This is a genomic window from Cyanothece sp. BG0011, from assembly GCF_003013815.1.
Classification (GTDB): domain Bacteria; phylum Cyanobacteriota; class Cyanobacteriia; order Cyanobacteriales; family Microcystaceae; genus Crocosphaera.
Genome location: NZ_PRLH01000010.1, coordinates 1 through 40,394 on the forward strand (window position 1 = coordinate 1; position 40,394 = coordinate 40,394).

General features: G+C 37.1%; 40 protein-coding genes and 3 pseudogenes. 23 read left to right on the top strand and 20 right to left on the bottom strand.

Annotation, left to right across the window (positions count from 1 at the left end; translation table 11 throughout):
• Positions 1–373, bottom strand: a pseudogene (locus tag C4E06_RS02835) (site-specific DNA-methyltransferase); the annotation flags it as partial.
• Positions 374–546: 173 nt separating this feature from the next.
• Here C4E06_RS02835 and C4E06_RS02840 point away from each other — a divergent pair.
• Positions 547–786 (top strand): hypothetical protein, encoded by a 240-nt coding sequence (locus C4E06_RS02840; protein ID WP_107666715.1) that lies wholly within the window; start codon positions 547–549, stop codon positions 784–786.
• A 61-nt stretch (positions 787–847) separates the two neighbouring features.
• Here the strand turns inward: C4E06_RS02840 and C4E06_RS02845 are convergent, their stop codons facing one another.
• Together C4E06_RS02845 and ppc are read right to left on the bottom strand one after the other, a co-directional pair.
• A complete protein-coding gene (locus tag C4E06_RS02845; protein WP_107666716.1) occupies positions 848–1,939 on the bottom strand; it encodes an AI-2E family transporter in 1,092 nt (363 codons plus the stop codon).
• Between the two features lie 72 nt (positions 1,940–2,011).
• A complete protein-coding gene (gene ppc / locus C4E06_RS02850; RefSeq protein WP_107666717.1) occupies positions 2,012–5,062 on the bottom strand; it encodes a phosphoenolpyruvate carboxylase in 3,051 nt (1,016 codons plus the stop codon).
• Between the two features lie 506 nt (positions 5,063–5,568).
• Here ppc and C4E06_RS02855 point away from each other — a divergent pair.
• Complete coding sequence (locus C4E06_RS02855; RefSeq protein WP_107666718.1) at positions 5,569–6,393, top strand: carbon dioxide-concentrating mechanism protein; 825 nt, start codon at positions 5,569–5,571, stop codon at positions 6,391–6,393.
• On the opposite strand, the gene C4E06_RS02860 is transcribed toward C4E06_RS02855, so the two are convergent.
• Genes C4E06_RS02860 through C4E06_RS02870 form a run of 3 tightly spaced genes read right to left on the bottom strand, consistent with a single transcriptional unit; the run spans position 6,394 to position 8,752 of the window.
• On the bottom strand, positions 6,394–7,053 hold the full coding sequence (locus C4E06_RS02860; protein ID WP_107666719.1) for a TVP38/TMEM64 family protein: 660 nt from the start codon (positions 7,051–7,053) through the stop codon (positions 6,394–6,396).
• Position 7,054: 1 nt separating this feature from the next.
• Positions 7,055–8,191, bottom strand: coding sequence for a class I SAM-dependent methyltransferase (locus tag C4E06_RS02865; RefSeq protein ID WP_107666720.1), 1,137 nt, complete (start codon positions 8,189–8,191; stop codon positions 7,055–7,057).
• A 48-nt stretch (positions 8,192–8,239) separates the two neighbouring features.
• Entirely contained in the window at positions 8,240–8,752 is a 513-nt protein-coding gene (locus C4E06_RS02870) for a DUF1499 domain-containing protein (RefSeq protein ID WP_107666721.1), read from the bottom strand.
• 106 nt (positions 8,753–8,858) lie between these two features.
• On the opposite strand from C4E06_RS02870, the gene C4E06_RS02875 reads away from it, so the two are divergent.
• The 10 genes and pseudogenes from C4E06_RS02875 to leuS all read left to right on the top strand — a co-directional run bounded on the left by C4E06_RS02875 (position 8,859) and on the right by leuS (position 20,528).
• Positions 8,859–9,068, top strand: a complete 210-nt coding sequence (locus C4E06_RS02875) for a hypothetical protein (RefSeq protein ID WP_107666722.1) — start codon at positions 8,859–8,861, stop codon at positions 9,066–9,068.
• Between the two features lie 284 nt (positions 9,069–9,352).
• The gene (locus C4E06_RS02880; protein WP_107666723.1) at positions 9,353–11,017 is read left to right on the top strand and encodes a serine/threonine-protein kinase; all 1,665 of its coding nucleotides are present in this window, start codon (positions 9,353–9,355) and stop codon (positions 11,015–11,017) included.
• Positions 11,018–11,401: 384 nt separating this feature from the next.
• Positions 11,402–13,123 (top strand): lysine--tRNA ligase, encoded by a 1,722-nt coding sequence (lysS, locus tag C4E06_RS02885; protein ID WP_107666724.1) that lies wholly within the window; start codon positions 11,402–11,404, stop codon positions 13,121–13,123.
• An 84-nt stretch (positions 13,124–13,207) separates the two neighbouring features.
• Positions 13,208–13,990, top strand: a complete 783-nt coding sequence (locus C4E06_RS02890; RefSeq protein ID WP_107666725.1) for an Rpn family recombination-promoting nuclease/putative transposase — start codon at positions 13,208–13,210, stop codon at positions 13,988–13,990.
• Between the two features lie 142 nt (positions 13,991–14,132).
• Positions 14,133–14,933 carry an Rpn family recombination-promoting nuclease/putative transposase gene (locus C4E06_RS02895; protein ID WP_107666726.1) on the top strand — a complete coding sequence of 267 codons (801 nt, stop codon included), beginning with the start codon at positions 14,133–14,135 and terminating at the stop codon, positions 14,931–14,933.
• 222 nt (positions 14,934–15,155) lie between these two features.
• Positions 15,156–15,389, top strand: a pseudogene (locus tag C4E06_RS02900) (hypothetical protein); the annotation flags it as partial.
• A 129-nt stretch (positions 15,390–15,518) separates the two neighbouring features.
• Positions 15,519–15,727, top strand: a pseudogene (locus C4E06_RS29430) (type II toxin-antitoxin system HicB family antitoxin).
• A complete protein-coding gene (locus C4E06_RS02910) occupies positions 15,724–16,917 on the top strand; it encodes a DNA methyltransferase (RefSeq protein WP_107666728.1) in 1,194 nt (397 codons plus the stop codon). The pseudogene C4E06_RS29430 and the gene C4E06_RS02910 overlap by 4 nt, the downstream one beginning before the upstream one ends.
• Before the next feature lie 28 nt (positions 16,918–16,945).
• A complete protein-coding gene (locus C4E06_RS02915; protein ID WP_107666729.1) occupies positions 16,946–17,857 on the top strand; it encodes a Bpu10I family restriction endonuclease in 912 nt (303 codons plus the stop codon).
• Between the two features lie 109 nt (positions 17,858–17,966).
• Positions 17,967–20,528, top strand: a complete 2,562-nt coding sequence (leuS, locus tag C4E06_RS02920) for a leucine--tRNA ligase (protein ID WP_107666730.1) — start codon at positions 17,967–17,969, stop codon at positions 20,526–20,528.
• A gap of 35 nt (positions 20,529–20,563) precedes the next feature.
• Here the strand turns inward: leuS and C4E06_RS02925 are convergent, their stop codons facing one another.
• The 5 genes from C4E06_RS02925 to C4E06_RS02945 form a co-directional block, all read right to left on the bottom strand.
• Positions 20,564–22,198, bottom strand: a complete 1,635-nt coding sequence (locus C4E06_RS02925) for a DUF262 domain-containing protein (RefSeq protein WP_107666731.1) — start codon at positions 22,196–22,198, stop codon at positions 20,564–20,566.
• Between the two features lie 128 nt (positions 22,199–22,326).
• Positions 22,327–22,590, bottom strand: coding sequence for a hypothetical protein (locus tag C4E06_RS02930; RefSeq protein WP_107666732.1), 264 nt, complete (start codon positions 22,588–22,590; stop codon positions 22,327–22,329).
• A gap of 29 nt (positions 22,591–22,619) precedes the next feature.
• The gene (locus tag C4E06_RS02935) at positions 22,620–22,793 is read right to left on the bottom strand and encodes a type II toxin-antitoxin system HicB family antitoxin (protein ID WP_107666733.1); all 174 of its coding nucleotides are present in this window, start codon (positions 22,791–22,793) and stop codon (positions 22,620–22,622) included.
• A 32-nt stretch (positions 22,794–22,825) separates the two neighbouring features.
• Positions 22,826–23,038 (bottom strand): hypothetical protein, encoded by a 213-nt coding sequence (locus tag C4E06_RS02940; protein ID WP_107666734.1) that lies wholly within the window; start codon positions 23,036–23,038, stop codon positions 22,826–22,828.
• 14 nt (positions 23,039–23,052) lie between these two features.
• Entirely contained in the window at positions 23,053–23,268 is a 216-nt protein-coding gene (locus C4E06_RS02945) for a DUF2283 domain-containing protein (protein ID WP_107666735.1), read from the bottom strand.
• Between the two features lie 78 nt (positions 23,269–23,346).
• On the opposite strand from C4E06_RS02945, the gene C4E06_RS02950 reads away from it, so the two are divergent.
• The 4 genes from C4E06_RS02950 (at position 23,347) to C4E06_RS02965 (ending at position 25,054) form a co-directional block, all read left to right on the top strand.
• Entirely contained in the window at positions 23,347–23,550 is a 204-nt protein-coding gene (locus C4E06_RS02950) for a type II toxin-antitoxin system HicB family antitoxin (RefSeq protein WP_107666736.1), read from the top strand.
• Positions 23,547–23,756: a type II toxin-antitoxin system HicA family toxin gene (locus C4E06_RS02955; RefSeq protein WP_107666737.1), complete on the top strand. Its 210-nt coding sequence runs from the start codon at positions 23,547–23,549 to the stop codon at positions 23,754–23,756. The genes C4E06_RS02950 and C4E06_RS02955 overlap by 4 nt, the downstream gene beginning before the upstream one ends.
• A gap of 35 nt (positions 23,757–23,791) precedes the next feature.
• The gene (locus C4E06_RS02960; RefSeq protein ID WP_107666738.1) at positions 23,792–24,364 is read left to right on the top strand and encodes a Uma2 family endonuclease; all 573 of its coding nucleotides are present in this window, start codon (positions 23,792–23,794) and stop codon (positions 24,362–24,364) included.
• A 102-nt stretch (positions 24,365–24,466) separates the two neighbouring features.
• Positions 24,467–25,054, top strand: a complete 588-nt coding sequence (locus C4E06_RS02965) for a Uma2 family endonuclease (protein ID WP_107666739.1) — start codon at positions 24,467–24,469, stop codon at positions 25,052–25,054.
• An 87-nt stretch (positions 25,055–25,141) separates the two neighbouring features.
• Here C4E06_RS02965 and pgk read toward each other — a convergent pair whose 3' ends face one another.
• Entirely contained in the window at positions 25,142–26,344 is a 1,203-nt protein-coding gene (gene pgk / locus C4E06_RS02970) for a phosphoglycerate kinase (RefSeq protein WP_107666740.1), read from the bottom strand.
• 169 nt (positions 26,345–26,513) lie between these two features.
• On the opposite strand from pgk, the gene C4E06_RS02975 reads away from it, so the two are divergent.
• The 3 genes from C4E06_RS02975 (at position 26,514) to rplY (ending at position 28,754) form a co-directional block, all read left to right on the top strand.
• The gene (locus C4E06_RS02975) at positions 26,514–26,927 is read left to right on the top strand and encodes a universal stress protein (RefSeq protein WP_107666741.1); all 414 of its coding nucleotides are present in this window, start codon (positions 26,514–26,516) and stop codon (positions 26,925–26,927) included.
• 154 nt (positions 26,928–27,081) lie between these two features.
• Positions 27,082–28,422 (top strand): adenylosuccinate synthase, encoded by a 1,341-nt coding sequence (locus C4E06_RS02980; RefSeq protein WP_107666742.1) that lies wholly within the window; start codon positions 27,082–27,084, stop codon positions 28,420–28,422.
• A gap of 29 nt (positions 28,423–28,451) precedes the next feature.
• Positions 28,452–28,754, top strand: coding sequence for a 50S ribosomal protein L25 (rplY, locus tag C4E06_RS02985; RefSeq protein ID WP_107666743.1), 303 nt, complete (start codon positions 28,452–28,454; stop codon positions 28,752–28,754).
• Between the two features lie 53 nt (positions 28,755–28,807).
• Here rplY and C4E06_RS02990 read toward each other — a convergent pair whose 3' ends face one another.
• The gene (locus C4E06_RS02990) at positions 28,808–29,824 is read right to left on the bottom strand and encodes a flagellar biosynthesis protein FlgM (RefSeq protein ID WP_107666744.1); all 1,017 of its coding nucleotides are present in this window, start codon (positions 29,822–29,824) and stop codon (positions 28,808–28,810) included.
• 201 nt (positions 29,825–30,025) lie between these two features.
• Between C4E06_RS02990 and C4E06_RS02995 the strand changes: the two genes are divergently transcribed.
• Positions 30,026–30,274 carry a hypothetical protein gene (locus C4E06_RS02995; protein ID WP_107666745.1) on the top strand — a complete coding sequence of 83 codons (249 nt, stop codon included), beginning with the start codon at positions 30,026–30,028 and terminating at the stop codon, positions 30,272–30,274.
• A 78-nt stretch (positions 30,275–30,352) separates the two neighbouring features.
• On the top strand, positions 30,353–32,536 hold the full coding sequence (locus C4E06_RS03000; RefSeq protein WP_107666746.1) for a hypothetical protein: 2,184 nt from the start codon (positions 30,353–30,355) through the stop codon (positions 32,534–32,536).
• A 71-nt stretch (positions 32,537–32,607) separates the two neighbouring features.
• On the opposite strand, the gene C4E06_RS03005 is transcribed toward C4E06_RS03000, so the two are convergent.
• The 6 genes from C4E06_RS03005 to C4E06_RS03030 all read right to left on the bottom strand — a co-directional run bounded on the left by C4E06_RS03005 (position 32,608) and on the right by C4E06_RS03030 (position 38,081).
• The gene (locus C4E06_RS03005) at positions 32,608–34,260 is read right to left on the bottom strand and encodes an acetolactate synthase large subunit (RefSeq protein ID WP_107666747.1); all 1,653 of its coding nucleotides are present in this window, start codon (positions 34,258–34,260) and stop codon (positions 32,608–32,610) included.
• A gap of 152 nt (positions 34,261–34,412) precedes the next feature.
• Positions 34,413–35,780 (bottom strand): NAD-dependent succinate-semialdehyde dehydrogenase, encoded by a 1,368-nt coding sequence (locus C4E06_RS03010; RefSeq protein WP_107666748.1) that lies wholly within the window; start codon positions 35,778–35,780, stop codon positions 34,413–34,415.
• A gap of 235 nt (positions 35,781–36,015) precedes the next feature.
• Positions 36,016–36,279 (bottom strand): type II toxin-antitoxin system RelE/ParE family toxin, encoded by a 264-nt coding sequence (locus C4E06_RS03015; protein WP_107666749.1) that lies wholly within the window; start codon positions 36,277–36,279, stop codon positions 36,016–36,018.
• An 8-nt stretch (positions 36,280–36,287) separates the two neighbouring features.
• Positions 36,288–36,524: a hypothetical protein gene (locus C4E06_RS03020; protein ID WP_107666750.1), complete on the bottom strand. Its 237-nt coding sequence runs from the start codon at positions 36,522–36,524 to the stop codon at positions 36,288–36,290.
• A 207-nt stretch (positions 36,525–36,731) separates the two neighbouring features.
• Positions 36,732–37,352, bottom strand: a complete 621-nt coding sequence (locus C4E06_RS03025) for a Uma2 family endonuclease (RefSeq protein ID WP_107666751.1) — start codon at positions 37,350–37,352, stop codon at positions 36,732–36,734.
• A gap of 45 nt (positions 37,353–37,397) precedes the next feature.
• Positions 37,398–38,081, bottom strand: coding sequence for an SDR family oxidoreductase (locus C4E06_RS03030; RefSeq protein WP_107666752.1), 684 nt, complete (start codon positions 38,079–38,081; stop codon positions 37,398–37,400).
• Between the two features lie 131 nt (positions 38,082–38,212).
• Here C4E06_RS03030 and C4E06_RS03035 point away from each other — a divergent pair, with 131 nt between their 5' ends.
• Positions 38,213–38,614 (top strand): DUF6335 family protein, encoded by a 402-nt coding sequence (locus C4E06_RS03035; RefSeq protein WP_107666753.1) that lies wholly within the window; start codon positions 38,213–38,215, stop codon positions 38,612–38,614.
• A gap of 3 nt (positions 38,615–38,617) precedes the next feature.
• On the top strand, positions 38,618–39,505 hold the full coding sequence (locus C4E06_RS03040) for a UbiA family prenyltransferase (protein ID WP_107666754.1): 888 nt from the start codon (positions 38,618–38,620) through the stop codon (positions 39,503–39,505).
• Positions 39,506–40,123: 618 nt separating this feature from the next.
• Here C4E06_RS03040 and C4E06_RS03045 read toward each other — a convergent pair.
• Positions 40,124–40,394: hypothetical protein (locus C4E06_RS03045; RefSeq protein ID WP_157951102.1), on the bottom strand; the 271-nt coding region annotated here is incomplete at its 5' end.

Below are 40,394 nucleotides of genomic sequence, written 5' to 3' on the forward strand. Positions count from 1 at the left end.
TACTATTAAAGATTAAAACAGTAGCACCAGGTTTACAAATCCGAAAAAGTTGTTCTCCCCATTGAAAACACCAATGCTCATAATCTAGAATATTCTCACGGTTTCTTTGATACCATTTCTTATTACGAACTCCGCCAGCTAAACCACTACCATAGGGTATATTTTTAACCAATGTTTTGCTGTTTTTATTATTAACTTTTTTCATACGTCTTTGAATTTCTGAGTTATCCCATTTATGACCAATAAATTCGTAATTGTAGGGAGGATCAGTAATACAAGCAGATACATAGTTGTTAGAAACTTTTTTCATTACCTCTCTACAGTCACCCATTAATATGCTATTGACTAATTCTTCTGACATAACTTTACTCATTGTTTGATACTAATAGTATAATAGTATTTATTTTAGCAAAAACTAGAGTTAATACAATTTCTTATTTATTTGTTAATCTTTTTGAAACAGTTAGAACCTATATAAGTTGTAAGGGCATAATATTATTATGCCCCTACAATGATTAAGCGTTAGTTAACCATTAGGAGTAAAAAATGTCTTGTGATCATCTCAAAGCATTAGATTTAGCTAAAGCAGGAAAATGGGACGAATCTCATGAAATTGTTCAATCTTATTCGGATAATCTATCTTGTCTCATTCACGGTTATTTACATCGAGTAGAAGGAGATTTAAGTAATGCTAAATATTGGTATAATCGGGCAACAGAGCAAATGCCGAAGAATACCCTAGATGATGAGTTAAAACGTTTATATCAACTTGTAGAGTCTCATTAATTTTATCGGGCTTTTTCTCACAATAAAGATAACTAAAAAATGGCTACTCATGATTTAGTTATCACTCATTAGAGTTGTTAGACTTCCCATTATTTAAAATCGGTTTAATATCTTGTTTAACCCAAGCTAATAGTAACTCATAACCCAAACTAAGGACTACCGGACCAATAAATAAGCCTAAAATTCCATGAAGAAGACTTCCTCCTAAAACACCGATAAAAATGATAAGAATAGGAACCGAGACACCTTGAGACATAAAAATCGGTTTAAGTATATTATCTATTAATGTGCAGAAAATTAGCCAAATCGTTAATAATAATGCTTTGAGAGTTCCCATGGTGTACCAGGCAAAGATAATGGAGGGAAAAACGACTGGACCTAGGCCAATTTGAAGAATACATAAAACTAAAGATAGTACGGTTAATAAACCCGATAATGGCATTCCTGCAAGCATTAAACCAATACCAACGAGAAGACTTTGTATCAAAGAAACCCCAATAATACCCCGTGTTACCCCTCGAATAGTAGCAGTAGCAAGTTGTAAAAATGCTTCCCCTTGTTGGGGTGTAATACGGATAAAAACTCGTTTAATTCTTCTGTTTAATTGTTTTGAATTAATGGTTAAAATGCCGGCAACAATAATAGAGAGAATAAACTTCAATAAGACCAAACCCATATTACCAGCAAAAAATAATAAGTTTTTTGCTAATCCTTCTAATTGGGGTTGAAATTTACTTAATGCTGATACTAAATTATTTGATGCTGAGGTCCAAAGTTGATCAATATAGTTTCCGAGAATCGGCCATTTTTCCACCCCTTCCGGGGGAGGAGGAACCTTTAAGCTACCAGAAGCAATATTATCAGCAAAGGTTTGAGCATTGCCAACAAAAATAGTGGCCACAAAACTCACTGGTCCGACAATGACGGCAATACCCAATAAAATAAGCAGAACTCCGGCTAATTTCCTACGGCCTCCTAAACGGTTTTTTAACCACAAAAAAACAGGGAAAATAGCGATCGCCAAAATAATTCCCCACAGCAGAATACCCAAAAAAGGACGAATAAGGAGAAAACACCAAAAAATCAATAATCCAATCAGAAATAATCTGATCAGTAAATCGACAATTTCAATAAAATTAAAACGATTGCCCATAAAAAAAATTGATAATCAGTCATAAATAATTAATTATACCGATCATCAATTTTAATATCTATTTTTATTCCATCAACCAGTATTCCGCATACCAGCAGCAATACCATTAATGGTTAACAATGCACCCCGTAATAATTCTTCTTTGGAGTAACGGAAATGAATGACCCCAGACTCTGCTTGACGGGTATATTGACGTAACCGTTTTAAGAGAGACACTTGTAAGAAACCGAGCGGAACAATGGTTCCATTTCTTAACTGTACTGATCGCTGTAAACCGGCATCGCCTTCTAATAATTTCGGTTGTTCATTAATGCTTAAAATGATGTCACGAGTCCGATGATACTCTTGGGAAATTTGCCCGAATACCTTTTCAAATCGTTCTATATCTTCTGGTTGAGAGAGTTCTTCAACATAGTGGTGAGCAATTTGTAAATCCACTTTAGAAAGGGTCATTTCTACTTTAGAAATTACCATTTTAAAGAACGGCCATTTCAAGTAAAAATATCTCAGTAACTTCAAATTTTCATCCGGTTGTTGTTGCAAAAAGCTTTCTAATGCGGTTCCCACTCCATACCAAGCCGGCAAAAGAAAACGACTTTGAGTCCAACTAAACACCCAAGGAATTGCCCGTAAGGTACTTAAATCTTTTTTACCACTTTTGCGTCTAGCCGGACGAGAACTAATCTGTAATTGGCTAATTTCGGGGATAGGGGTAACGGATAGGAAGAAGTCTAAGAAGTCTGGTTGTTCATAAATCAAACTCCGATAGGCTTTTCTGGCACTACTGGCCAACTCTTCCATAATTTCGTTCCAAGGAACAATATCATCGAACCCACTGCCCAGCAAACTCGCTTGAATCACTGCCGTGGTTGCCGTTTCTAGGTTATATAAAGCCAGTTCTGGTAAGGAGTATTTAGACGCTAACACTTCCCCTTGTTCGGTGATTTTGATGCGTCCGTTAATGGTGCCGGTGGGTTGGGCTAAAATAGCGGCGTAAGCAGGACCCCCACCGCGTCCCACGGAACCCCCACGACCATGAAATAGTCTTAAGGCTAAACCGTAGGGTTCTGCCACTTTTTGTAAGGATTTTTGGGCCTTATGAATTTCCCAGTTACTGCTTAAGAAACCAGAATCTTTATTACTGTCGGAATAACCGACCATAATTTCTTGTAGGTTGGCTGGTTGTAACTCAGGGGGGGATAATTTGTCTTTTTTAGCTTCGTCTAAGTAGTCGTAACCCCCGGCCAAAGCAGCCCGATATAAGGGTAACTTAAACAACGCATCCATAATCTCTGGGGCCCGTTTTAAGTCGTCTACCGTCTCAAATAGGGGAACAATACGGATGGTGGTGGTACTGGTGCCGGGGTCGTAAAGTCCTGCTTCTTTGGCTAATAACAATACTTCTAACACATCGCTGACATCGTTGGTCATGCTGATGATATAGGTTTGACAAATTTCGACACCAAACTCTTGCTGAAGATAGCGCAACATCCGCATGGTTTCAATGGTTTCGATGGTTTTCTCATCGAATGGCATTTCCATGGGAATCAGAGGACGACGGGTTTGTAGTTCTCCAATTAACCAATTGACCTTTTCTGTCTCCGATAGTTCGCCATAGGGACGGGGTAAGACGTTTAAATAATTGGCAATGACTTCGATGGTTTCCGAGTGACGGGAAGATTCTTGACGGAAATCGAGTTGAGTGAGGGTAAAGCCGAACATTTGCGCTTGAAAAATGAGATTTTCAAGGGCTTGGCATTTTAAGCCAGTTTCTTCTAAATTCCGCTTAATCAGTTGTAATTCTGCTTCAAATTCTGCCCCAGAATGGTAGATATTGGCGGGGGTTTCTTCGGTTAAAATTTGTCGTTTTTCTGGGTTGGCCAGATGGTTGTTGCGATCGCGGGTGGTTTCTAAGCGTTTTTCGATATAAGCTAATTTGAGACGATAGGGTTCTTGACGATAACGGATGGCTAAGTCATCATAAATTTCAGGCATAGCCACGCGATCGCGTTCTAAGGAGTCGAGGAGATCCTGAGAGACATTACTCCAATGCAAGGATGAGCTTAAAATCTCGGTTAAGTCTTCAACCGCCATTAAATATTTTTCTAAAATTAGATTACGTTGATAACAAGCGGTTCGCCAGGTTACGTCTGGGGTGACAAAGGGGTTACCATCGCGATCGCCTCCTACCCACGATCCAAAGCGACAGAAGTTATTATGTGGGGGTTTAATTCTGGGAAAATTGGCTTTTAGAGCCTGTTGTAGTCGTTGAGACAGTTGGGGCAGTGCGTCACATAATACTTCATCGAAATAGTGTAACGTATAATCGACTTCGTCAAGAACACTGGGTTTAAACTGATGCAACTCATCAGTCCGCCACCAGAGACGGATCTCTTCGTTGAGTTGCTCAATAATCGATTCTGCTTCCCAGGAACTGCTTAGCCCCATGCCCCGAAACGCCTCTTCTGCTTGGTCTAAACGTCTCAGTAAGGTAGCGATGCGTCTTTGTTTGAGGCGGATAGTATGACGAACAATTTCCGTGGGGTGAGCGGTAAAAACGAGGCGGATATCCAGTTGTTCTAATAACCGTTGAATTTGTTGGGGGGGGACATTTAACCGTTTTAATTGGGGGAATAACCAGTGAAAGGTTCCGCCTTTTTCTTGATTTTCCGTGCCTCCCACTAAGGCTTTTTCTAATAAATCGGCTCCTACCGAACCATTCCCCTTATTTTCTTCGGTGGCGTGGTTGTTTCGGGCTTTTTCTGATTCTTGATAGGTTGCCCGTCGGTTTAATTGTTGATCCCTTTGTTCGTAATGTTGTTCAACAATATTGATTAATTGAAAATAGAGGGCAAACGCTCTGGCTGCGCGGATGGCCTCGTTAAGTTCTAACCCTTCGATGAGTTCATTGATAGAGGTTTTCGGTTTATCGGTAACTTGTCCTTCCGGCGAGCAAATTTTTCGTAAGTTCTCCAATAGGTCCACTAATTCTTGACCACATTCAGCCTTTAATACTGATTCCCATAAACTTTCGACTAATTTTAGACGCTGACGTAAGAAGAGATCCGATGTTGAAAAAATGTTAACCTCTCCAACTGTGGACTGTAATGATTCAAGAAGCATAACCAGTAGCAACCTCGAGGGACGTTTTTCGATTTCATTGGCAAGGTTAGATAATAAAACCCACCCGAATTGTCATTATGTCAGTGTCATCTGATGGATTTTTCTGACATAGACCGAGAAGTTCAACCTTAAGGGGGTTGATTCCCTTAGTTAGAATATCGTTATTAACTACCAACCCCCCTTATTTTATCGATTCTTTTCTCATTTCGGATAAGTTCTCAAGAAGTTATGGGGAAATTTTAATGATACTTTAACAAGCTATCATCTCTCAGCCATCAGCCTAGGTGCGCTTTTCATATAACACTGACTGCTGAACCCTGATGACTAAATGCTTTTTTCGGGAGCAAAAAGTTCTGTTCAAAAAAGGGATAAGTCTATATGGACTCGACAACATTAGGGTATTCTGGCGAGATCACGATAAAATATCAACTACAATAGAAATAGATAAAGAAAATTTTATAGTAAGTTATTAAGCTCTACCTACCCATCGATACGGACAAGATTACATGACCAGCCTTGCCAAGTCTAACCACCGTTATGCTCCACAACCTCGCATGAAATCATCCCACTTACCCAGTGATAGCGCACTTGGCCTGATTTCTACCCATAGTTTTCCGGCCATTGTGGGAACCGCCGATATGATGCTCAAATCAGCAGAAGTCACCCTAGTGGGCTATGAAAAAATTGGCAGTGGACACTGTACCGCCATTGTACGGGGTAAAGTGGCTAATGTTCGTCTGGCTGTAGAAGAAGGGGCAAAAACTGCCGAAAAATTCGGTCAATTAATTTCTAAGTTGGTTATTGCTCGCCCCATGCCCAATTTAGAGGCCGTTTTCCCTATTGGTAGTCATTTAGTGGAAATTGCTCAACAACAACAGGGTTACAGTCGTCTCAGTAATCGTTCCATTGGACTCCTCGAAACCAGAGGTTTTCCGGCTATGGTAGGGGCTGCTGATGCCATGTTAAAATCGGCTGATGTTCAGTTGGCCTCTTACGAAATTATTGGGGATGGACTCTGTACTGCCATTATTCGCGGTTCCGTGGCTAATGTTGCCGTCGCTATCGAAGCCGGAATGCACGAAGCGGAGAAAATTGGCGAATTACACGCCATGATGGTTATTCCCAGACTCCTAGAAGATTTAGAACATACCCTACCGGTGGCCACTTACTGGCGCGATGAAACTGAACCCTTACCCATGTTAATGCCTACCCCCGTCAGACAACATCAACGGGAATTAATCGCTTTACCCGAACTAGAGAAAAAGCCTTTAGTGATGAAAAAGCCGGCCGAAATTGAGGAAACCATTGACATTGAAGAAGAAAACCCTTAATTACTGCTGCCCGTTCCCTTTTCCCTGTTCCCTCACATCAGACAGGTGAGTTCGTTGTATTAATCCTGTGATCATGGCCAGGACAAAAACCCCCAATAAAGCTAACCCTAACAAGAGTTTTCCCCCTTCTAATAGCCCAGCCCCTAGGGCGACGATAGGGGGGTTAGAAATGGCAATACTGATCACCAATGCCGGGGCAAATTTAAACCAAGGGGCTTTTGTTAAACCGACACCATAGCAAACAAAGTCAAAAAACCCTGTCATTAAACAGCCGGTTAGTAAGAAAAAATTCCGTTCTAAGTGACGTTGACTTAACCTATCAATTCGGTCAATAAATTTTACGCCTACCACTCGCTCAACTAAGGTGCGGCCATATCGTCTTGATAAAAAGAAGCTTAACGAACAAGAGAGTAAATCAGCAATACAAATGACTAAAAGACCTTGGGTAAAGCCTAATAATGCCCCCGATAACACAGAATAGGCGGTTCCTGGTAAGGCCGGAATGACGACACTGGTAAACCGTAGCAGAAAAATTCCTAACGGGGCCCACACCCCCAACCGTTCCACTTGTTGCCGTAATTGGGTGATACCGTAATGATTAACCAGCCAAATTACCAAAATTACCAACGCTGCGATCGCTATAAACTTTAATATTTTCATATTACATCAGGTTTTCTTTCAAACCTTTGAGGGATTGATTGTTATCTATTTTTTTGCTTTGAATTAACACTTTAAACCCGCCTAAACCAGTGGGATTAATTAATTGATGTAGGGCATCTCGACGCTGCAAAATTTGGGGTAAACTATAATGACCATTGGACAATGCTGCTAAGCGATCGCCCAGTCCTAAGGCCATTAAAAATAAGCCTTGTTGGGTCAATCCGACTGTTTCTAATCCTAACAAGTTTCCCTGTTTTTCTAAGGCGGTAAAATCCACATGAGCCGTCATATCTTGTTCTCCTAAATTGACATAGGGATTATGATGATGACGATGTTTATAATAACAGTTTAGGGTTCCTTGATACCGTTGGGCATGATAATATTTTGAAGCATCATAACCATAATCTATAGTTAATACATAACCTATATTGAGTTTTTCTGAAACAATTTTTAACCAATCTAAAGCTTTTAAATTAACTTCTGTCCGATAGTTTTCTGGATAGTTATCTTTGGTGATATCGATATCGATTAATTTAAAATAGTCTAACAACTGAGGGGTTGATATTTCTTCAGCAATTTCTTTTAGTTGGTTATCTTGCCAAGTGACATATATTTCTTTTAACTGTTTATTTTGTTTGGTTACTTTATGAACAGGAAAAGCATCAATCAATTCATTACTAAAAATACAGCCAGTGATTGAGTTTTTAGGAATATCTTGCCAAGATTTCCAGGTTATTTTATCAAAATCTTTTAACTTATTTTGCTGTTCTTTAATTAATGCCTGTGATTCTTCTATGATTATGTAATGAACTTGGTGATAAAAATTAGAATGTTTTTCTTTCAAATAGGTTAAAATATCAGCGGCTAAATTACCTGTTCCTGCGCCAACTTCTATTAAATTAAAAGAATCAGAATAAGTTAAAAATTCTGACATTTCTTTAAACTGTTCTGCTAATAATTCACCAAAATCTGAGCCTAGGGAAGAAGCGGTAAAAAAATCCCCTTCAGAGCCAATGTTGACCTTTCCCGAACTATAATAACCTTGCTCTGGATGATATAAAACCAAGTTCATATAATCAGCAAAAGTAATACGCTGATTGGGACTATTTTCAATGGTATCAATAATAATTTCTAACATAGATTGAACCTAAACTGTAGGGTGGGCAATGCCCACCTTGCTCAATAATTAATTTGATTGAAACTCCTGTCTAATGGTTTCAATTCGTTCACGATTTACCCCTAAATCAGACTCTCCTAAACGAGAAGCCGAACGAACATCAATAACCCCTTGATTTTCATTAACAAAAAATTCTACATCATCAACAAACCCCATCCAATGACTGGTAAATTGAGCATAAAGATAATTATCAGTTCCCGAAATAATTTCAGTTCTTTCTTGTTGATTAAGGATGTCCTTTAATTGTGCGATCGCTTCAATACTATTCCCTTTATAGGTTAAAGGTTTAATAGAATGTTCTGCATCGGTGCTTTGAGAATTCACACAATTGGGGGTACTCGGACAAGGATGTAACTTTCCATCGGTTACCCCTAAATTATCGGGTTGGTTCCCGGCAAAAACCGTAGGAACATCAGGCAAAAATACCCTAACCCCTATCCAAATAACAATGACAGCGAGAAAAATAACGAGGCCTAGCAAGCCGAAATTAAGAGACTTCGAGGTATCTTTAGTGACAGACATGAGGAAATAATGACCCAATAACGCGCTTAACTACTTAAATTAACTTAACATTTAAAAGGAGGTTATTCGCCTCAGAGTCAGTTTAAAGTTAACAAGGAGGATTATCATGTTTCTCGATGAATTACAACCCATTTTCAAAGAATTTTTACAGCAACCCCTCGCTTTTACTGGGGGGCTGGTTTCTGGCACGCTCAAGCTCAAACTTTCAGAAGATCCCTTAAAAAGCTGGCTACAACAACAAGGCATGACCGACTTTACCTATACCGATCATACAAAAGATAACGGTAGCGGTCCTCAAACCATTTCTATTGATTAAGTCGACTATGAGGGGATAGTAATTCTACAATTAACCTATCTCCTCTGACTCTCTACACTTATAGCAGTCGAAGCATAAGGTAGGACATCCTCAACTGTCGAAACTTAGTCTCAGCTTACTTTTGCCTTTTGCATGAGTGCCTTTTGCCTTTCGCGTAGTGGTATACCTGTTACTTTGAGACAAAATTGGGGAATATTAAAACTAGATGACCGAAGGACGGTAATCTTGACCCCTTTTTGCATCCGATTGGTCAAACTCCATAATTGTGACATCGGTAAGAGTGAATGAGCTACTGTGTAAACCCATCGTGCGCCCAACCCAAAAACCCCAATAATGTGGCGGTTTGTCAATCTTGCGGTTCTCAACTGCGATTAAACAATCGTTATCAACCTTTAGGCATTCTTGGCAAAGGTGGCTTCGGGGCTACCTTTGGGGCTGCTGACTTATCCCTTCCAGGCAACCCGATATGTGTCGTCAAACAGTTACGGCCGGCCACTGATGACCCCCAAGTCTATAAAATGGCTAAAGAATTGTTTGAACGAGAAGCAGAAACCTTAGGTAAAGTGGGCAACCATCCTCAAGTCCCCAGATTATTAGACTATTTTGAACAAAACAAAGAATTTTATCTGGTTCAAGAATACGTTAAAGGGTATAACCTTCATCAAGAGGTGAAGAAAAAAGGACCCTTTAGCGAGGCGGGGGTTAAACAGTTTTTGACAGAAATTTTACCCATTCTCGAGTATATCCATTCTCAAAAAGTCATTCACCGCGATATCAAACCGGCTAACCTCATCCGCTCTCAAAAAGACCGTAAACTGGTCTTAATTGACTTTGGAGCGGTAAAAAATCAGGTTAACTCTATGGTGGCCAATAATACTCAAACCGCCTTTACTGCGTTTGCTGTAGGAACAGCCGGTTTTGCGCCGCCTGAACAAATGGCCATGCGGCCAGTTTATGCCAGTGACATTTATGCAGTGGGGGTGACTTGTGTGTACTTATTAACGGCCAAAACCCCCAAAGATATCGGTTGTGACCCCGAAACCGGGGAAATTGCCTGGGAACCTTATGTTGACATTAGTGACTCTTTAGCGAAAGTTCTCAAAAAAATGTTAGAAGTCTCGGTTAAACATCGCTACAAGTCAGCCGAACAGGTGTTAGATGCCATGGCCATGGCTCCTTATGAACAGGGGATGCAAGACAGTATGACGACGATGATTACAGGGTTTAAGACTCCTAGTAGCGCATCGAGTCCCAACTCTTCGGTGAGTACCGGTTTAGTCAGTTCATCCCCACCCACTAGAAGCATGGGCAGTCCTAACACCTATATTTCTCGAGGAAGTCCCCTTTCTTCGGCATCGACAGAGAATCACTCATCAGTGTCTACGAGTGTTAAGGGTGCAGGTCCTGGGGCGGCCAATGCTAGTTATAACATTGCTCACGGACAAGCTTCTAGTCGTCGTCGTAGCGCAACAAAAACCGCCTCTGGTGCTGATGCGACAACGGCTAAGAAAAAGAAGAAAAAATGGCAAGAAAAAACTTTATTAGCTGCCTATGAAAAGGGCCGTAGAGACTTTACGAATCAAGAATTAAATGAACTGAATTTATCGAAGGCTTTTTTACCCGGAATTAATTGTTACCAAGCTAAATTAAGCCGAATTAATTTGCAAGGGGCCGAATTATGTCGGGCAGACCTCGGAAGAAGCGATTTAACCCAAGCAATCATGAAAAATGCGAATCTCAGTGAGGCTTATTTGGGTTATGCTAACTTAAATGGAGCGGATTTAAGGGGAGCTAATTTACAAGGGGCAAATTTAACTTATGCTAATTTACAAGGGGCAAATCTGTGTGGCGTTGATTTAAGTTCGGCGAGAATTACCGAGGCTCAATTATCGGTGGCAAAAACCAATTGGCGAACGGTGATGCCCAGTGGAAAACGAGGATTTTGGTAAGAAATTGTAGCAATAATACCGAGCAAAAATTAAAAGAGAATTTCTGACCATGTAATGGTTAAACTGATATCTTGCACCAGAAAAAATCAACTTAAATTAGTAAGCAGTCAGCGTTCAGCGTTCAGCAGTTCCGAGAGCGAACTTTCCCCTAAGCGCGAACAGTGTTATGAGAATATAGCTGATGGCTGATAGCTGAACACTTACAAACTAGCTCATTTGAGAATGGATTATTGATTATCTTATCAAGATTAAAATCTAAAAAATAGTCAAAAAATAGAAGCTTATTCTTAGGTCAGCACGATATAATAGTTAAGCTAATTCAAATTAGCCTTTATTTGACCATAAAAATAACCATTATTTGCTTTTTTCTGAGATACCTTAACAATGTCTTCCAATCAACCTCAACGGGAACCCCATTCAGCCTCTAGTTTAGACGAAATTCGCGCCACACGCCTCGAAAAAGTAGAACAGTTGAAACAATTAGGCTTAATTCCTTATGCCTATCAATGGCAATCTACCCATGATGCTGCCACCTTACAGGATAAATATGTTACTTTAAAGGATGGAGAAGAAGTCGACGTTGATGTTGCGATCGCAGGTAGAATTATCGCCCGTCGTGTCTTTGGAAAACTAGCTTTTTTCAACCTACAAGACGAAACTGGAACCATTCAATTATATCTGGATAAAAAAGAAATTCAGGCTCACATGAGTGAGTTGGAAAGTGCTTTTAATCACCTCAAAAAATTGACGGATACAGGAGATATTATCGGGGTAAAAGGAAGTATTAAAAGAACCGAAAAAGGTGAGCTTTCTGTTAAAGTTAAAGAGTACACAATCTTAACAAAATCCTTATTACCCTTACCCGATAAATGGCACGGTTTAACGGATACAGAAAAACGTTACCGTCAACGGTATGTGGACTTAATTGTTAACCCCCAAGTTAGACAAACCTTTCGTCGTCGTGCAGAAATTACTGCCTCTATTAGACGTTACTTAGATAACCAGGGTTTTATAGAAATAGAAACCCCTGTTTTACAGTCAGAAGCAGGAGGGGCAGAAGCCCGTCCCTTCATCACCTATCATAACACCTTAGAGATGGATTTATATCTAAGGATTGCCACAGAATTGCATCTGAAGCGGTTAATTGTAGGGGGGTTTGAAAAAGTTTTTGAAATGGGGAGAATTTTTCGTAATGAAGGGGTTTCAACCAAACATAACCCCGAATTTACCTCCATTGAACTCTATCAAGCTTACGCTGATTATAATGATATGATGGAGCTTACCGAAGCCATTATTACCACAGCAGCAGAAGAGGTTTTAGGCACCTTAAAGATTACTTATCAAGGGGAAGAAATTGATTTATCAACTCCTTGGAGACGGGTAACCATGCATGACATTGTTAAAGAAAAAAGTGGTCTAGATTTTGAACAATTTAAAGACTTTGAAACTGCAAAAACAGCTGTTAAAGAAGCGGGTTTAGACGTTCCAGAAACTTGTCAAAGTTTAGGAAAATTACTCAATGAAGTGTTTGAGCAAACGGTAGAAGAAACCTTAATTCAACCCACTTTTATTCTCGATTTTCCTGTAGAAATATCTCCCTTAGCTAAACCTCACCGTAGTAAACAAGGATTAGTAGAACGCTTTGAATTATACATTGTCGGGCGAGAATTAGCTAATAGTTTTTCTGAATTAACTGATCCTATTGATCAAAGAAATAGACTAGAAAAACAAGCCGAACAAAAAGCAGCTGGTGACTTAGAAGCCCATAGCGTTGACGAAGATTTCTTAACCGCATTAGAGTATGGAATGCCCCCGACTGGTGGCTTAGGAATTGGGATTGATCGCCTAATTATGTTATTAACTGATTCTGCTAGTATTCGGGATGTCATTGCTTTCCCCTTACTCAAAAATTATAGTTATGCCATCAAATCTTTTGACTATGATGCAGATAAAAAAGTTCTGAGAGTTGAGTTTTCTCATGGGGGGATTTATCAATATCATGACGTTCCAAAATCTGTCTATGACGGTTTAGAAAAAGCCCCTTCAAAAGGACAGTATTTCAACGCTGAAATTAAAGATAAATTTGGCTTTGATCGAGAAAATTAATATTAATCTATCTTAGGAGAGTTAAAATTATTGTAGGGGCATAATAATATTATGCCCCTACTGTTCCCTTGATAGTTGTTTCTAATGTACGATAATGTTTGTAAATTCTTAGCAGAAAGATTTAGTCGTGACTTTGCGAACTGGTTATTAAATGAACCCATTGAACTCACAGAATTAAAACCCACAGAACTGTCATTAAATCCTATTAGAGCAGATTCTTTAATCTTTTTGCAATCAGATGATATTGTGTTACATATTGAATTTCAAACCTCACCGGATGAAGACATACCTTTTCGGATGACTGACTATCGTTTACGGGTTTATCGTCGTTATCCCAATAAAGAAATGTATCAAGTGGTAATTTATTTGAAACCTAGTAATTCAGAATTAGTAAATCAAAATACTTTTGAATTAACTAATTTACGTCATCAATTTAATGTTATTCGTCTGTGGGAACAACCAACAGATAGCTTTATGAATAACTCAGGTTTATTACCTTTTGCTGTACTCACTCGCACTGATAACCCCAGAGAAACTTTAACCCAAATTGCTCTTATTATTGATAGTATGCCTAATAAACAAAGACAAAGTGATATTAGTGCATCCACAGCTATTCTATCTGGGTTAAAATTAGATCAAGACAGTATTAAACGAATTCTTAGGAGTGACATTATGAAAGAGTCAGTTATTTATCAAGAAATTTTCCATGAAGGGGAAGTTAAAGGAGAAAAAGAAGGAGAACAAAAAGCAACTAAAAATATTGCTTTAAATATGCTCAGAAATAACATGAATCTTGAGGATATTGCTAAACTAACGGGATTAAGTTTACAAGAAATTGAGCAACTTAATTCATCTTTGAATACATAGGAATAAAACTAAGCACTGATCTTAATATATCGGGTTTAACAGTGTGTGGGTTTAACACTGTTAAACCCCTACGAAACATTATCATTACCGTACGGTTATAATAATATTATGCCCTCATACTGTTAACTTATTCTTGTTTCTAATGTACGATAATGTTTGTAAATTCTTAGCAGAAAGATTTAGTCGTGACTTTGCGAACTGGTTATTAAATGAACCCATTGAACTCACAGAATTAAAACCCACAGAACTGTCATTAAATCCTATTAGAGCAGATTCTTTAATCTTTTTGCAATCAGATGATATTGTGTTACATATTGAATTTCAAACCTCACCGGATGAAGACATACCTTTTCGGATGACTGACTATCGTTTACGGGTTTATCGTCGTTATCCCAATAAAGAAATGTATCAAGTGGTAATTTATTTGAAACCTAGTAATTCAGAATTAGTAAATCAAAATACTTTTGAATTAACTAATTTACGTCATCAATTTAATGTTATTCGTCTGTGGGAACAACCAACAGATAGCTTTATGAATAACTCAGGTTTATTACCTTTTGCTGTACTCACTCGCACTGATAACCCCAGAGAAACTTTAACCCAAATTGCTCTTATTATTGATAGTATGCCTAATAAACAAAGACAAAGTGATATTAGTGCATCCACAGCTATTCTATCTGGGTTAAAATTAGATCAAGACAGTATTAAACGAATTCTTAGGAGTGACATTATGAAAGAATCAGTTATTTATCAAGAAATTTTCCATGAAGGTGAAGTTAAAGGAGAAAAAAGAGGAGAAAAGAAAGGAGAAGAAAAAGCAACCAAAAGTATTGCTTTAAATATGCTCAGAAATAACATGAATCTTGAGGATATTGCTAAACTAACGGGATTAACTTTACAAGAAGTTGAGCAACTTAATTCATCTTTGAATACAGAGGAATAAAACTAAGCACTGATCTTAATATATAGGGTTTAACCTTGTGTGGGTTTAACAGTGTTAAACCCCTACAAAAACATTATAATTACCGTAGGAGCATAATATTATTATGCCTTTATCCTTTAGTTGATGTGAAAATCGCCCCACAAATTTACCAAAAGAATTACAATAAAAATATATCACATAGGAGGTTAAACCATGTCTGATGAAGATTTAAAAAAATTGATTGAATCTAACGCCCGTGCAATTGAAGCATTAACCGATAATTTTGCATCATTTCAAAAAGAATGGCAAAAAGATAGAAAAGGTATTTATCAATTATTAGGACAATTAACTCGTTCTATGTCTGATTTTTATGAAGTACAATCAGATTTTTATCGACGGTTTGATCAAATAGAAGAAAGACAAGCAAAGATGACTGAAATATTAGATCGTTTATCTCCTTCAGACAATAATCAATAAAAAGAATATATATAGGGTTTAACAGTGTTAAACCCCTACGAAAGATTATCATTACCGTAGGGGCATAATATTATGTCCTTGAAAATTTATGCTACACTAAAAGGTAGTTTTAAAATTTAGCTAAACAAGATGAAATTCAATGTAATTCTTGAACAAGATGAAGATGATATTTGGGTTGTTGAATGTCCAAGTATTCCTGTTGTCTTAGTCAAGGTGACACAAAAGAAGAAGCATTAAATAATATTAAAGATGCTATTATTGCTTGTTTAGAAGTTCGTGCAGAGTTAGGATATCCTTTAACAATAAAGTTTACTATAAAGGAGATAATTAAAAATTGAAAAATTTTGAGCAACCTATTTCGCAAAAACTTTTAGATATAACAAATAAAAAAAGAGCGAATTTATTGACTTGGCGAGGACAATTTTCACCTCAATTGATTGAAACTATTTTAAAGGAATACTGTTTACCTGATTCAGTTATACTTGACCCATTTTCTGGTAGTGGAACTGTTCTATTAGAGGCTAGTTTTTTAGGGTTTGAGGCTTATGGAATTGAACTTAATCCGGCAGCCTGGTTACTTAGTAAAACCTATGAATTAATTAATAATTATGATCGGAAAATATCTGTTAATAAAATGAGAAAAATTTTAGATCAGGAATTTCCTTTTAGAATTTTAAATGGTTTAGACGAAGAGATAAAAAACTTTGATCAAAAGTTATTAAAAATCAGGAATCAACTGAGTAAAGAGCTAAAAATATTATTTGATGCTTTGATAATTAGTTTAGATGTTGGTAGTAATAAAGTGACTAATGAATTAATACAATGTAAATTTAATGATTTAGTGAGAATGGTCGAAAGTTTACCTTATTCTCATAAATTAATTAAAGTTTATTTATCAGATGCAAGATCCCTTCCGATAGAAAATAATAAAATTGATTTTATTGTTACATCACCTCCTTATATTAATGTTTTTAACTATCATCAAAATTACAGAAAATCGGCTGAAATGTTAGGATGGAATTTATTAAAAATAGCAAAATCAGAAATTGGTTCTAATAGAGCAAATCGAGGAAATAGGTTTTATACTGTTATACAATATTGTTTAGATATGGCAGATACTCTAGGAGAATTATCTAGAGTATGTAACGAAAATGCAAGAGTTGTATTTATTATTGGACATCAATCAAATGTTCTTGGAGTTCCTTTTTATAATAGTGATATCATTGAAAGAATTGCTACTGAATCTGGGTTATTTAAAAAAGCTTTAAGACAAAAAAGAAGTTTCAAGAATAAGTTTGGAACAATGATTAGAGAAGATATAATAAACTTCTCTAATTTGGGGATTGAGTGCAAACAAGAATCTCTAGAAAAAATTGCCAGAGAGACTGCTTATGATATATTAAAGCAATCCCTGACTAAAGTTTCTAGTAAAAATAAAATTTATCTGGATAGTGCTATTGAAAAAGTAAATGAAATTAAGAAAACTCCACGATTAGATATAATGGGATTGGGAAATATAATACAATAAATTAACATTATTAAAAGTTACTAAGAAGATGACTGAATTACCCCGTCCACATTATTCAAAATTAATAGCTTGTTTAAATAATTCTCGCTTACCTAATGCTGATAAAGAAAGATTACAAGAAGCTATAAATAAATATCACGAATGGATTAATGATCTTGAGTCAGTTGAATCTAGTCAACCCAATACAGTAGACAATTTAGTAAAAGCTACTAATAAATATAAACGGTTTATTGAACTTGATCTGATTTTTGATAGTCCTGATAATTTTCTTTATAGACAAAAAGGGCAATTGAAATTAGATAATACAATCTTAGAAGAGTTTTTACCTCAGCTTGTTTTTCGTAGTTTGAAAGGAATCGATCCATCTTTTGAACTCGGCCCTAGAAATACATTTGCCGGACTGAGTTTTTTATCATCTGTTGGTAATTATGGAGATGGAGGTTTTCCTAATATTCGGTCTAAAGATCAAGATTTTATCCTAGGGAAAAAACTGTACATGAAAACATCTTTTGATGAAGATTTTGAAAAATATCAACTTATTGAATCTCATCTCGGTTATGTTTGTGCAGAATGTAAAACAAACTTAGATAAAACAATGTTCCAAGAAGCAGTTGCAACCAGTAAAGATTTGAAAATCGCTGTTCCTAGTTCCTTGTATTTTTTAATTTGTGAATTTCTTGATATGACACCTGTATCAATTGTCTCTACACAGATAGATGATGTTTTGATAGTACGCAAATCAAAGCGAATGTCCTCTAATATTAGACAAAAATATAAAACTCCTGAAGCAAGACGTAAGTATCGAAAAGAATATGAAGATTTTTTGGATTCTTCTCAATACTATCCTGATGTATTTCAACGAATGATCGATAAAATACAAATCTTAATAGATGATTCTAGTCCATCTTTAAACAAAGTTTTAAATCAAGGCCATTTTTAAAATGATCAATTGTAAGTATAGCGATCGCCTCTCAAAAACAAAACCTGATAACCGATAACTGAATGAGATCAGGGATAATTGATCATGGAAATAGCAGTGGAGAATATTCGTGGAGTCCCAATATAACGCAGCAGCGATCGAACAAAAATGGCAACAAGACTGGGTTAAACAGGGGTTAGACAAAACCCCAGAAAACAGCGATAAACCCAAATTTTACGCCTTATCCATGTTTCCCTACCCGTCGGGAAACCTACACATGGGCCATGTTCGCAACTATGTTATTACAGATGTTATCGCCCGTCTCAAACGATTGCAAGGATACCGAGTCTTACATCCGATGGGGTGGGATGCGTTCGGACTTCCGGCGGAAAATGCAGCCATCGATCGCAATATTCCCCCCGCAGACTGGACCTATAAAAATATTGCCCAAATGAAGCAACAACTGCAAACTTTGGGACTATCTATTGACTGGGACCGAGAGGTGGCCACCTGTTCCCCAGACTACTACAAATGGACGCAATGGTTATTCTTGCAATTTTATCAAGCAGGGTTAGCTTATCAAAAGGAAGCAGCAGTTAACTGGGACCCCATCGATCAAACCGTGTTGGCCAATGAACAAGTGGACAGTGAGGGGTATTCCTGGCGATCGGGTGCTAAAGTAGAACGGAAACTGTTGCGTCAGTGGTTCTTTAAAATTACGGACTATGCAGAACAATTATTAACGGACTTGGATAAACTGTCAGGATGGCCGGACCGCGTTAAGTTAATGCAGGAAAACTGGATCGGTAAGTCTGTCGGTGCATATTTGGAGTTTTCTGTCAAGGGCAGTGAGGAAAAAATCGCCGTCTTTACCACCCGTCCGGATACGGTTTACGGGGTGACTTATGTGGTGTTGGCCCCTGAACACCCTTTGACCCTGAATGTTACCACAGAGGGGCAAAAAGCAGCCGTAGAAGCGTTTATTGAAGAGGTTTCCAACGAAAGCGAAATCGAACGCACAGCAGAAGATAAACCCAAACGGGGGATATTAACCGGAGGGACTGCTATTAACCCCTTTAACGGCGAAGAAATTCCCATTTTGATTGCAGATTATGTATTGTATGAATATGGTACCGGTGCGGTGATGGGTGTACCTGCCCATGATACCCGTGACTTTAAGTTTGCAACAGAGAAACAGTTACCGATCAAAGTGGTGATCGTTCCTGAAAATTCGGAGGATAAAAACCCCACGTTAACAGAAGCTTATACCGAACCAGGAATTATGGTGAATTCGGGGGAATTTGACGGAATGCAGTCCACCGAAGGCAAAACAGCCATTATTAACCATGCAGAGAAACAGGGTTACGGTAAAGCAAGGATACAGTATCGTTTGCGAGATTGGTTAATTTCCCGTCAGCGTTATTGGGGTTGTCCTATTCCCGTGGTGCATTGTCCCAGTTGCGGTACGGTGGCGGTTCCTGATGCCGATTTACCCGTAAAATTGCCCGAAAATGTCGAATTTACGGGGCGTGGGGCTTCTCCTTTGGCAAAAATGGAAGATTGGATCAACGTTCCTTGTCCCAGTTGTGGGGAACCGGCCAAGCGTGAAACGGATACCATGGACACCTTTATTGATTCTTCTTGGTACTATTTACGTTACACGGATGCAATGAATGATCAAGCAGCATTTAAGTTAGAAAAAGCCAATGATTGGATGAATGTTGATCAATATGTTGGAGGTATTGAACACGCTATTTTACACCTCTTATATTCTCGCTTTTTTACTAAAGTATTGCGAGACAGAGGTTTAGTGAATGTGGATGAACCTTTTAAGCGTCTTTTGACACAGGGAATGGTACAAGCAATGGCCTATAAAAACCCCAAAACGGGTAAGTATATTCCTGTGGATAAAGTGAACCCTGAAAGTCCCAAAGATCCCGATACGGGAGATGATTTAGAGGTGTTTTATGAGAAGATGTCTAAGTCTAAATATAATGGAGTTGATCCTCAGAAAGTATTAGGAAAATATGGGGCTGATACGGCTAGAATGTTCATCCTATTTAAAGCACCTCCTGAGAAGGATTTAGAATGGGATGATGCAGACGTAGAAGGACAATTTCGCTTTTTAAATCGGGTGTGGCGTTTGGTTAATGGTTATGCAGAAAAGCAAGGCGAAGTTATTAGTAATAAGGAGTTAAGCAAGGAGGAAAAAGACTTAAGACGTGCCATCCATACTGCTATTAAAGAGATATCCGAAGACTTAGAAGGGGACTATCAATTTAATACGGCAGTTTCAGAGTTGATGAAGTTAAGTAATGCTTTAAATGATGCTAAATGTATTAATTCTGGAGTGTATCAAGAGGGAATTGAAACCTTATTAATTTTACTTGCACCATTTGCCCCTCATATTGCCGAGGAATTATGGCATATTTTGGGACATAAAAACTCAATCCATTTACAAATTTGGCCGAAGGTTAATCCCGATGCTTTAGTGGTAGATGAAATTACCCTAGTCATTCAAATTATGGGTAAGACTAGGGGAACCATTCAAGTACCTGCTAATTCCAGTAAAGAGGAGTTAGAAAAATTAGCCCGTGAGTCCGATATCGGTAAACGAAACTTAGACGGAAAAGAGGTTAAAAAGGTGATTGTTGTCCCTGGAAAATTAGTTAACTTTGTCGTTCCTAAATAACCCCGTCGGGTGGGTATTTTGCCCACCTTACTAAGTTACATAACCTTAAAATTTTCTATAAAACTTACCATAGAAACAATTTCTTGCATTCGATTTAAAATATCATTTCGTCCACCACTAATGTCAATATAAAGAGTTGAGTCAGTCTCAATAAATTTTTTAAATTTTTTATTTCTTTGACTTGAATTTTTACTTAATTTGCTAATACTTCCAACAAAGTCTAAAGATGAAAATCTTTCTACTTGATACTCATCATACTGAATATATTCCCGAATGTAATCTATTAAAATTTGATAAGCTTCTGTTGCATCATCACACTCAAAGTTATTATCATTTAATTCCATAGTAACAGATGAATTAATTGATTTTCTTTTAATGATCTTAGTTTCTTCTAAATTAGGAGAACACCAACGATGGTATAGTTTTTCATCTACTAAATCCGACTCTTCAAAACTCTTAATAGTTTCTTGACAACAGTGACAAGTTGGTGATTCATCTTCAGAATTATAGAATTTATCTTTTTTCAATTCTAGATTGTGTTTGTAAACTTCGGGTTGTTGAATCACTAAATCAAGTACATTTTTCCAAATACCTATTCTTTCATTTATAGTTGTAGAAGTTGAAGCAGATACAGAAGTTTGAAAATCTCTATCATAAGAACATAACCTTAAAAATTCTTCATAAATTATTTCCTCGTTGTCTTCTATATCTTGAATTTCATAATCTAAAAAACTCAGCATTTGTACATCAAAAATTGCTTGATTTAAAGACTTACCAAACTTAGCGTCACTTTTAGTTTTGCTTACTCGAAAATTTTTAAAATGATTTTCTTGAAAAACTTTTTGAATTATTATTATAGCCTTATTCAATAATTCTTTTAATTCCTCTTGACTTCTATAATTTTCTGAAGCTTCTATTCTTTGTCTCATATATTGGTTGAGAGTTTCTGTGCGTACTTCAGGATATTTGTTCGTATCTTTTCTATACATTTCATAAAGAGTAAAAAAGCGTAATATTAATTCAACATCAAGCATTCTATTTTTATCAGGTTTTCCTTCTTTCGGAGACCGAAATTTTGGAAAAGGCTTTAATATATCTCTATACTCTGGTAAATGACTGCACTCTATTAAAAAGTCATTAAATTCACCATGAAACATACAATTTCTAAGTTCTTGTGCATTAAGTGATACAGATCCCTGATTTAATCTTCCAAAAACTTCAAATTGAATTTCTGGATGTGTCCCACTTTCTATAATAATAGTGTTTAATTGTCTTTCCCAAAATATAGACGCTATTTGTGGAGGTAAAGATGAGAATGTTGCTTGATTAAGATCAGGAAGAGTTTCAAGATTACTCAATTTTAAAATTCCGGTTACAAAATTAGCAATGGTTCTAATACGTTGAACACCATCAATTATTTCAAAAATGTTAGTTTCTCTTTCTGCATCGTATTTTTCTAACAAAAAAACAGCAGGGATAGGAATATTGATAAAAATTGATTCAATAAAACGACACTGTTTAGCAATATCCCAAACAAAACTCCTTTGATATTTAGGAATCATAATAGTTGTATTTTGAAAATCCGTAATTAAATCTCTAACTGAACGATTAATCGTTCTTTGAATAACTCTTACTTGACGTAGTTGTTCATTTAAGTTTTCAGATGTCATGGTTAAAAGCTATTTGATATATGATTAATCTTCCTATGATAATCAAGAGTTGATTTAGTCTTCAATCGTATTTCTAGGTATTTAAAAAATTAAGATCATTTATAAAATAAGTAAAATTGCGGTTTACATTATTCAGTAATAGTATAAATATTTTCTCGACTAATCGCTTCATCTGATAAAGGTTGAATATTAACATCAACCGAACGATTAATAAATTGATTTAACTTTTCTTCCCATGCTTCATATTCTAAAATTTCTGATTTCTGTTTATCTTTATTTTCTAAGCTTTCTTGAATTAAAAAAGAAATGTATTTTTCAACAGATAAACCTTTTAACTTAGCTTCTTGTTGTATTTTATTTTCTAATTCAGGGTCAAGGTTTAAGGTAATCATAGTTATATTGTCACTCAACTTTATCTTAATTATACCAATAATATAGGATAAGCATCTGATTCTAAATAAAGTTCAATTGCTTCTTTAATATTGTTTAAAGCGTCTTCAATATTATCTCCTTCACTAATACAACCAGGAAGAGAGGGAACATAAACAGTATAACCCCCTTCATCGCTAGGTTCTAAAATTACATTTAGTTTCATGCTTATACTTGTATAACAGTAAGATAATCTTATCATATAATATTAACATCAACCGAACGATTAACAAATTGATTTAACTTTTCTTCCCATGCTTCATATTCTAAAGAGTCTGATTGCCGTTTATCTTTAATTTCTAAGCTTTTTTCAATCAAACTTTGAATATATTTTTCAACAGATAAACCGTTTAACTTAGCGTTTTGTTGTATTTTATTTTCTAATTCTGGATCAAGGTTTAAGGTAATCATAGTTATACAGTGACTCAAATTAAATTAACTGCTTGAATCGGTAAAGATTGTGCTTCCAAACGAGTGAGATCAACTGTTAAACTTGCTTGATCAATATCAATACCAACTAACTTGCCTTCTTCATCCAAATCTAAAACAATATTCGGGGCAATTTCTTGAGAATCAACGCTACTTTTATCAGATAAACTAATATAAAGAGAATCAGTTTCAGGATAATAGTTAAACTTCATAATTACACTGGATATTTTACTCAAGTAATTATTTTTAGCTTACAATAATAGTTAGTATAGTATCAGAACTCAAAAAATATGAAATTTAAAGTCATTGTTCATACAGCAGAAGAAGGTGGATATTGGGCCGAAGTTCCTGCATTACCTGGATGTATTACTGAAGGGGATACCTGGGAAGAATTAACCAATAATTTACAAGATGCGATTCAAGGATGGTTAGAGGTTGCTAATAACGTTGATGCTTTAGAATCAGAAGATAAAATTATCGAAATAACAGTATGAAATCTATTTCAGGTAAAAAATTGTGTAAAATAGTTGAGAAAAAAGGATGGACTTTAAAAAAGATTACTGGAAGTCATCATATTTATCAGAAATCAGGAAAACCTCAAATTTTATCGATTCCAGTTCATCGTAATCAAGATTTAAAAATAGGAACATTAAAAGCTTTAATGAAAATAGCAGAACTCACAGAAAATGATTTATTATAAAATAGTATAATACTCTAAATAGGAGTAATTACTTTATGACTTCTATAACCACCGAAAAAGTTTGTTGGACAATTTCTGATTTAGAGGGATTACCTGATAATAGTAATCGTTATGAAATAATTGATGGAGATTTATTTGTGACTCGTGCGCCTCATTTAGATCATCAAGATATTGCTGGTAATATATATGCAGAATTAAGAAATTGGTCACGAAAAAAACAGTTAGGCAAAGCATTTATGACTCCAGGAATTATCTTTTCTGAAACCGATGCAGTGATTCCTGATGTTATTTGGATTAGTCATGAAAAGTTAAATCAATTTACTGATGAATCTGGACATCTTACGATTGCACCAGAATTAATTATAGAAGTTTTATCCACTTCTGAAAAAGATATTAAACGAGATCGTCAAACTAAGTTAAAACTATATTCAATTCATGGAGTTTATGAATATTGGATTATTGATCGTCAACAACAATTAATAGAAGTTTATCGTCGTGATCAGGGTATTTTAAAGAAAGTAATGACTTTATACAAGACTGATCAATTAACCAGTCCTTTATTACCTGATTTTAGTTGTAATATTAGAGAAATTTTTGAAAATGAATAGAAATAGAGAGTTTAATAAAATGATATGAAATTGAAGCCTTAGAAAACAATCCAGCGATCGCACAAACTTTTGTTAATTGGTTAAATCAACTGTATCAAGATTATGAATTCAACAATAATAAATAAAAATATAGCAGTAAAAGAACAAAAATTAACCTTACCAGGTTGCTATGATTGGCAACAGTTTAAAGATATTAAAATGTTAATAGAACAACAACCAGGGGTGAAAATTTCCTATTTAGATGGAGTAATTGAATTAATCACTTTAGGAGAACAACATGAAACAATTAAAAGTATCATTGCTATTTTACTAGGTATTTATTTTTGGCAAAAAGAAATTGAATTTATTCCTGTTGGAAGTGCAACCCGTGAGTCAGAAGAAAAAGGGGTTTCTTTTGAACCCGATGAATCTTATTACATTGGAGAAAAAAAAGAAGATCCTGACTTAGCAAATGAAGTTAATATTACCAGTGGAAGTGTTAAAAAATTAGAGAAATATAAACGGTTTCAAATTAAAGAAGTGTGGTTATGGGAAAATAATAAATTTTTCCTTTATACTTTATTAGATAATGATTATAAGCAAATTTTTAAAAGTCAATTATTACCTGATTTGAATTTTAAATTATTAGAAGATTGTGTTTTAATGTCCTCTCAACTTGAAGCAATTAAAATCTTTACTAATGCTATTTAAGAAAACAATCAAAAATAATAAACTTATTTGATAACATTTTAAAATTAATAATTAGGTGGGCATTGTACCCACCCAAGAATCGTAAAATTAAGCTTCGTCTAACGCTGCAATACCAGGTAAAGTCTTACCTTCAAGCAGTTCTAAACTTGCCCCACCACCGGTAGAAATGTGGCTCATTTTCTCAGCAACCCCAACCTTTTCAACCGCAGCAACAGAGTCACCACCGCCGATAATAGTTGTGGTTCCGGTGCCGGTTAATTCTGCTAAGGTATTAGCGATCGCTTCGGTTCCTTTGGCGAATTTTTCAAATTCAAATACCCCCATAGGACCATTCCAAATCACCGCTTTACAGTCAGCTAAAGCCTTCTTGAACACTTCAACAGAGTCAGGGCCAATATCTAACCCCATCCAACCATCTTCAATGCTTTCAACGCTGCTAATTTTAGAGTTAGCATCCTTAGCAAAATTATCCGCTAAAACTACATCGGTAGGAAGTAATAATTCCACTCCTTTCTCTTTCGCTTTTGCTTCTAAAGACTTCGCTAATTCTAACTTATCTTCTTCAACTAAAGACTTACCAACATTGAGACCACGGGCTTTATAAAAAGTGAAAATCATACCCCCACCGATGAGCAACTTATCACATTTATCGAGTAAAGTTTCAATCACACCAATTTTACTAGAAACCTTAGAACCGCCGATAATAGCAGCTAAAGGACGTTGGGGGTTTTCAATAGCAGCTTGTAGATATTGAAGTTCTTTTTCAATTAAATAACCAGCAACACTGGGACTTAAATGATGGGTAACGCCTTCAGTCGAAGCATGGGCGCGGTGGGCAGTTCCAAACGCATCATTAACATATAAGTCTGCGTTGGCGGCTAACTGTTTAGCAAACTCAGGATCATTCGCTTCTTCTTCTGCATGGAAACGAAGATTCTCTAATAAAGCAACCTGACCATTTTCTAGTTTAGCAATGGCTGCGGTTACAGAGTCCCCCACACAGTCGTCACACATGGTCACATCTTGTCCTAATAACTCCGATAAACGGGTCGCTACAGGCTTTAAACTCATGCTGTCGACCACTTTACCCTTGGGACGACCCATGTGGCTACAGAGGACGACTTTTGCCCCATTGGTGATTAATTCTTTAATGGTAGGGAGGGCAGCCCGAATACGAGTATCATCGCTAATGGTTCCATCGTCCAAAGGAACGTTAAAATCAACCCGTACTAATACGCGCTTTCCTGCGAGATCCCCTTGTGATAAATTAGCAACAGTTTTCTTAGACACAGTCAATATCCTCCAATGATGGCTCAATGATGCTTAAAAAAAGATTAAATCAGCTTGTGCTTAAATACAACCACCCCCAACCCCTGAGAGAATAAAATAGAGATGGGGGCAAGCGATCGCAGAGTATTGCTGATTGTACCTGAATCGGTATCTAGGAGAGAAATAAGTTATGTTTAAGACAATTTTGTTCCCGGTAGATCAGAGTCGAGAAACCCGTGAAGCGGTTACCACCGTGATTAATTTAGTCAAGACCTATGATAGTCGTTTAATCTTATTATCAGTGGTGGAAAAAACCCCTGACGGCCAGGGCATTTCCCAAGGGGGAATTATGACATCGACTGAGGCCGTCGCCCAATTATTACAAGGGGCCCAAGCTTTGTTTGCCGATCAAGGCATTGAAGCCGAAATTATTGAAAAGGAAGGAAAACCCCCGTTTATTATTTGCGATGTGGCTGATGAAATTAATGCAAACTTAATTGTTATGGGGTCACGAGGTCTCGGCTTAACCTCTGACGGGGCTTCAGAAAGTGTGACCAATTTAGTGATTAATCTTGCCCCTTGTCCTATTTTAATTATTCCTTAAATGCGATCAATTAAGGGATTCGGGTGTAGGGTGTAGGGTGTGGGGATTTCTTAATCAGTTTTGTATTGTCTAATTCTTAGCAAAAGGATTGACAAAATTGCTGTCAATCATATATAATGGTAGATTGTGTGAACTCTAGCTACTTTATAAAATCTTGGCTAACGTAATTGTAATCGGCGCTCAATGGGGCGACGAAGGAAAAGGGAAAATCACCGATTTATTGAGTCGTTCAGCAGATGTGGTGGTACGACCCCAAGGAGGGGTTAATGCAGGCCATACCATCGTTGTGCAGGGACAAACTTTTAAATTACACCTGATCCCATCAGGCATTTTGTATCCTGAGACAGAATGTATTATCGGTTCAGGGACAGTAATTGATCCTAAAGTGTTACTCGAAGAATTGGGACAACTGAAAAGCCTTAATGTGGCAACAGATAACCTTTTTATCTCCCAAACCGCCCATGTCACCATGCCCTATCATCGTTTGTTTGATCAAGCATCAGAACAAAGACGGGGGAAAAAGAAAATTGGCACAACTGGCCGAGGTATTGGGCCAACCTATGCCGATAAATCAGAAAGAACCGGCATTCGGGTGGTAGATTTAATGAACCCCGATGAACTCCAAGAGAAATTAGAATGGACAATTAATTATAAAAACGTTATTTTAGAAAAGCTTTATAACTTAGATCCGTTAGATCCTAAAGTTGTTATTGAAGAATATATCAATTATGCCGATCAACTCAGACCCTATGTGATTGATAGTTCTCTGAAAATTTATGAAGCCATCCAACAACGGAAAAATATTCTCTTTGAAGGGGCCCAGGGAACTCTACTCGACTTAGATCACGGGACTTATCCCTATGTCACCTCCTCCAATCCCATTGCGGGCGGGGCCTGTGTGGGATCGGGTGTCGGCCCGACGGTCATTGATCGCGTCATTGGAGTGGCTAAAGCTTACACCACCCGTGTCGGCGAGGGTCCCTTTCCCACAGAATTACACGGAGACATTGGTCAACAATTGTGCGATCGCGGGGCAGAGTTTGGGACCACCACAGGCCGCCGTCGTCGCTGTGGTTGGTTCGATGCGGTGATCGGTCGCTATGCGGTACGAGTCAATGGTTTGGACTGTTTAGCGATCACTAAGTTAGATGTTCTCGATGAGTTAGCCGAGATTAAAGTCTGTACCGCTTACGAATTAGACGGCCAAACTTGTCACCATTTCCCGAGTAACGCCAGTGAATTCGCCCGTTGTACCCCCATCTACGAAACCTTGCCCGGATGGCAACAATCAACGGAAAACTGTCGCAGTTTGGAAGATTTACCCCAGGAAGCTTTAGATTATCTCAAATTCTTAGCGGAATTGATGGAGGTGTCTATTGCGATCGTTTCCTTGGGGGCCAGTCGGGATCAAACCATTATCGTTGAAGATCCCATTCACGGGCCTAAACGGGCCCTGCTTGATGCAAACGGTGATCCGGTCACCAACCATGAATAACTTTATTAACTAAACAGAGAGTAATTCCTATGTCTTTATCCATTGAATGTAAAAAACGTCCCGAAAATGTTAAAGGTAATGCTTTACGTCGTGAAGGGATTATTCCTGCTACCTTATACGGTCATAATGGCACAGAATCCATACAATTAACCGTAGATCAAAAAGAAGCGGCCTTAATGCTTAGAGGGGTTACCGTTGATGAAACCGTCATTGATGTTAATATTCCTGATTTATCTTGGAATGGTCAAGCGGTTGTCAAGGAAATACAAGCACATCCTTGGAAACGTAATCTTATCCATCTTAGCTTCTGTTACGTTAAACCTGAAGCTTAAGGATTAATTATTTAATTGGAATTTTTAGAGGTTAACTGTTGTTAACCTCTTTTTTATACCCAAAACGCAAACGCAGCTAAACCCATAAACAAAACAGGGACTAACCATTTTAAAACGTCGTCTAAATATAACGCTAAATCACGATAACCTCCAGCAACTAAATTAATACTGGTAACAGATTCAACTAAAGCAAGAAACACTAATAACATTGCCCCCACAATCACTTTATCTTCTGCGGTTAAATAGTTCATTTTTGGGAGTTCTTGCCGTAAAATAAATTGATAAGTAATTAAACTCACCATCGTAGCCGTAGCTAAGGTAATTTGAGGAATGACTTGTGTGGGTTCTAACCAAAATACTAAATCTGACATTAACACAATTAAAGCCACAGGAAAAAGAACACGCCAAGCATAAAAATGAGAATGTCTTTGAACTTTAATTTGATAGTCAAATCTTGCATATTCCTGCTGTTCCGGTTGTAGATAATGACCGTGACTATGGGTACTAATTTCTGTGATCGACCAATTAATTAAAGAAATTTCATTACTAATTCCATTGAGTTCGTCTGCTTCTATGAAATGAATTTCTTCAGGGGAATAACTAAAGGATATGAGTTCAACTTTGATAGTTTGCTCATCAAAAGGAAACCGCTTTAAATCAAGACTGGTAGATAATTGTCCATAAAATCGCTGCCGATAAGTAACAATTCCTTGAGGATTAATGTGGACAATTTCATCTAATTCTTTATCTAGATGACGTTGATTAATAATATGTAGATTTGGATGCCAAACTTGCTCAAGTTTACATTGATAGGGAGAAGCATTGGGATTCGATAATGAAGCATCTAAACGACAATCATACCATTGCAAACCTAAATAAAAATCAATATAAACCGTTTGGTCTATTTCATTAATTTTGACCAAATCTAATGTATAAATTCCGACTAATATTTGAGTTATATGTGAGTCATTATCAGGTCTAGGAATGGCTTGATCATGGGGAATATACCAATGTTTTTGATTATTCTGGGTAACAGCTATTTGTATGTTTGGGGGTGGTTTAATTGTCATGAATTCTTGATATACTTGACAACTCAATGATCAAAAGTTGCGACTACATACTCTTACTTCTAGCCAATATTATAAAGCCGAACCTTAATGAAAGCTAAAAATTTTAGATTAGTTTTTGACCTGGACTACCTCAAGTATTAAGAACTGTTAAAAAATCACCCTCAGATAAAGGCTCTAGTAAAGTAACAAGAAACAAATATCATGTTACCCCCCGAACTCGACCTAGTTAATAATTGGATCTTAACTGAAATTTGGATTGATTCTACAGCTATACCTCCTTATGTTCTGATATTACTAGGAGATGATCAAGGTAATTTTGCTATTTATGACCCCAAAGAAAACTATCAGCTTGTTTATGCTTGTTCTAGTTATGAAGAAGCAAAATTATGGTTATTAGAAGATGAATATGAGAGAGTTGAAGGAAGAATTTTAATTGAAGAAATCGCCTAAATTTTGTAAGATGTGCAAATATTTAATATCCTCGTAAAACAGAAAGAGAAGAAACAAGTTAAAAAAGTTTCATGATAAATGTTAATTTTACACCTTGAACTGGGAAAACTATTAAGAGAGGATGGGCGAAAGATTATTTTTCTTTTCTGTCATCAAAAAGCCTCTTCATTGGTCAGAAAACTTAGCTTAATTATTATGATCTCTTCCCGTTTTAATCGTCGTCAGTTTTGCCGTAGTACCGCTTTATTAACACTAGGGTTACTAACTAAAGATTTTCTCTTTTCATCTCAGGCGATCGCCGATGAAACCCAACAAAATAACTTGATACAAGAAAAATATATCATTTTTGTTCCTTTTGTCAAGGCTCGACAAGGGGGCAAAATGAATTTTAACTTATACTCTGGTGAATCCTATTTACTAGATATTCCTTCCCATTGTCGTAACCAAATGACTATTCAAGTTAAAGGGATTGGATCTCAAGGAAATGATTGCTTTTTTGAACTTTATACGCTATACGATTCTCAAGTAAGATTAGGTTATAAAGTTTATGAAGCAATAGATCAAACGAAGTTCTTAAATAATTATAGTAAAAATCTTTGTAAGTCAAAATACGAGCAAGTAGAAGATGGTCAAGCTATTAGTGGTGTAGAATTAGAGTTACTAGATTATGTAATTTCTACCTCTAATTTAGATGAAACTATCAAGAATCGCTATGAAATTGCTAGTAAAAATTCTCGTCTCTTAAAAATTGCTGAGACAATCAATATTACTTTAGAGGAGTCAGCCCTTAATCAAGAACAAAAAAGGCTTATAAAGGGAACTTTTGAATATATTAAGTCAAGTCTTCCCATTCCCAACTGGCAAACATTAACTCAACTTGATTCTATTATTTATAGTTCAGACCTTTCTGATTCTCTTAAACAAACTTATGGTTTAGGGAGTGCTATTTCTAGAGCGTTAACTGTCGATTATCTCATTAGGGACGAAATTAATAATAATCAACAACTGAATTCAGATAGCAAGGAAGAATACTTATCAATTTATCAAGCTATCAGAGATGGTAAAGAAGCTCCTAACCCTGACGATATTCTAGGTTTTGATGACTTTATTTTACACTCTGATTTACCGGCTAATGCCAAAATTGTTTATGTAAGCACTTATCTACAAGGAAAGAGAGATAATCAACAAGATTTGACCGACCAGATTAATGATTTAGTTGACCAAGGGGAAGAGGTTCAAGACCTATTAAAAGAAGCCTATCGCAAAGGGGGAAATGTGACACCTGCTTTAACTAAATTAGTTTCTGCCGTTGGTCTTGAAGCATCAACAGGGGTGCCCATCGCAACCTTATCAGGGGCGGCTGCTACCAATAGTACATTAGCATTGTTAGGGGGAGGTTCGATTGCTTCTGGTGGTTTAGGAATGTTAGGAGGATTAGCCGTTGTTACCGGAGGCGCGGCCTTAATTGGTGCGGCTGGCATTGTCTCCATTGGATTAGTCTCACAAATGGATTCAGAAGACTTGACCAATCTAGGAATTGCCATTAGTGGCGGAACACTCATAAGTATGACAGCCATGTTTGCAACTTGGACGGCAGCGACGGCGTTAGGGGTTGCTGGTACTTTATCGGGGGCTGCTGCTATTACAACCACGATGGCAGCGTTAGGTGGCTTAAGCGTAGTGACAGGGGGAGTTGCATTAGTTGCATCGGGAACCGCTTATATGATTTGGTCAGTTTTACAGTCTCAGAAAAAACGAGATCAAGGACTTTTAGAGCAATTAGAAACACGACTGTATACCTTGACTGAACAGCCTATTATGGGTTCTTTTGAAGAGTTAGTAATCAGTGGAATACAAGATCACTATTCAACAGAAGAAGGGTTTGCTGCACCGAATATTCCTCTAAACTTACTGGTTAATGCCCATAAAAGCTGGTTAACCCTTGAAGCTGATGAAAAAGTGATTAGTTTAATCGATAGTAGTATCTGGGATGATAGCAAAGAAGGACTTGCTTTTACCAGTAAGCGTGTAATTTGGAAAAAAGCTTTTTACAACACGGAAATGGTATCTTATGGTGATATTGTAGAAATTTTGAATAATCCTACTTTGTGGAAAAGTGATCTCAAGAAGTATCAAGAACTATCAGATAAAATTCAAACATTGTCGAAGTTTTTATCTGATGAAATAGATAATAAAATATTAATCGGTTTTTTGGATAAAGTAAGTCAAAAATATCAACTCGCCGTTGCCTTAAATCAATAATTACGGATAAAAATGGTTTCTTGACAAGCTTTAAAAGTAGGGTGGGCAATGCCCACCCTACTTTTAAAATTTTACTCCCAAACTTGACAACTTAAATCCCCAGATTTTTGCGAGAAACGGATATTTTCTTGATAGTCAACTGGACAATCAATAACAGCCGGAACCCCTTGTTCTAAGGCGGTTTTCAAAGTAGGAACTAAATCATCAGCCGACTCGACTCGATACCCTTTTAACCCCATACTTTCAGCAAATTTAACAAAGTCTGGATTCGTAAACTTAATGAAAGAAGACTTACCAAATTGATTGATTTGTTTCCATTCAATGAGACCATAACCATTGTCATTGAAAATTAGGGTAACAAAAGGCGTACCGGCCCGTAAAGCCGTTTCTAACTCTTGACAGTTCATCATAAAACCGCCGTCTCCTGTGACTGCAACCACCTTCTTATCCGGTGCCACTAACTTAGCTGCGATCGCCCCAGGAATGGCGATCCCCATCGCAGCAAACCCATTAGAAATGAGACAAGTATTCGGGGTATCACAATGATAATGACGGGCCATCCACATTTTATGGGCCCCCACATCAGAGATGACGATATCTTCTGGCCCCATGACCTGACGGAGATCATAGATAATTTTTTGGGGTTTGATGGGAAACCCTTCATCATGGGCATAATGGTCATACTCTGTCACTAATTTAGTGCGAACACCAGCAGCAACAGACGTTGATTTTCCTTGGCGATCGGCCCGTTTTAAAATATCCATTAAGGAGTCAGAAATATCTCCCACCACTTCCACTAAAGGAATATAACTGCTATCAATTTCCGCCGGAGTCATACCAATATGGATAATGGGGGTGGTTCCTTCCGGGTTCCATTTTTTGGGGGAATATTCGATTAAATCATACCCCACAGCAATCACCAGATCGCTTTGTTCAAAGGCGCAGGTAATGACATCTCGTTGTTGGAGTCCCACAGTCCATAAGGAGAGAGGATGGGTGTAAGGAACGGCCCCTTTACCCATAAAGGTATTCGCCACGGGAATATTGAGCGTGGTGGCAAATTCTGTTAACGCTTCACTCGCATGGGCCCGAATAGTGCCATTGCCCACTAAAATTAAGGGGTTTTTGGCCTTAGAAATCGCCATGGCCGCTGCGTTTAAACTGCGATAGGAAGCGTAGGTTTTTTCTTGGTCGTCCCGTTTTAAGGGTTGGCCGTCAACCGGCATGGCTGCGATATTTTCAGGGAGATCGATATGAACTGCCCCTGGTTTCTCGCTTTGTGCCAATTTAAAAGCTTTTCGGGTGACTTCTGGAGTAATACTAGGCCGAACAATTTGTTTGTTCCATTTCGTTACTGGTGCAAACATGGCCACTAAGTCCAGATATTGATGGGACTCGATGTGCATTCTATCGGTTCCCACCTGTCCCGTAATGGCCACTAAAGCCGCACCATCTAAGTTAGCATCGGCTACCCCAGTCATCAAATTGGTTGCCCCTGGTCCGAGGGTAGATAAACAGACCCCTGCTTTACCGGTGAGTCGTCCATACACATCGGCCATGAAAGCGGCCCCTTGTTCATGACGAGTGGTGATAAATTGAATAGAAGAGTCTTTGAGTGCCTCAAGGATATGTAAGTTTTCTTCCCCTGGCAAGCCAAAAATGTACTCTACCCCTTCATTTTCGAGGCATTTCACTAATAATTCTGCTGTGTTCATTTCCCCCATCTTGTTTGTTCCCTTAATACTGATTAGTCAATAGTGACTCCCGAAATCCTCTTATCCAGATTATTTCGGGAGTTTAGGATGGATTATCAAATTTCCCTTAGTCTAATTTAACGAAAGATCCTTGACAAAAACCACTGTTTATGGTCGATTCCTCATTTAATCCACACGGTTTTAACATTAAGAAATTCTTGCATTCCTTCGATGCTTAATTCCCGTCCGTAACCCGATCGCTTGATTCCCCCGAAAGGTAGGCGAGGGTCAGATTTGACCATACCGTTGATAAAGACACATCCGGCTTCAATCTCTTCAATTAAGCGATCTTGTTGGGCCGGATCATTGGTCCAAGCACTAGACCCTAATCCAAAGATGGTATCATTAGCTAATTCAATAGCTTCATCGATATCCTTAACCCGGAAGAGTAAAGCCACCGGCCCAAAGAATTCGTCGTAATAACCAGGAGAATCTACAGGAATATCCGTTAAAATAGTCGGTTGATAAAAGTAACCAGGGCGATCGCTGACCACTTGACCTCCTAATAGTATTGTCCCTCCTTTTGTCACGGTTTCTTGAACTTGTTGATTGAGTTCTAATAACATTGAGGCATTAGCCAACGGACCAATGTCGGTGTCTTCTTCCATGGGGTCCCCTACTTTGAGGGCTTTAAATTTTTCTACGAGTAATGCTTGAAATTCATCGGCGATGGACTCGGCTAAAATAAAGCGTTTTGCAGCAATACAAGACTGACCATTGTTTAACATTCTAGCCGTGACGGCAGTGGTGGCTGCTGCTTCAATATCGGCACTTTCTAGGACAATAAAGGGATCACTACCCCCTAATTCTAAAACAACTTTTTTAATCTGTTTACCGGCTGCTGATGCTAAACTAGCCCCGGCAGGTTCACTTCCGGTTAATGTCGCGGCTTTTACCCTAGGATCATTAATAATCGATTCTACCTGAGACGCACCGATCAGTAGAGTTTGAAAACAACCTGCCGGAAACCCTGCTTCTGCGAGGATAGCTTCAATAGCTAAGGCGCATTGAGGGACGTTAGAGGCGTGTTTGAGAATGCCTACATTACCGGCCATCAATGCAGGGGCAGCAAAGCGAAAGACTTGCCACAAGGGAAAATTCCAAGGCATCACGGCTAGAATGACCCCTAGGGGTTGATAACGGATAAAGCTACGACTGGCATCCGTTTCGGCTTCCACATCTTTGAGAAACTCAGCAGCATTGTCTGCGTAATAACGACACACCAAAGCGCATTTTTTGGCTTCTGCGATCGCGCTTTTGATCGGTTTACCCATTTCTAGGGTCATGGTTTCCCCTAGTTTACGTTGATCTCTTTCTAAAATATCAGCAGCCGCCTTTAACCATTGACTTCTTTGTTCAAGGGAGATTTTGCGATACTGTTTAAAGGTCGTCTCTGCTAAAGCCAGTTTAACCTCAATCTCGTCTACCGGTGTCGGTTCAAAGATTTTTACTGTTTCTCCCGTTGCTGGGTTAACTGTAGCGATACCCATTGTTCCTCCTAAATTCCCCTAAGTGTGTACAATCATAGTGATCCCTTCTTTAGTGTGCTATTACTACACAAAAGTTAAGGGGATTTTTTGGGAATTTTTAACATCTATTTCTACATTGACTCTTTATGAAGAGCATCAACTAAAAAATTAATATTTCTCTACATAAGTTTGCTTGTTGCAACAAACTATCCTCTTTTGGTAGCGCAATAGTATTTATTATTTAAAATATACTTATCTAGTTTCGATAGATTTGACGACGATGACCAATTTTAATAACTAAAATAACTAAAATATCTTTTTCTATTTTATAAATAATTCGATATTCACCTACCCTTATTCTTAGTCTTCCCTGTCCGTTTTTTAGTTTTTTTATACCAGAAGGATAAGGATTAATTTTTAACATATCAATTTTATCTCTGATTCTTTCTTGAACATCTCTAGGAAGTTTAGAAAGTTCTTTTTTTGCGCTTTTTAAAAATTCAATTTTATATTCTGTCATATTTTAAATTATAAGTTTAAATCTTTTTTGACATCTTCCCAAGCAATTCTTTCTTGATTTTTAGGGTCATTTTCAGCTAGTATAGCATCTCGTATATCTAATAAGTCCTCTAATTCTTCTACATCAATTACTGTTAACTTACCTTGACTAATTTGTTGTAATAGTTCATCAACAGACAAGTTTAATTCATTAGCAAGTTTGGTAATACCAATAAGAATATCTTGAGATAAGGTTACTTGAGTCATAATAGTTTAAAAATGTATTGTTTGAATTAGTTGATCTTTTATTTTAAAGGGCTTTATGGTTTTGCTCCTTTACTCCTTTACTTTACCATCTTTATATTTTATAATTAAGATGTATTCAGTAATTCCCTCAAAAATCTAAACTTATCTTAAAATATCATAATAATGAAAATTTTGCGCACCCTACGTAATTAATCGGACAACATATTATTATTTAACAAAAGAAAATAGTTGATCACAGTTTAACTGAAGGTTAGGAAATAAGGCAGATTTAATAATATCTCCTTGACGTAACAACACTTTTTGATATTCATCATTAACTAACTGACAAATTGTTATAGTCGGTTGTTTAGGACTCCCAATATAGTATTTTCCTCCAATTCCTAAATAATCAACAATCCAATATTCAGGAATTTTTAAAGACTCGTAATCTTCATATTTACGTGCATAATCATTTTGCCAGTTATTACTAACAACTTCTACCACTAATTTAATAGTTGTTCCCAATGTAATCACAGGTTCATGACTCCAAAGAGGTTCATTTTTTAAAGCATTTTCATCAAGAATAATAACATCAGGACGAAACGCACTAATAGAACTCAAAGGTTGAATTAAACAACGATGAGGAATAAAAAAGGGTAGATTAAAGCGATCAATTTCAACATTGAACTTTCGACTAATGAAAGCTGCTACTTGTTCATGGGTTCCTGTCGGTTCCAGATCAACTAATTCCCCATCAATCAGTTCATAACGTTCATTATCTCCATATTGACTAATAAATTCATCAACATTGATGCCGGTAATAGTTGGCGATCGCATAATCAATTCCATTAATAATAATCTGTTTATATACAATAGGTAAATCTAAACTTTAATCTATGAAACCGTCAAAGATTGACCATTATTCTTGGCAGTTAGCTTTAAAATAAAAGGAGCAGCTTTTTTGCTCCATTGCTCAGGAGATTCAAAACCATTAGCATTTTCTCCCCAACAAGTTTGTAACATTTCAGTGTTAATAATGCCTGGATTTAACGCAATGATTCCGATTCCTTTAGGAACTTCTTGAGCTAATCCTTGGGATAACCCTTCAATCGCCCATTTTGAAGTACAATAGGGAACCACTTCAGGAGAGGTTGAACGACCCCATCCCGAACTAAAATTAACAATAATGCCTTTCTTTTTTGCCATCATCGCCGGCAAAAATCCCCTAATGGTTCGTACCACGCCATTAATATTAATATCGGTTAATTGAATAAAATCTGCTTCACTAATTTCCCATAAAGGTAAAGGTTGATTAATAATAGCTGCATTGTTGATTAAAAAATCAGGGCTTCCCCATTGTTCGATCACTCGATTGCTCCATGTTTGTACTTGTTGGTTATTAGATAAATCAACCACATCAAAATCATGATTCGGGTAAAGATGATTGAGTTTTTCTATCTCCTCAATAGAACGACCACAGCCAATAATTTTATGGCCTTTTTTAATTAATTCTTCTCCTAAAGCTCTTCCTAATCCTTTAGTGATTCCTGTAATAATAATGGTGAAAGATTCTTTCATTTTAATGGTTAATGCTCTACTAATAGTGATTATCTCATAGAAACCTAGTAACTCTACCGTTTGGAAGATGAACAGGCTTATTTTTAGTCGTTAGGGTAATAAATGATAACTAAATTAATTATCTTATTATTATGGTACAGACAAACAATTCTTCTCAACCGTTATCTTCATCTAATCCTAACGAAATACCCGATCGCAAAATCACTGAACCCTCTGAACCCAATACTATTCCCCCAGGAGTCAGCGACCGCAACACCGGAATGGGTGCAACCCTCGAATCTGATGACTATCGTCTTGCATCGGGAGAAAACACCACTGCAGGGGACCCGGACGCGATGACAGAACAAGCTAAAGTGGTCGGAGAAGAAGCGATCGGTGGTGATACTCCCACACCGGATCAAAATAATGTTGATGACATTGGAGACGCAACAGGGGTTGACTTTGCACCTTCAGAACCGGTAGAAGTGTTCGACGAAATGCAACAACGAGATCGCGATCGCTTTGAACTTGATCCCAATTCTAAAGAATCTTAATCAGTGAGTAAAAATCTTAACTTATTTAATCAGCAAAAATGGCGTAATTTCTTCTTAGAAACCCTTATTTATTCTAATATTTGGGTGGCTTCTGCCATTGCCTCCCTTTGTTTTAGTTTTCAATTGTTGATGGGACTTCCCTTAGATTGGCGATCGCCGTTATTTTGTTTCGGGGCTGCTTTAATTCCTTATCATGTGGATCGGGTAGTCGATGCTTATGTTCAAAAAAGTCCCGATCGCAATGTTCAATCTTATTTTCAAAAGCCAGGGTTTTTAGTTTGGTTTTTGATAGTTTTAGGATTGACTGTTGTTGTTACCCTATTATGGTTTGCACCGACTGCTGTTCGCTACGTTAGTTTAGTGGGTATTTTGCCTTTAATTTATGGGGTTCCTTTGTTTCCTGGATCAAATCAATGGTATCGACTTAAGGATATTCCTGGGTCTAAAGCGTGGATTGTGGGTGGTATTATTACTTATGCTGTTGTTAGTTTGCCTTGTGCGTATGCTAACTATCAGCCTCAAGGACTTCCTTTTATTTTGACTACCTTATTTTTGTTTATTTTCATTGTTACGAATTCCCATAGTTTTGATTTACGAGATATAGACTCAGATCAAGAAAAAGGAGTGATTACTTTACCTTTGATGATGGGAATAGACAGAATGAAAATTTTACTATCTATTCTCAATGTATCGGTGTTAGTGCTATGGGTTTGGGCTTGGTCATCTTTCTTACTACCATTTAACCCAGAGATAATAATTGCTATTTTTATTACTCTGTTGTATTTACAGATACTTAAGCCCTCAACCCCTCGACCTATTTATTCAGTGGTTATTGATGGCTTTTTATTTGTTCCTTTGTTAGTTCAGGGATTATTTCATTTTGTTACATAAATAAATCCCCCTGATTAAGAGGGATTGTTTTTGTTACAAACAGTGTATAAGTTTTACACTAATAAATCATCAATAGATAATTAACTAATAGAAATACTAATAACTGTTACTACGCCAATAGACCATACAATAAACGACCAGATCCAGTTGACTATCATTAAGTTAGCCTCCTCATACTAATTAATAAGCGTTCCCTTGATATCATCCCTCAATAAAGATGAATTCAGTTAGGGAAAATTGAAACAATGTAACCCGTTGATGCTCAGAGAGTTTCAAGGCGATCGCAAAATTTATAGTTGCTGATGGTGATGGTTTTTGACAAACTCATTGAAGATACCTCCACGATGCTCTAATTCGGCATACAATACACGATGACTGTATAATTATTGTCCTATAAAAACAACTAATTTATTGTTGATAGTGAACCAACATAGACCCATTAAGCTTTTCTATACATACTATAGCAAATTATTCAAGTTGTTGCAATAAAACTTTACATAAAGGGTAAGTTAAGGGCGATCGCTTAGTGTCTATGGACTCATAGCAGTTATCTTGATGAGATCAGCAAGGATCACCAATTGGTGATCCTTGCTGAATACACTTGATACAATTTAAAGGTTAGTTAAAGCCCCAGTTAATGGTAGGTTTAACTCCTGCTTTATCAACGACAGCATAGTTAATATCTGTAAATTGAGACGGAGATAATTTAAAGATCCAATAACTATTAGTTCCGTAACTTTCTCCTGTTTCATCACACATTACTTTACCGGCCCATTCATCGGCAGGATCTTCGGCATCGGTGAGTAATTTAATGCCACAATCATTGAGTAATTCTTTCATTTTTGCATTCATTTCTTGGGCATTGGGATTATCAGATAAGCCATATTCT

Bases quoted from the DNA above. Each gene is read 5' to 3' on its own strand.
- C4E06_RS02840 (WP_107666715.1), top strand. From the start codon at position 547: ATGTCTTGTGATCATCTCAAAGCATTAGATTTAGCTAAAGCAGGAAAA.
- C4E06_RS02845 (WP_107666716.1), bottom strand. From the start codon at position 1,939: ATGGGCAATCGTTTTAATTTTATTGAAATTGTCGATTTACTGATCAGA.
- ppc (WP_107666717.1), bottom strand. From the start codon at position 5,062: ATGCTTCTTGAATCATTACAGTCCACAGTTGGAGAGGTTAACATTTTT.
- C4E06_RS02855 (WP_107666718.1), top strand. From the start codon at position 5,569: ATGACCAGCCTTGCCAAGTCTAACCACCGTTATGCTCCACAACCTCGC.
- C4E06_RS02860 (WP_107666719.1), bottom strand. From the start codon at position 7,053: ATGAAAATATTAAAGTTTATAGCGATCGCAGCGTTGGTAATTTTGGTA.
- C4E06_RS02865 (WP_107666720.1), bottom strand. From the start codon at position 8,191: ATGTTAGAAATTATTATTGATACCATTGAAAATAGTCCCAATCAGCGT.
- C4E06_RS02870 (WP_107666721.1), bottom strand. From the start codon at position 8,752: ATGTCTGTCACTAAAGATACCTCGAAGTCTCTTAATTTCGGCTTGCTA.
- C4E06_RS02875 (WP_107666722.1), top strand. From the start codon at position 8,859: ATGTTTCTCGATGAATTACAACCCATTTTCAAAGAATTTTTACAGCAA.
- C4E06_RS02880 (WP_107666723.1), top strand. From the start codon at position 9,353: ATGAGCTACTGTGTAAACCCATCGTGCGCCCAACCCAAAAACCCCAAT.
- lysS (WP_107666724.1), top strand. From the start codon at position 11,402: ATGTCTTCCAATCAACCTCAACGGGAACCCCATTCAGCCTCTAGTTTA.
- C4E06_RS02890 (WP_107666725.1), top strand. From the start codon at position 13,208: ATGTACGATAATGTTTGTAAATTCTTAGCAGAAAGATTTAGTCGTGAC.
- C4E06_RS02895 (WP_107666726.1), top strand. From the start codon at position 14,133: ATGTACGATAATGTTTGTAAATTCTTAGCAGAAAGATTTAGTCGTGAC.
- C4E06_RS02915 (WP_107666729.1), top strand. From the start codon at position 16,946: ATGACTGAATTACCCCGTCCACATTATTCAAAATTAATAGCTTGTTTA.
- C4E06_RS02925 (WP_107666731.1), bottom strand. From the start codon at position 22,198: ATGACATCTGAAAACTTAAATGAACAACTACGTCAAGTAAGAGTTATT.
- C4E06_RS02930 (WP_107666732.1), bottom strand. From the start codon at position 22,590: ATGATTACCTTAAACCTTGACCCTGAATTAGAAAATAAAATACAACAA.
- C4E06_RS02935 (WP_107666733.1), bottom strand. From the start codon at position 22,793: ATGAAACTAAATGTAATTTTAGAACCTAGCGATGAAGGGGGTTATACT.
- C4E06_RS02940 (WP_107666734.1), bottom strand. From the start codon at position 23,038: ATGATTACCTTAAACCTTGATCCAGAATTAGAAAATAAAATACAACAA.
- C4E06_RS02945 (WP_107666735.1), bottom strand. From the start codon at position 23,268: ATGAAGTTTAACTATTATCCTGAAACTGATTCTCTTTATATTAGTTTA.
- C4E06_RS02950 (WP_107666736.1), top strand. From the start codon at position 23,347: ATGAAATTTAAAGTCATTGTTCATACAGCAGAAGAAGGTGGATATTGG.
- C4E06_RS02955 (WP_107666737.1), top strand. From the start codon at position 23,547: ATGAAATCTATTTCAGGTAAAAAATTGTGTAAAATAGTTGAGAAAAAA.
- C4E06_RS02960 (WP_107666738.1), top strand. From the start codon at position 23,792: ATGACTTCTATAACCACCGAAAAAGTTTGTTGGACAATTTCTGATTTA.
- C4E06_RS02965 (WP_107666739.1), top strand. From the start codon at position 24,467: ATGAATTCAACAATAATAAATAAAAATATAGCAGTAAAAGAACAAAAA.
- C4E06_RS02975 (WP_107666741.1), top strand. From the start codon at position 26,514: ATGTTTAAGACAATTTTGTTCCCGGTAGATCAGAGTCGAGAAACCCGT.
- rplY (WP_107666743.1), top strand. From the start codon at position 28,452: ATGTCTTTATCCATTGAATGTAAAAAACGTCCCGAAAATGTTAAAGGT.
- C4E06_RS02990 (WP_107666744.1), bottom strand. From the start codon at position 29,824: ATGACAATTAAACCACCCCCAAACATACAAATAGCTGTTACCCAGAAT.
- C4E06_RS02995 (WP_107666745.1), top strand. From the start codon at position 30,026: ATGTTACCCCCCGAACTCGACCTAGTTAATAATTGGATCTTAACTGAA.
- C4E06_RS03000 (WP_107666746.1), top strand. From the start codon at position 30,353: ATGTTAATTTTACACCTTGAACTGGGAAAACTATTAAGAGAGGATGGG.
- C4E06_RS03005 (WP_107666747.1), bottom strand. From the start codon at position 34,260: ATGGGGGAAATGAACACAGCAGAATTATTAGTGAAATGCCTCGAAAAT.
- C4E06_RS03010 (WP_107666748.1), bottom strand. From the start codon at position 35,780: ATGGGTATCGCTACAGTTAACCCAGCAACGGGAGAAACAGTAAAAATC.
- C4E06_RS03015 (WP_107666749.1), bottom strand. From the start codon at position 36,279: ATGACAGAATATAAAATTGAATTTTTAAAAAGCGCAAAAAAAGAACTT.
- C4E06_RS03020 (WP_107666750.1), bottom strand. From the start codon at position 36,524: ATGACTCAAGTAACCTTATCTCAAGATATTCTTATTGGTATTACCAAA.
- C4E06_RS03025 (WP_107666751.1), bottom strand. From the start codon at position 37,352: ATGGAATTGATTATGCGATCGCCAACTATTACCGGCATCAATGTTGAT.
- C4E06_RS03030 (WP_107666752.1), bottom strand. From the start codon at position 38,081: ATGAAAGAATCTTTCACCATTATTATTACAGGAATCACTAAAGGATTA.
- C4E06_RS03035 (WP_107666753.1), top strand. From the start codon at position 38,213: ATGGTACAGACAAACAATTCTTCTCAACCGTTATCTTCATCTAATCCT.